Below are 55,145 nucleotides of genomic sequence, written 5' to 3'. Positions count from 1 at the left end.
CGATCACCACGATCCTCGACGCGGCGGAGGAGACCGGCGCCGACGCGATCGGCATGTCCGGGCTGCTGGTGAAGTCGACGGTGATCATGAAGGAGAACCTCGAGGAGATGAACTCCCGCGGCGTCTCCGCCCGCTGGCCCGTGCTGCTCGGCGGTGCCGCGCTCACCCGCTCGTATGTCGAGAACGATCTGACCGAGCTGTACCTCGGCGACGTCCGCTACGCCAGGGACGCCTTCGAAGGGCTGCGGCTGATGGACGCGATCATGGCCGCCAAACGCGGCGAGACGCCGATCGTGGACGCGGAGGCCGAGAAGAAGCGGCAGGAGCGCAAGGAACGCCGGGAGCGCTCGCTGCGGATCGCCGAGGCCCGCAAGGCGAAGCAGGCCGAGCAGGAGGCACTCGAAGAGCCGCCGTCGGCACGCTCCGACGTCGCCACCGACGTTCCGCTCCCGACGCCGCCGTTCTGGGGCACCCGCGTGGTCAAGGGCGTCGCGCTGGCCGACTACGCGGCGATGCTCGACGAGCGCGCGACGTTCATGGGGCAGTGGGGGCTCAAGGGCGCCCGCGGCGGCGCGGGGCCGACCTACGAGGAACTGGTCGAGACCGAGGGCAGGCCGCGGCTGCGGTACTGGCTGGACAAGCTGACCGCGGACGGCGTCCTCGCGCACGCCGCGGTGGTCTACGGCTACTTCCCGTGTGTGGCCGAGGGCGACGACGTCGTGGTGCTGACCGAGCCCCGCCCGGACGCGCCGGAGCGGACGCGCTTCACCTTCCCGCGCCAGCGCCGGGACCGGCGGCTGTGCCTGGCGGACTTCTACCGGCCTCGGGAACGGGCGCTGGAGGAGGGCGTGGTCGACGTCGTGCCGTTCACGCTGTGCACGATGGGCCAGCCGATCGCCGACTACGCCAACGAGCTGTTCGCCGGCAACAACTACCGCGACTACCTCGAGGTGCACGGGCTCGGCGTGCAGCTCACCGAGGCGCTGGCGGAATACTGGCACTGCCGGATCCGGCAGGAGTTGCGCTTCGCGAGCGGCACTGCGGTGGCCGAGGAGGATCCCGACGACGTCGAGGAGTTCTTCAAGCTCGGTTACCGGGGCGCCCGGTTCTCCCTCGGGTACGGGGCGTGCCCGGACCTGGAGGACCGTGCGAAGATCGTGGAGCTGCTGGAGCCGGGACGGATCGGCGTCAAGCTTTCCGAGGAGTTCCAGCTGCACCCGGAGCAGTCGACCGACGCGATCGTCTGTCACCACCCGGAAGCGAAGTATTTCAACACCTGACCCGCGAAGGGGGACCCGTGGCCTCACCGTCCACATCGGACGGACTCGCCGCCGTGTTGTGGGACATGGACGGCACGCTCGTCGATTCGGAAAAACTGTGGGACGTCGCACTCTACGAGGCGGCCGAATGGCTGGGCGGCACGCTCTCGGAAGAGCGGCGGATGACCCTCGTCGGGTCCAATATGGACGCCACCTCGACGTGCCTGCTCGAAGTGACCGGGAACACGGTGACACCGGAGAAGGTCGCGGAGACCAACGAGTGGATCCGCCGCCGCACCTCCGGGCTCTTCGACGACGCGCTGCCCTGGCGTCCTGGCGCGCGGGAGGCACTGGCGGAGCTGCGTTCCGCGGGGGTCCCGATGGCGCTGGTCACCTCGACCGAGCGCGAGCTGACCGATCTGGCGCTGAACACCATCGGCCGCGAGTTCTTCGAGGCCACGGTCTGCGGGGACGAGGTCGACGGGCTGAACAAACCGCACCCCCGGCCCTATCTCAAGGCGGCCGGGCTGCTCGGGGTGCCCCCGGAGCGGTGCGTGGCGGTGGAGGACTCGCCGCCGGGCACGGCGTCGGCGGCCGCCGCGGGCTGCACCGTGCTCGTCGTGCCCAACGACGTCGAGGTCGAGGCGGGGGAGCGGCGGGTGTTCCGCGATTCCCTGGTCGGCTTGGACACGGCGACGCTCGCCGCGCTGCTTCCCTGAGCTCCCTGAGCCGCGGGCAGGGTCAGGCGAAGGCGTTCACCCCGGTGAGTTCGGCGGAGTAGTCCCACAGCCGCGCGGCCTGCTCCGGGTCGATCGCGTAGTCGCGGACCCCGACCCGGGCGCTGTCGGCAGGGGCGGGCTCGGCGATGTCGCAGTCTTCGCAGTAGACGCCGCCCATCCCGGCCAGCTGCGGCGCGGTCGCGGCCCAGACCTGGGTCGCGGCCCCCTGCTGCGGCGTTTTGGTCTCGCCGATGACATTGCCGTCGGTGTCCCGGACGCCCAGCTCGATCAGTTCCTCCCGGGTCAGGAACCGCACGAGGTTGGTGTCGATCCGGCCGGGGTGCAGGGCGAAGGCGCGAACATCCCGGTCGCGGGCGAGTTCGTCGAGGCGGACGGCGAACAGCACGTTGGCCGTTTTCGCCTGGCCGTAGGCCTGCCACTTGTCGTAACCGTGTCCGAAGTGGACGTCGTCCCAGCGGATGCCGGAGAAATGGTGCCCCCGCGAGGAAACCGAGACGACGCGACCGCCAGGGGCGATCGCGGCCCACAGCCGGTTGACGAGCGCGAAATGGCCGAGGTGGTTGATCGCGAACTGGGCTTCCCAGCCGGGCCCGACCCGGGTCTCCGGGTTCGCCATGATCGCGGCGCTGGTGATCAGGATGTCGATGGTCCGCCCGGTGGCGAGGAACCGGTCGGCGAAGGCGCGGACGCCGTCGAGGTCGGCGAGATCGAGGTCGTCGACCTCCACGTCGGCGATGCCGGTAAGCGCTTCCACCGCGATGGTGCGTCGCCTCGCGGGAACGACGACGCGGGCGCCGGCGGCCGCCAGTACCCGGGTGGTTTCGAGGCCGATTCCGGAGTAGCCCCCGGTGACGACGGCGAGCTTGCCGGACAGGCCGGCACCCGCGAGGACCTCGGCCGCGGTACTGGTGGCGCCGAAACCGGAGCCGATCTTGCGCTGGGGAGTGGGCATGCCTCCGACGCTAGGAGCTGGAGCGCGCTCCAGCGCAAGGTCACCCGATCGGGTAGGTCATCCGGCCCGTCACTCGATCGTTGACTTGCCCCGGTCTAGTCCCACTCTTAGGCTTTTAAGTTGAGACTAGACCTTGGGAGGGTCCATGGCGCTGCGTCGGCTGGCAGGACAGTGCGATGATCGCAACACTTGTCCGGGTGTATGGGAGGACGACCAGAGCATGGAGGAGGTGATCATCGTCGGTGTCGATATGCATCCGTCGCCGGTTCCTCTTGGCCCGGGAGAACGAGCAGTTCGGATCAGTCGGAGCTTGGTTCGGGGAGCGGATTTGGGGCGGTGACGATGAACCTCGATGAGCTTGGCGAGATCATGGACCGGTCGACTAGGTCCGCGTTTCGGCTGGAGACGCTGCCTCAATATCTGGTACCTGGCGAGAAAGCGGCCTTGGCAAAATGGCGCGCTGGAGAGCCTCGAACGTTGCGAACACCCGAGAACACACCGTGGCTGGCCGAGGTTCAGGAGCGGGCGGCACAAGGCTATCGCCGGTACCGGGTGCACATTCTCGACTGGCCGCTTTCGGATTACGTCCGTTTCGAGATCAGCAGCTATCTGGAGACCGACGTCTTCGGGATCGAGACCTATCTCGTCGATCGTCATGAGCACGAAGAGCTACAGGATCTCCATGAAGATTTCTGGCTCATGGACGACGAAATCGCGGTCCGGATGGTCTACGACGATGAAGGCCACTTCCTGCATCCTGAACGAACCGATGATGTCGGTCCTTATCTGAAGATGCGCGATACTGCTTTGCGACATGCGGTGCCGCTGAACGACTATCTTGCCGCCAGGGATGTCAAGCTCACTATATGAACTACGCTGAAACCGATCGTGACCGCCTTGCGTCGGCGTTGCTGGCGTTGCGCAAGGCGGCCGGTCTCAGTACCACCGAGCTCGCCCGGCGCCTCGGCTGCTCGCAGTCGAAGATCTCCAAGACCGAGCGGGGCCGGACGCTGCCGGATGCGGACTTCGTGACCGAATGGGCGAACGCCACCGGAGCGGACGCGGATGTCCGGCAAGAGCTGGTGTCCATCGCGCGGCAAGCCGGGTATGAGGCGGTCGAGCTTAAGCGTGATCTGGCTCCTGGTCGCCGCCGGAAGCAGGAAGAGATCGGTCGACTCGAATCATCGGCCTCCGTGGTCAGGGTGTTTGCTCCGGCACTCGTGGTGGGGCTGGCTCAGTCCCGCGCGTATGTCGAGGCGGTGTTCCGACTCGGGCGGGACAGCGGCGTGGCGGAAAACCTCGACGAGATCGTACAGGAACGGCTGAATCGTCAAGCCGTTCTCGATGACGAAGCCAAGCGATTCGAACTGCTTGTGTCGGAGTTCGCTCTTCGTCGACAGCTCGTATCCGAAGACGAGATGCGATCGCAGCTGAAGAAACTCGTAGAGCTCTCGCGGCGATCGAATGTAAGCTTCGGTGTAATTCCTTTCGCGGCTGACGAACAGGTTCATCAGTACCACGGTTTCAGTATTCTGGGCGATCCTACGATCGACGATGAGGCCCTGGTGCTTGTCACAACGGTGACGAGAACTCTGAGAATTCGGGCGCCCACTGAGGTCGCGGACTACATCACGCATTTCGACGCGTTGAGATCCGGTGCGTTGGTGGATGCGGACTTCCGCGCGTATGTGGAGGACGTGATCGCCGCTACGTGAGACTCCTGCCGAAGCCGGTTGCAGCTGGTTTCGGCGGCGACTGAAGCAAGAAGGACCCCGGCGGTTGCAGCCGCCGAGGTCCGGTGTCAAAACCCAACGGTTCGCAGAAGGGCTTCGTCATGCCCAGCTTAGGACAGCGTGAAGTGACCATACAAATCGCCGGGCTGACCGACCCGGCGCGCGGCGACAAGGTGTTCGAAAGTCCGCAGCCGCTCGTCGACATCATCGTGGCGGGCAGCAGCGCTGTGTGGGACGACGAGATGCTGCGGCGGCCGGCGGCCGAGTGGTTGGCGCGCCGCGGGCTCGCGACGTCGGCTTCATGCCAGCATTGCGGCGGCGTGGCCCGGTGAGGGATGCGGAACGAGCGGCACTCCACGAATTTCCCGAGTTGCGGGGACTGATCGACCTGCGGGACGCCGGGTGGGCGTTCTTCCCGACGCTGGTGGACGGTCAAGTCGTTCAGGTGCGGGGTGTCCGTCCTTGGCCGCAGGGCTGGGCCGATGCGATCGCGGTGAGGTACACGACCGACGCGTACGCGCTCCGGTGCGACAGTGTGGGTGGAGTCGTGTGGCGGCGGGAAGGCACCTTGCGTGATGTGGTCGACGGGCTGCTGGAGTTGCCCTCGCCGTTGGAGCGAGGCGCGCCGCGGCTCGTCAAGGTGACGATGAGCGGCCTTTCGGCGCCCTTCACGTACATGTCGCATTTTCGCTAGCCCGCTCGTCGTGGGTCCGCGATGCTGGGCGGGTGCATGAAGACTTCGAGCGGTGTGTGCGGGCGGTCCAGGCGAAGGACGCGCGGTTCGACGGATGGTTCTACACCGCCGTCACGACGACGCGGATCTACTGCCGTCCGAGCTGCCCGGTCGTGCCCCCGAAGCCGGAGAACATGCGCTTCTACCCGAGCGCGGCCGCGGCGCAGCAGGCCGGATTCCGTGCCTGCAAACGGTGCCGGCCCGACGCCAGCCCCGGCTCTCCACAGTGGAACGAACGCGCCGATCTCGTCGCGAGGGCGATGCGCCTGATCGCGGACGGGGTCGTCGACACCGACGGCGTCGGCGGGCTGGCGGCGCGCCTCGGCTACAGCGTCCGGCAGATCGAGCGGCAGTTGATGGCCGAACTCGGCGCGGGGCCACTGGCATTGGCCAGGGCGCAGCGCGCCCAGACCGCGCGGATGCTCATCGAGACGACAAAACTGCCGATGGCCGAACTCGCGCTCGCGGCAGGCTTCGGCAGCATCCGGACGTTCAACGACACCGTCCGCGAAGTGTTCGCGCTGTCCCCGACGGAGTTGCGCGGGCGAGCCCGCGGCCGGACGGAACAGTCGGCGGGCACGCTCGCCCTGCGCCTGCCCTACCGGGCCCCGCTGTTCCCGGACAACCTGTTCGGCCATCTGGTCGCCACCGCGGTGCCCGGCGTCGAGGAGTGGCGTGACGGCGCGTATCGCCGCACACTCCGGCTGCCGCACGGGCACGGTGTCGTCGCCCTCCGCCCGGACGACGGCTTCATCGGCTGCCGCCTCACCCTGACCGACCTGCGGGACCTCGCGACCGCGATCAGCCGCTGCCGCCGCCTGCTCGACCTTGACGCCGACCCGGTCGCGGTCGACGATCAGCTCGCGAAGGACCCGGTGCTCGCCGCGCTCGTGGCGGCCGCGCCCGGCCGCCGCGTCCCGCGGACCACCGACGGCGACGAGTTCGCCGTCCGGGCCGTGCTGGGCCAGCAGGTGTCGACGGCGGCGGCCCGCACGCACGCGTCCCGGCTCGTCGTCGCGCACGGCACGCCCATCGACGATCCCGAGGGTGGGCTCACCCACCTGTTCCCCGACGCCGAGGCGTTCGCGGACCTCGACCCGGCGACGCTCGCGATGCCGAAGAGTCGTCGCCGCACCCTGCTCGCCCTGATCGACGCGCTGACCTTCGGCGAACTCGACCTCGGCGCCGGAAGCGACTGGGGAAAGGCGAGGGCTGTGCTGTCGGCCCTGCCCGGATTTGGCCCGTGGACGGTCGAAAGCATCGCGATGCGGTCGCTCGGCGATCCCGACGCGTTCCTCCCGACCGACCTCGGCGTGAAGAACGCGGGCGTCGCGCTCGGGCTCGGCAGCCCGGCGGCGATGACCACGCACGCCGAGTCGTGGCGTCCCTGGCGGGCGTATGCCACCCAGCATCTGTGGGCGACCGGCGATCACCCGATCAACCACCTGCCCGCCGCCTGACTTTCTTATCCAGCAAGGAGAATCCATGCGTTCCCACACCGTGGTCGACAGCCCGTGCGGCCCGCTGACCCTCGTCGCCGAGGGCGACGCGCTCTGCGGGCTCTACATGGAGCGGCAGCGGCATCGCCCCGACGAGACCACCTTCGGCCGGAGCGAACCCGGCGCCGAGATCTTCGATCGCGCCGAGGCCGAGCTGAAGGAGTACTTCGCGGGACAGCGCCACGAATTCACCCTCCCGCTGAGCTTCGGCGGGACCCCGTTCCAACGGCTGGTCTGGACCGCGCTGTGCGACATCCCGTACGGCGAGACCCGGTCCTACGGCCAGCTCGCCGACCTGCTCGGCAAGCCTTCGGCGTCGCGCGCGGTCGGCCTCGCGAACGGGAAGAACCCGATCGGGATCATCGTCCCGTGCCATCGGGTCGTGGGCGCGAACGGCTCGCTCACCGGCTACGGCGGCGGGCTGGACCGGAAGCGCTACCTGCTCGACTTCGAGCAGGAACACGGCACGCTGTTCTGAACCGCGCGGGCTCACCGGACGACGTCGTATCGCAGATGGGTGACGCCTGATCCCTCGACGACTTGGGGCGCGCCGAGCCGGACCGGGGCGTTCGCCAGTTCGCCGAAGAGCGGGACGCCCTTGCCGAGCAGCACCGGAACCAGGTCGACGCCGATCGTGTCGAGCAGCCCGGCTTCGAGGCACTGTCGTGCCATCGTCCCGCCGTTGACGCCGACCCAGCCGTCCCCGGCCAGCGCCCTGGCACGCTCGACCGCACTCGCCACCCCGTCGGTGACGAACGTGAACGGCGTGTCGTCCCAGCCCTCCGGCACCCGGTGCGTGACCACCACGACGGGGCGGCCGATCGGATGCGACCCGCCCCAGCCGCGGGTGAAGTCGAACAGCCGCCGTCCGACGACGATGGCGCCGGTGCTGTCCCACTGCTCGCGCAGGTACTCGGCATCGACCGCGGACATCCGCAAGGTGTGCCCGGGATCGGCGGTCGGGACCTCGACGTCGCCGCTGCCCAGCCAGCGGAAGAGATGTTCGAAGCCGGTCTCGTCCGGCCCCGCGATGAAGCCGTCCAACGACATGCTCGCGCCCGCGATCACCTTGGTCATCGGCCTGTCCCTTCGGGTTCGGCGAGCCCGTCGCCCACCTTCTGCCTGGAGGACGGAGCCGGTCCCGCCCGTTCGACGTCGGTCGGCCGGCGGGCGGATCCGGATCGAAATCGCCCGGCCGTGGTCCGGCGGTGTGACATCGGCGGCACGCGGACGGCCCGGAGGGGCGGGCCCGGGACGGGGATGGAAGGATCTGCAGACCGTGAAGACCTTCGATGAGCTGTTCGCCGAGCTTGCCGAGCGCGCGCGTACCCGTCCCGACGGTTCCGGCACCGTCGTCGCACTCGACGCGGGTGTCCACGCGCAGGGCAAGAAGGTTCTCGAGGAGGCGGGCGAGGTGTGGATCGCCGCCGAGCACGAGTCCGACGAGCGCCTCGCCGAGGAGATCTCCCAGCTGCTGTACCGGGTGCAGGTGCTCATGCTCGGCCGGGGCCTCTCGACCGAGGACGTTTACCGCTACCTGTGACGCCTTCGCGCGCCGAATCCGAGGAGAAGCGAAATGCTGCGTGTTGCCGTGCCGAACAAGGGAGCCCTCGCCGCCGCCGCGGCCGAGATGCTCAGCGAGGCGGGCTACCGCAAGCGGCATGAGGCGCGTGACCTGACGGTGCTCGACACGGTGAACGAGGTCGAGTTCTTCTTCCTGCGCCCCAAGGACATCGCGATCTACGTCGGCTCCGGCGAACTCGACCTCGGCATCACCGGCCGGGATCTCGCCCTGGACTCCGGCGCTCCCGTCGAGGAGATCCTCGGGCTGGGCTTCGGCGGGTCGACCTTCCGCTACGCCGCCCCGGCCGGACGCGACTGGAAACCCGAGGACCTGCAAGGGAAGCGGCTCGCGACGTCCTACCCGCGCCTGGTCCGCGAGGATCTCAAGCGGCACGGTGTGGAGGCGGAGGTCATCCGGCTCGACGGCGCGGTCGAGATCTCGATCCAGCTCGGGGTGGCCGACGCGATCGCCGACGTCGTCGAATCGGGGCGTTCGCTGCGCCAGCACAACCTCGTCGCGTTCGGTGACCCGATCTGTGTGTCCGAGGCCGTGCTGTTGCAGCGCAAGGGCGCGGCCGAGGCGAAGGCGAAGTCACAGCTGGCCGCGCGGCTGCAGGGCGTGGTGTTCGCCCAGCACTACATGATGCTGGACTACGACTGCCCGCGATCCCTGCTGGAGCGCGCCATCGCGATCACCCCCGGCCTGGAGTCGCCGACCGTCGCGCCGCTCGCCGACGCGGACTGGGTCGCGGTGCGCGCGATGGTGCCGCGCAAGGAGGTCAACCGGATCATGGACGAGCTGGCCGAGGCCGGCGCGAAGGCCGTGCTGGCCTCGGACATCCGCTCCTGCCGGCTGTGAGCCCGGCGCCTCAGCGGCAGAGCTGAGGCGAGATCGGCACCGTCCTGTCCTGGAAGGCGGCGACACAGAGCCGCTCGGTGACCTGTTCGGGGAAGAACAGCACCCCGTCCCGCCACGGCACCCCCGGCTGGACGAGGTGGTTGGCGTCCCACGCCGAGTAGTGGGACTCCGTCTGGCCGAGCCAGTGCCACCAGTGCTGCAGCCGGATCGTGACCGGATGTGCCGCGGAGCAGGTGACGGTCCACTCCGGCCGCGTGGTCACGGTGGCGGTGCAGTCGGCGGTCACCGGCGCCGCCGTGGCCGCGTCCGGGACGGTGATCGTCAGGCACGCCAGCGCGGCAGCGGCAGCGACTGTCCACTTTGTTCTGTTTGACGGATTCATCTCGCCAGTGTGCGGCCTCGGCGGGCGCTCGGGCACCGCTGGACGGAGCCGTTCGCCTGCGCGCTTGACCTCCACCAACCTGGAGCTTTCAGGATGGTGGACATGAAGAACTACACGCGGGACCAGCTGGCCGCTCAGCCGATCGGGTACTGGAGCGGTGCGGCGTACCGGGCCGTGGTCGGCCGGATTCGCGCCGAACTGGCGAAGGAGAAGCTGACCCAGCCGCACTGGTGGACGCTCAACCACGTCGCGGGCGACCCCGGCGGCTGGAACCGGGAGCGGCTGACCGCGCGGCTTTCCCCGTTCGACGACCAGGACACCGACTTCGCGGCGGTGTTCGACGATCTCGCCGGCCGAGGCTGGCTCGCCGAGGAAGCCGGAGCGCTGACGCTCACGGAGGCGGGACATGCCGGCCTCGCGCGGGCCCGGGAGCACACCGCCGAGGCCCACGTCCGGACGCATCTCGGCATCACCACCGACGAGTACGTCGCGGCACTGAACGTGCTGCGCCGGATGATCGAGAATCTCGGCGGCGACTCGGACCTGCCCTAGCGGGGGCGCGGGGGCTTCTTCGGCATGAGGTCGTAGAGCTTCTTCCTGGCGCCGTTGTCGTTGTGGTTGCGGGCAACGGCGACCTCGGAGATGAAGTCCTCGAAGACGAACTCCTCCGCCGCGGGCTCGATCGGGCCGGGGTTCTGCGCGAGATAACCGTCCAGCGTCTCGGCGATTTCCCGGAACGACACCGCCTGCAGGGTTTCCGGCGCGTACGTCGTCACCGGGACGCCGTTGGCGGCGGCCTCGTTCATCACCACACCGAGCGGGACGTGCGAGAGCATCGGGATGCCGAAGTTGTACATCTCCTGCAGCGCCGCCGCGGCGTAGTGCGAGATCGGCCGCCGGTACAGCCCGGGAACCAGGCCGTACCAGGCGATCGGCTGCCGTCCGACGGTCTGTTCGACGTAGCGGACCTGGTCACCGAGCAAGCGCAGCGCGCGGATGCTGGTCTTGTCCGGCTGCACCGGCACCAGGATCCCGTGCGACGCGGCGAGCGCGTTGTTGGTCAGCACGTCGAGCGCGGGCGGGCAGTCGATGATGATGTGGTCGTAGTTCGCGAACTGGATGACCCTGGCCAGCTGCCAGCCGGGCACCCGGAACTGGTCCAGCCGCCGGATGAGGTCGAACATCCCCGGCGAGGTCGGGATGACGTCGAACGCGCCGCCGCGGCCGAGGTTGCTCCGCGGGTGCGCGACGACGAGTTCCTCCAGCGGGCCCTTCCACAGCTTGGTGAGCGCCTTGGCCAGGCTCGGCGCGTCCACCGGGACCTCGGACAGGCCGAGCATCTCGGTGGTGGCATGCCCCTGCGGATCCAGGTCGATGAGCAGCACCCGGCGGCCCCGCTCCGCCAGCGCGGCCGCGGCGCCGACGCTCAGCGAGGTCTTGCCGACCCCGCCCTTCTGGTTGACCACCGAGGTGATCTGCATGCCGGAGCGCTCCCTTGTCCCGTCGTTCCGCGAAGGTTATTGGATCCCGTGCCTTCGCGCCCAGCTATCCGCCCCCGGCCTGTCGCGGCCGGACCAGCAGGGCCTGCGCGCCGGTGGCGACCGGACCGGCGCCGTCGTGCAGCGTACTCGTGGCGGTACCGACCCCGTGGGGACCGACGACGGTGGCCGCGTCCAGCCCGATCCATTCGCCCGCCGGCGGGCGGCGCACGTGCACGGTGAGCTCGGAGTTGATGAACCACCAGCGGTCCAGCGGCAGGAAGTTCGACACGCCGTTGCCGGAGTCGGCCACCGCGAACAGACGCTGCAGTGCGCTCGGCTCCTCGCCGTCGACGAGCGGGAGCCGTTGCCGCACCCACACCGCGGCCGGGCCGGGCTCGGTCGCCCCGCCCCGGATCGTGCGCCACTCCATCGCCTCGAGATAGCCGCCCTGCCAGCCCGGCGGCCACGGTGCCTCTTCGCACTCCTCCGGCGGCGGGAGCGGGGCGACGTCGCCGGTGGCGACCGCGGCGGTGTCCGACGTCGCGATCCGCCACGCCGATGCCCGCGCGATCACCTTGTCCCCGGTGGTGAGTTCCGCGCCCAGCAGTTCGACGGAACGGCCGGGCCGGTCGAGCCACGACCGCACGGACAGCTCCGCCGCCACCGGCGCCGGGCCGAGGATCTCGACGGTGGCCCTGGCGAGCAGCCCGGGATGCGGGCCCGTTTCGGCTGCTTCGAGCGCGCGCACGAGCAACGCCGAAGGCGGGCCGAAGTGCTGGGAATCCGGTGACCACGGCCCCGCGGTGTGCGGGGTGGCCAGCAGCCGCCCGTCGGGCAGCGGGAGGTAGAACGCGTCCGCCATCGCTGTCAGTCCGCCCTGTCCAGCGCGGTCTCCTCGCCGGCGTCCGGCTCCGGCCAGCCGGGGTAGGGCGGCGGTGTCCCGCCGTACTCCGGGCAGTGCGCCTGGTGATCGCACCAGCCGCACAGCTTGCTCGGGTTCGGCCGGAAGTCCCCGGTCTTGCCCGCCTTGAGAATGGCCTGCCAGATGGCCTCCAGGGTCCGTTCGAACCGCACCAGCTCGGCCTCGTCCGGTGTGTAGGCCAGCGACTGGCCGTCGGTGAGGTACATCAGCTTGAGCTGACGGGGCACGACGCCGCGCAGCCGCCACAGCACGACCGCGTAGAACTTCATCTGGAACATGGCCTTGGCTTCGCCGATCTCGCGCGGCGCCGCCCCGGTCTTGTAGTCGACCACCCGGATCTCGCCGGTGGGAGCGACGTCGACCCGGTCGATGTAGCCCCGCAGCAGCACACCGGACCCCAGCTCGATCTCGACGTGCAGCTCGCACGCCTCGGGTTCCAGCCGACGCGGGTCTTCGAGGCCGAAGTACGCGTCGATGAGCTTCTCGGCCGAGGCGAGCCAGTCCGACGTCTCCTCGGCGTCCTCGCCCTCGAACAGCTCCGTCCACTCCGGACGGTCGGCGGACAGCTCGGTCCAGGCCGGTTCGAGCAGTTCCTTCGCCCGCGGGGCCACCCGGTCCGCGGCGGGCAGCGCGAAGAGCCGTTCCAGCACCGAATGCACGAGCGTGCCCCGCAGCTGGGCCTTGCTGGGCACCTCCGGCAGCCGGTCGACCGCGCGGAACCGGTAGAGCAGCGGACATTGCTTGAAGTCGCTCGCCCGGGACGGGGACAGCGCGGGCCGTCTGCGCGGCCGGGTGGCGGCGGTGCCGTCATCGTTCGATGCCGCCGCCGCGGAGGTGAGCACGTCAGTTGTGACCGTCTCGGTGTCGGGCATGGGCAGAGCGTAGCGCCGGGCACCGACAGTCTCGCCGCGCGAAACGCGTCAGCGGCGCTCGGGTGCGCATGAGCGACACCACCCGTCCCGGGGGCGCCCGGATCACCGCGTCCCCACACGACGGGCCTTACGCTGCGAGGTATGTCGGCGACCAGCCAGCACGGCGCAGGGCCCTCTCGCACCGTCTCGACCCCGGAGGGCGGGTTGATGCTGTTCCGGGTGGCGGGCGTGCCGGTGCTGCTGGCCCCGTCGTGGTGGATCGGCTCGCTGATCGTGGTCGTGCTGTACGCGCCGCTGGTCGGGCGGCTGCTGCCGGAGGCGTCGACGCTGACCTCGTGGCTGCTGGCCGCGGCGTTCGCGGTCCTGCTGGGCCTGTCGGTGCTGGCGCACGAACTCGGGCACACCGTCGTCGCGCTCCGCCTGGGGATCCCGGTCCGCCGGGTCCGGTTGTTCCTGCTGGGCGGGCTGGCGGAGGTGGCGAGGACGCCGCGGCGGCCCGGTCAGGAAGGACTCGTCGCGGCCGCGGGGCCGATCGTGTCCTTGCTGCTCGGCGGGTTCTGCGCGCTGCTGCTGTTCGCGGTCCCGGACGGTCCGGTGTGGCTGCTCGTCGCGGAGTGCTCGGTGGCGAACTTCGCGGTCGGGGTGTTCAACCTCCTGCCGGGGCTGCCACTGGACGGCGGGCGCCTGGTGCGCGCCGGGGTGTGGGCGGTGACCGGCACCAGGGCCAAGGGCACGCGCGCCGCCGTCGCCGGTGGGGCCGTGGTGGCCACGGCGTTGCTGGTCTGGGCGTTGTGGGGCCTGGCGGCCGGCAGCGAGGACCGCTGGCTGCGGCTCGGCGTCTGCGTGATCACCGCGTGGTTCGTGATCCTCGGTGCCCGTGCCGAACTCGCGGCGGAGACCCGCCGCAGCTGGCCGGACGGGCTCGTGCTGAGCGAGCTGGTGCGCCCGGTGCTGCAACTGCCCGCGGAGAGCCCGGTGTCGGACGCGCTGGCGGCCTCGGCCGGCCGCGGGGTGGTGCTGGTCCGGGCCGACGGCGTCGCGGCCGGGCTGCTCGACGAGTCCGCCGCCGAACAGCTCGCGGGCACGTCCCCGCACGCGCCCGCGGAACTCGCCGCCGAACCGATCCGTGCCGAGACCGTGCTGCTCGCCTCCGAACCGGGGGAGGAGATCGCCGAGCGCGTCAGGGAAACCCCGGCCTGGCAGTTCCTCGTCGTCGACGACGAGGGCCGTCCGGCGGGCGTGCTCCGTCGCGAAGACCTGCGCGCGGCCTTGAGCCGTGGCAGGCACCCAGCGTGATGCCCGGCGAGACGACCTGCGAAGATCTCTCCTCGGTAATGCGGTGTGAGCGTGGAGGATCAGTTGTCGGTCAGCGGACCGTTTCGTGCAGGTGACCGGGTTCAGCTGACCGATTCGAAGGGGCGGCACTACACGATCACGCTCGCCGACGGCGGGGAGTACCACACGCACCGGGGCGCGCTCGCGCACGACGAGCTGATCGGCAAGCCCGAGGGCTCGGTCGTGACGTCGACGGGCGGCAGCGGATACCTGGCGCTGCGCCCGCTGTTGCCGGACTACGTGCTGTCGATGCCGCGGGGTGCGCAGGTCATCTACCCGAAGGACGCCGCGCAGATCGTCATGTGGGGTGACATCTTCCCTGGCGCGCGGGTGCTGGAAGCCGGCGCGGGTTCCGGCGCGCTGACCTGCTCGCTGCTGCGCGCGGTCGGCCCGGAAGGCCACGTGTCGTCCTACGAGATCCGGGACGACCACGCCGAACACGCCGAGCGCAACGTCGTCAAGTTCTTCGGGGAGAAACCGGAGAACTGGTCGCTCACGGTGGCCGACCTCGCCACGCACACCGGCGAGGTGGACCGCGTCGTACTGGACATGCTGGCCCCGTGGGAGCAGCTGCCCAACGTCGCCGCGCATCTGGTCCCGGGTGGGGTGCTGACGGTGTACGTCGCCACGGTGACCCAGCTGTCGCGGGTGACGGAAGCCTTGCGGGAACAGCAGTGCTGGACCGAGCCGCAGTCGTGGGAGTCACTGGTCCGGCCGTGGCACGTCGTCGGCCTCGCCGTCCGCCCCGACCACCGGATGGTCGCACACACGGCTTTCCTGCTCACCGCGCGCAGGCTCGCCGACGGGACGTTGTCGCCGCGACGGCACCGCAGGCCGAGCAAGGGCTGAGACACCGGCGGTTCAGCCGGGGATGCACCAGCGGCCGTCCAGTTTGTGCAGCGGGAACGGCGTGTCCTTGATCCCGGCCGCGCCCTCGACGTGCACGACCACCGTCGCCGACTCGCCGCGGATCTCCGGCGGCTTCGGCAGTGTCGCGGTGACTTCGCCCGCGGTGTCCCAGGTGCGCTGAAGGTTCGCCAGCGCGTCCGCGGTCTGCGTGCGGCAGGTGAGCTTGCCATAGGCGGCCGAGTCGTGCCGGGTGATGGCGCCCGCGATCGCCTTGGCCGCCACGTTCACCGCCGCCACGTCCGCCTCGGGAGGAGTGCGGGACGGCGGTGCCGGTGGTGCGGCCGGTGCCGGGGCGGGCGTGGGATCGGAGCCGGACGGCGCGATCAGCAACAGCCCGACCACCGCCCCGGCGACCACCGCGCCGAGCAGCACCGATCCGGCGACCAGCAGGCGTTTCACCGCAGCGGCGGCCTCGTCACTTCTTGTCCGCCTTGACTTCCGACAGGCACCAGACCTCGGACTCCTTGTTCGCGGTGAACGTGCCTTCCGCGGTCTTGCCGTTCGGAGTGGCCTTGTACCGCGCGGTCGCCTTCTGGCCGTCCTGGCTGATGACGGCGGGGGAGGTCAGCTCGACCTGGACCTTGTCGAGGTCGATCGGCTTGCCGTTGGTGTTGGCACGGCAAACCCGGGTCTCCAGCGACTTCCCGTCGCCGGCGAGGTAGTCGGAAACCACCGTCTGGAACAGCTCCTGCGGATTGCCCTTGCCGCCGGGAGCGGGGCCAGAGGCCGGCTTCGAGCTGGACGCGCTCGGTGAACTCGACCTGCTCGCGCTGGGAAAGGACGACGTCGGCGCGGAGGTCTGCGGCGGTGCGGCCTGGCTGTTCGAGGGCGGCGGCGCCGCGGTGGTGTTCTTGTCGTCGCCGCTGTTCAGCGCGAGGACGAGGGCCGTCACACCGCCACCGACGAGGACCACGGCGCCGATCGCGATCCCGACGATGAGCCCCGTCTTCTTCTTGGGCGGCGGTGTTTCGCCGTAGCCGCCCTGCGGGTACGCGTCGAATCCACCGTAGGGATCGCCGTGGCCGGGTTGCTGACCAAACGGGTCCGGCCGGCCGAACTGCTGCGTCCCACCGGGGTAGCCGGGCTGAGGCTGCGGGCCCGACTGCGGATACCCGCCCTGCGGTGGCTGGCCGTAGGGTCCCGGCTGGCCGAACTGCTGTGTCTCACCGGGATACCCGCCGGGTTGCGGCTGCGGACCGGACTGCGGATACCCGCCGTGCTGCTGCTGTCCGTACGGGTCGGGCTGCTGCCCGTAGTGACCGGGCTGCTGGCCGTAGCCGCCGGGCTGCTGCGGCGGGTAGGTCATGAGTCGTCCCCCTAGTGCTTGTCGCGAAAGGCCAGGCCACCGGTCCGGTGCGGGTCCGCCCGATGCTAGTCACCGCGCCCCGTCTCCGCGCTGTTAGGGCGTAACAGGCCGGGAAAGACCGGTTTGGAGCGACCGGGGGCGGGTACTTCGCCGTTGCTCGCTTCGCGCGACACGACATGCCGTGGCGTGGCGCGGTCACCGGACACCGAAATGGCCGCTTGCGCTGGGGGAATGTCCGTGCTGAGTGAGCGAAGAAACCGCGACGCGCCGATCTTGTGATGCGGAAAGGCCTTTTATTGTCGGTGATCGCCGGTACCGTGGAATGAAAAGCACTCCGAGGAGGTGCCCGATGCATCATGACCTTCCCGGAGGTCGGCGCGAGGAGGCCGACCCTTCAGAAGCGACCGGAGCCCCGGCGACGGCGAGTGAGCAGGCACGACAGATCCGTTTTCTCGAAGAGGAAGTGGCGCTGCTGCGTCGCAAGCTGACCGATTCACCGCGGCAGAATCGCGTACTCGAGCAACGTCTCGCCGAGGCGTCGGAACGGGTGAGCCAGCTCACCGAGCGCAATACGAAACTGGTCGAAACCCTCCGCGAGGCCCGTGGCCAGCTGCTGGCACTGCGGGAAGAGGTCGACAGGCTGGCACAGCCGCCGAGTGGATACGGCGTGTTCGTGACCGCCTATGAGGACAACACGGTGGACGTCTACACCGCGGGCCGCAAGATGCGGGTCTCGGTGTCGCCCGCGGTCGAGATCGCCTCGCTGCGCCGTGGTCAGGCGTTGCGGCTCAACGAGGCACTGACGGTCGTCGAAGGTGGCGGCTACGAACGCACCGGCGAAGTGTGCGCACTGCGCGAGGTGCTGGCTGCCGAGGAGGAAGGCGGAAGCGCGCGTGCCCTCGTCGTGGGACACGCGGACGAGGAGCGGGTCGTCCTGCTGTCGGATCTGCTCGCCGAGCAGACGCTCAAGCCGGGTGACTCGCTGCTGGTCGACTCCAAGGCCGGGTACGCCTACGAGCGGGTGCCGAAGGCCGAGGTCGAGGATCTCGTGCTGGAGGAGGTGCCGGACGTCCGCTACGAGGACATCGGTGGCCTCACCCGGCAGATCGAGCAGATCAGGGACGCGGTGGAACTGCCGTTCCTGCACGCGGATCTGTACCAGGAGTACCAGCTGCGCCCGCCGAAGGGCGTCCTGCTCTACGGCCCGCCCGGCTGCGGTAAGACGCTCATCGCCAAGGCGGTGGCGAACTCGCTGGCCAAGAAGGTGGCCGAGGCGCGGGGCGACTCCGCGGACGGGAAGTCGTACTTCCTGAACATCAAGGGTCCCGAGCTGCTCAACAAGTTCGTGGGCGAGACCGAGCGGCACATCCGGCTGATCTTCCAGCGGGCCAGGGAGAAGGCCTCCGAGGGCACCCCGGTGATCGTGTTCTTCGACGAGATGGACTCGATCTTCCGGACCCGGGGCAGCGGTGTGTCGTCGGATGTCGAGACCACGATCGTTCCCCAGCTGCTGTCGGAGATCGACGGTGTGGAAGGGCTGGAGAACGTCATCGTGATCGGCGCCTCCAACCGCGAGGACATGATCGACCCGGCGATCCTGCGGCCCGGCAGGCTCGACGTCAAGATCAAGATCGAGCGGCCGGACGCCGAAGGTGCGAAGGACATCTTCTCCAAGTACCTGGCCGAGGGCCTGCCCATCCACGCCGACGACCTCGCCGAGTTCGGCGGGGACCACAAGGCGACGTTCGACGCGATGATCCAGCACACCGTCGAGCGGATGTACGAGGAGAGTGACGACAACCGGTTCCTGGAGGTCACCTACGCCAACGGGGACAAGGAAGTCCTGTACTTCCGCGACTTCAACTCGGGCGCGATGATCCAGAACATCGTGGACCGGGCGAAGAAGTCGGCGATCAAGTCGGTGCTGGAGACCAAGCAGCCCGGCCTGCGCGTGCAGCACCTGCTGGACGCGATAGTCGACGAGTTCGCGGAGAACGAGGACCTGCCCAACACCACCAACCCGGACGACTGGGCCCGGATCTCTGGCAAGAAGGGCGAGCGGATCGTCTACATCCGCACGCTCGTCACCGGCAAGAACCAGGATTCCGGCCGGGCGATCGACACCGCGACGAACACGGGTCAGTACCTCTGACGGCGCATCGTCGGACTGTAGGGCACCGGAATCCCGGTGCCCTACAGTCGTGTCAGCGGCTTTGGTCCGCGGCGACGGGCTCCCGCTCGGCGACGGCCTTGGGGCGCGGCTGCAGCCTGCCGTGCGCGGCGAGGATGCCGAGCACGACGAGCACGGCGCCCACCGGCTGGTTCCAGCTCAGTGGTTCGTCGAGCACGAGGATTCCGAGCAACACACCGACGACCGGTGTGAGGTAAGTCACCGCCGACGCGTTGGCGGCGCCCCACGCGGCGATGATCGAGGCGTTCCAGACGTAGGCGATCCCGGTGCCGAACACGCCGAGCGCGAGCATGCTGAGCACGACCGGGACGTCGAGGCGCACCGGCGTGCTCGCGACGACGGGCACGAGCAGACCGAGAATCACCGTGGCGAAGGCGGTTTGCCCGAACGCGATGGTCACCGGGTCGACGCCGCGCGGGGACACGAACCGGCGCATGTAGACGAACGAGCAGCCGTAGCACGTCGTCGCACCGAGGCACGCGAGTTGCGCGGTGAGCTGGTGCGAGACGTCCATGCCCTGCCACACGCCGACGATGGTGAGCACGCCGAGGAAACCCAGCAGCAGTCCTGCGACCCGGGGCGGGGTCAGCCGTTCCGCGCGCAGCGCGGCCGCGGCGATGAGCATCGTGACCAGCGGTGTCGTGGCGTTGAAGATGCTGGCCAGTCCGGAGGAGATGTACTGCTCCGCCCAGGAGAACAGCAGGAACGGGATCACGCACAGCAGGACGGCGACGACCGCGAGATGACCCCACAGCTTCGGATCGCGGGGGAGTGGTCTGCGGCGGAGGAGCAGCACCACGAGCAGGGCCAGCGCGCCGAACCCGGCTCTCGCCAGCGCCACCTGCGCGGGCGCGAGACCGGTGAGCCCGACCTTGATGAACAGGAAACTCGCGCCCCACACCGTCGCCAGCAGCGCGAACCGCACGGCGATGCCGAAACGTCCCACCAGACCTCCCGCTTCGTGACCTCTCGCGGTCAGTCAACGATCCGGAGGCGGCTCCTGGCGAGTGGTTTTCGGACGTCACGCTGGTCCGGGGCGGCGGGTGTGGCGACCGTAACGGCCGCGTAGCGAGCGATGTGCCGCCGACGCGCCGCGCCACGTCCCACAGTTCGGTGTATAACGACCTATACTTCCACGCCGTGAGCGAACAAAGCAGCGGACGGCCACGAGCACCGATCACCGAAGCCGACGTCATGGCCTGGCTCGAAACCACCGCGGCCGCGGTCCAGGCAGGGGAGCTGAGCGCACCCGAACTCATCGACCTGCTGGGGGAGTTGCGCCGCGCCTCCGCCGCCTGCGCCGACGCGTCGGACTGGGCACTGCTCGCCGCACGCGAAGAGGGAGCCAGCCTTCGCCAGATCGCACCCGTCTTCGGCAAAGGCTACGTTCGAGCACCGGCGGCGCGACTCGAGAAACTCCACCGCCAAGCCCAGAACTCCAGCCAATGGCTCGCAATCCTCCGCCATAAAAGTGTATAACGACCTATACGGCGGCGCGTGGTCGGGAAAAAATCCGGCTCACCTATCCGACACCACGCACTTCATCGAACAGCACCGACAAGGAGAGGCATGAACCGCATCGCGGTCGGGCTCGCCGCGCTGGGCAGGCCCGCGTACATCAACCTCGGCCGCGAGGGGGCGTTGCCGGAAGAGCGAAGTGTCGTCGCGATGAAGGCCGCGACCTATGCGGTCCTCGATGACGCTTACACAGCAGGGGTCCGCTGGATCGACGCCGCACGCTCGTACGGCCGCTCGGAAGAGTTCCTCGCCGGTTGGCTCGCCGACCGCGCTCCGGATGACGTGACGGTGTCGAGCAAATGGGGCTACCGCTACGTCGGCGAGTGGCGGCTCGACGCGGAGGTGCACGAGGTCAAGGAGCACACCGAGCCGCGGTTTCGTGAGCAGTGGGCGGAAACCCTGTCGCTGCTGGGAAACCGGGTCTCGCTGTACCAGGTGCATTCGCTCACTGTGGACAGTCCACTTTTCACCGACACGCGGCTCATCGGTGCGCTGGCCGAGCTTTCGGCGAGTGGCGTCGAGGTCGGGTTCTCCACCTCCGGGCCGGCGCAGGCCGACGCGATCCGGAAGGCGTTCGCGCTGGAAGCCGGCGGGCGCCCGGTGTTCACGGCGGTGCAGTCGACCTGGAACGTCCTCGAGACTTCGGCCGGTCCCGCGCTCGCGGAGGCCCACCAAGCCGGAAAACAGGTACTGGTCAAGGAAACTCTCGCGAACGGCAGGCTCGCGGTCGAGGCGCCCGATGCGGTGCGGCGGATCGCCGCCGAACACGGGGCCGGCGCGGACGCGGTTGCCGTGGCGGCGGTACTCGCCCAGGACTGGCTCGACGTCGCCGTGCTGGGACCCGCGAGCCCGGCGCAGCTCGCCGCGAACCTGCGTGCGACGGCGCTGGAGTTGAGCGCGGCGGAAAAGGCCGAATTGGACGGTCTCGCCGAAAACCCGGCGGCGTACTGGCGGCACCGGTCCCACCTCGGGTGGGACTGAGGAGCTGGGCTATTGTTCGCCGCAGTGCGGGGATCGCCGAGTGTGGGGAGGGCGGAGCAGGTGCGTCAAGGTCGGGTGCTCGCTGTCGCTGCGGTCGCGCTGTTCGGGCTGGCGGGTTGCGCCGATCGGCCCAATGATCTCGAGACGTACTACGACGATCCGACACCGACGAGCACGCCTTCGCCGACTTCGGCGGGGGCGAAGCCACCCGCTCCGGCGCCGAGCCGCGCGGCAGCGCCGCGGACCGTCGACCCGGCGCTCGCGTTGTTGTCCGATGAGGACGTTGCCGAGGAAGGTGTACACCCGGGGCAGGGCAAGGCTTCCGGCTGTCTCGGGGATCCGGCGGGCGCGGCGCAGCGGTCGGCGAGCTGGCTGTACGCGAGCGGTGCGGTGCTCAGTCATCAGGTGAGTGCGTACCCGGATCGGATGGGTGCGGACGTCGTTGCGGCGGCGAAGTGCGAGGGCAGGCCGGTGACGCTTCCCCCACAGCCGGGCGTGTCGGCGCAGCGGGCGTGGTGCGCGGGCGGGACGTGCACGGTGTGGCTCGCCAAGGGAAATCTGGTTTCGGTGCTGAGTGTCGCGGCGGGTACGGAGGCGAGGGCGATGGACGCGGCGAAGCGGTTGTCGCCGGTCGTCGCGGGGAAGCTGGTCGCTCAGCCGTAGCGGCGGAACCATTCCTGGACGCCGGCGCGGCCGTCGGGGATGAACGGGCTGGCGGGATCGTCGACCCAGGCGCGTAGTTCGGTGAGCGGCATCCAGCGGCCTTCGACGATCTCTTCGGCCTGGTGCTGGATGGGGCCGTCCCAGCGGACCTCGAAGGCGAAGTTGTGGCAGCGGATCGAGCCGTCGTCGTAGATCTTGGTGAAGAGGGGTTCGGGTTCCACTCCGTGGACGCCGAGTTCTTCGGCGAGTTCGCGGCGGGCGCATTCGGCCGGGGTTTCACCGGCAGCCACGACGCCGCCGGCCCAGCAGTCCCAGGTGGACGGGAAGATGTCCTTGTCCGCCGTGCGCAAATGCACGTACACCGCTTGTCCGTCACCTGATCGGACCAAAACCACGCCGGCGGCGTGCCAGAGTCCTTCGGCGCGTACGCGGGGGCGGGTGGCCTCGCCCACCACCTGGCCTGCGCTGTCATAGAGGGCAACGAGTTCGTCACTGCCTGGCATGGCTGCATCGTTCCACGAGGGGTACCCCGTAGGGTGGTGGACATGCGGCGGATCATGGGAACCGAAGTCGAGTACGGCATCGCGGTGCCGGGCGACGCGACGGCGAACCCGGTACTCACCTCGACCCAGGTCGTGCTGGCCTACGCGGCGGCGGCGGACGTGCCGCGGGCACGGCGTGCGCGATGGGACTACGAGGTCGAATCGCCGTTGCGGGACGCGCGCGGGTTCGACCTGACCGGCCCCGGCGGGCCGGGGCATGACCCGGATGTCGAGGATCTGGGCGCGGCGAACGTCATCCTCACCAATGGGGCGCGGTTGTACGTGGATCACGCGCATCCGGAGTATTCGGCGCCCGAGGTGACCAATGCGCGGGACGCGGTCATCTGGGACAAGGCGGGGGAGCGGGTGATGGAGGAGGCCGCGATGAAGGCGGCCACCGTGCCTGGGCAGCCTTCGCTGCAGTTGTACAAGAACAACGTCGACGGCAAGGGCGCGAGCTACGGCACGCACGAGAACTACCTGATGCAGCGGTCGACGCCGTTCACGGCGGTGATCGCGGGGCTGACGCCGTTCTTCGTGTCGCGTCAGGTGGTGACCGGTTCGGGCCGGGTCGGGATCGGGCAGCAGAGCGAGGACGCGGGATTCCAGCTGTCTCAGCGGGCGGACTACATCGAGGTCGAGGTCGGCCTGGAGACGACGCTGAAGCGCGGGATCATCAACACGCGGGACGAGCCGCACGCGGACGCGGACAAGTACCGGCGGCTGCACGTGATCATCGGTGACGCCAACATGGCGGAGTATTCGACGTACCTGAAGGTCGGGACGACGGCGCTGGTGCTGGATCTGATCGAGTCCGGGATCCGGTTCGACGAGCTGAAGCTGGACGAGCCGGTGCGGGCGGTGCACCAGATCAGCCACGATCCGACGTTGAAGGCGAAGGTGGCGCTGGCGAACGGGCGCAAGTACACCGGGCTGGACCTGCAGTTCGCGTATCACGAGATCGCCTCGGCGAATCTGGAGCGCACGGGCGCGGATCAGGCGTCGAAGGAGGTCCTGCGGGTCTGGGGCGAGGTGCTGGACGCGCTGGCGCGGGATCCGCAGGAGTGCGCGGACCGGCTGGACTGGCCGGCGAAGCTGCGGTTGCTGGAGGGGTACCGGGCGCGGGATCAGCTGGGCTGGGGCGCGCCGCGGCTGCGGCTGGTGGATCTGCAGTATTCCGATGTGCGGCTGGGCAAGGGCCTGTACAACCGGCTGGTGACGCGGGGGTCGATGAAGCGGCTGGTGTCGGAGGAGGAGGTGCAGGCGGCGATCACGACTCCGCCGTCGGACACCAGGGCGTACTTCCGTGGCCGTGCGCTGGAGAAGTACGCGAACTCGATCGCGGCGGCCTCGTGGGATTCGGTGATCTTCGACGTGGGCAAGGAGTCGCTGGTGCGGATTCCGACGCTGGAGCCGTTGCGGGGGACGAAGGCGCACGTGGGCAAGTTGCTGGACGACGCGGCGACCGCGGAGGACCTGGTCGAGGCGCTCACCGGTTCGGACTAGGCGGTGGTCGTCAACGATCGCGGCGTGCCCCCGTTTGTCGGGGTCGCTGGGTAGGCTAGGAATCATCAGCCACACCGGGAGGCGAGATGGCGCAGGAAAAGATCGAAAAGCACGGCGGTGGTGACTCCGACGAGGAGTTCGAGGACACCGGTGCTGCCGGTCAGGAGCGACGCGAGAAGCTCGGCGAGGACGTGGACACGATCCTCGACGAGATCGACGACGTCCTGGAGGAGAACGCCGAGGACTTCGTGCGCGCGTACGTGCAGAAGGGCGGCCAGTAGCCGTCGCGGGTGCGCCGCCCCGCCGTTAGGAACAGCCGGGTGGTCGTCGATCCGCGCCGTGGTGCCCGTGGCCGTGGCGAGGCCGAGCAAATCGGGCGGAACGTGCCGGGCCGGGCACAGTGTGTCAGCGGTACGTTCGGCGCGGGTCGTGACCAGCACTGATCAGCACAGATGGGAATCTTGAGCACGTATGGACAAGATCTCGGGTACTCCAGGCTTCTCGGGGCCCGCTTTGCCCGCCGCGTACTTCTCGGCGGCGACGTCGTCGTTCACCGACTTCCTGCGGGCGCAGGCGCCCGAGTTGCTGCCGGAGCGTCGGGTGATGCCGTCGGCGGGTGATCTGGGTACGCCGCACGGGACGACGATCGTGGCGGCGACGTTCGCGGGTGGTGTGCTGATCGCGGGTGACCGGCGGGCCACGTCGGGGAACCTGATCGCCAACCGGGACATCGAGAAGGTGCACATCACCGACGAGTATTCGGCGGTGGGGATCGCGGGCACGGCGGGGCTGGCCGTGGAGATGGTGCGGCTCTACGCGGTGGAGCTGGCGCACTACGAGAAGATCGAGGGCGTTTCGCTGTCGCTGGACGGCAAGACGAACAAGCTCGCCGCGATGGTGAAGGGCAATCTCGAAATGGCGATGGCGGGCCTCGCGGCGATTCCGCTGTTCGTCGGGTACGACCTGGAGGCGGAGGACGCGAAGCACGCGGGCCGGATCGTCTCGTACGACGCGGCGGGTGGCCGGTACGAGGAGAACGCGGGGTATCACGCGATCGGTTCGGGTTCGCTGTTCGCGAAGTCGGCGTTGAAGAAGCTGCATGATCCGGACGCGGATGCCGAGGCTGCGGTGCGGGTCGCGGTCGAGGCGCTGTATGACGCGGCGGACGACGACACGGCGACCGGCGGGCCGGATCTGGTGCGCCGGATCTTCCCGACGGTCGTGACGATCACCGCGGAGCAGGGTGCGGTGGCGTTGCCGGAGTCGCAGACGTCGGCGGTGGCCGAGGCCGTGGTCGCGGATCGCACTGAGCGTGGGCGGTCGCGCCGGTCGTAGCGGCCGGTCCCCAGTCTTTCTCCCCTGAACTACCGATTGAAGCGGAGCCGACATCGTGACGATGCCGTTGTATGCCTCTCCCGAACAGCTGATGCGGGAGAAGTCCGAGATGGCGCGCAAGGGGATTGCGCGTGGTCGGAGTGTGGTCGTGCTGAAGTATCGCGGCGGAGTGTTGTTCGTCGCGGAGAATCCATCGGCGACGTTGCACAAGGTCTCGGAGATCTACGACCACATCGGGTTCGCGGCGGTGGGCCGCTACAGCGAATTCGAGAACCTGCGGGTGGCCGGGATCCGGCACGCGGATCTGAAGGGCTATCAGTACGACCGGCGGGACGTGAGCGCGCGGGCGCTGGCGAACGCGTTCGCGGCGACGCTGGGCAGCATCTTCACCGAGCAGCTGAAGCCGTTCGAGGTGGAGATCTGTGTCGCGGAGGTCGGTTCGACCTCGGCGGAGGATCAGCTGTACCGGCTGACCTACGACGGGTCGATCGTCGACGAGCCGGAGTTCGTAGTGATGGGTGGCCAGACGGACTCCATCACTTCGAAGCTGAAGGAGTCGTACGAGGCGGACCGGGAACTGGAGGCGGCGCTGGGCGTGGCCGTGGCGGCGTTGCGGGCGCCGCGGACGGGTTCGGGTTCGTCGGCGACGGCGGGCGGGAACGGCACCACGGAGTCCGATCCGGTGAAGCTGGAGGTGGCGGTGCTGGACCGGGAGCGGCAGCGCCGGGCCTTCCGCCGGATCTCCGGTGCCGCGCTGGACGCGTTGCTGCCGAGTGCGCCCGCCGATGACGCGGCGGGCGGCAAGGACGACAAGGGTGACGAGGCGAAGAAGGACGAGGGCGGTTCCGCCAAGTCCTAGTTCGCGGGTTTCGGAAAGCCTGCCCGGGTGTGGTCCCGGGCCGGCTTTTCCGTGTCCGGGCGGCGTACAACGGGTGGGGTGGCTTCTCCTGGAGCGACCCGACTGGCGGAATCGCCGGGTATTCGTTGGGAAACTGTGAAGGAAGATCGACCGGAGCCGGATGAGCTGGGAAAACGCTGGGCGAGGGCGGGATCGGTGGTCGTTTCGGGGGATTTTTCACCGTCCGCGACGGAGTCGTCCGCGTGTCGACGCCCGAACGGCGCACCTTGGGAGGGGGTCCAGCGCCTACTCTGGTGGGATGCAGCGGCGGATCTATGGCATCGAGACCGAGTTCGGGGTCACGTGCACCTTTCACGGCCAGCGCAGGCTCTCGCCCGACGAGGTCGCGCGGTACCTGTTCCGGCGGGTTGTGTCCTGGGGGCGTTCGTCGAACGTCTTCCTGTCCAACGGCTCGCGGCTCTACCTCGACGTGGGTTCGCACCCGGAGTACGCGACGGCCGAGTGTGACGACCTGGTGCAGTTGGTGACGCACGACAAGGCTGGTGAGCGGATCCTGGAGGATCTGCTGGTCGACGCCGAGCGGCGGCTGGCCGACGAGGGCATCGGCGGGGACATCTTCCTGTTCAAGAACAACACGGATTCGGCGGGCAACTCCTATGGTTGCCATGAGAACTACCTGGTGACGCGGGCGGGCGAGTTCTCGCGGATCGCGGACGTGCTGCTGCCGTTCCTGGTGACCCGGCAGCTGATCTGCGGTGCCGGCAAGGTGCTGCAGACGCCGCGCGGCGCGGTGTACTGCCTGTCGCAGCGGGCGGAGCACATCTGGGAGGGGGTGTCGAGCGCGACGACGCGGTCGCGGCCGATCATCAACACCCGGGACGAGCCGCATGCGGACGCGGAGCGGTATCGCAGGCTGCACGTCATCGTCGGGGATTCGAACATGGCGGAGCCGACGACGATGCTCAAGGTCGGTTCGGCGCATCTGGTGCTGGAGATGATCGAGGCGGGGGTCCAGTTCCGGGACTTCACCCTGGACAACCCGATCCGCGCGATCCGGGAGATCAGCCACGATCTCACCGGGCGGCGTCAGGTGCGGCTGGCCGGGGGCCGGGAGGCCTCGGCGCTGGACATTCAGCGGGAGTACCACGCGCGGGCGGTCCAGCATGTGAAGGAGACCGGGGCGGGTGCGGCTGCCGAGCGGGTCGTCGACCTGTGGGGCCGGGCGCTGGAGGCCGTCGAGCAGCAGGACTTCAGCAAGATCGACACCGAGATCGACTGGGCGATCAAGCACCGGCTGGTGGAGCGGTACCGGTCGAAGCACGATCTGGACCTGTCGAGCCCGCGGGTCGCGCAGCTGGATCTGGCCTACCACGACATCCGCCGCGGCCGGGGCATCTTCGACCTGTTGCAGCGCAAGGGCCTGGTGCGCCGGGTGACCGACGACGGGGAGATCGAGGCGGCCAAGGACACTCCGCCGCAGACGACGCGGGCGAAGCTGCGGGGCGATTTCATCGCCGCCGCGCAGGCCGCCGGGCGGGATTTCACCGTGGACTGGGTGCATCTGAAGCTGAACGACCAGGCGCAGCGGACCGTGCTGTGCAAGGACCCGTTCCGGTCCGTCGACGAGCGCGTGGAGCGCCTCATCGGCTCGCTCTAGCCAGTTGCGCCGTTAAGGCCATCTTGCGGGCGTCTCGTGCCCTTAAGGTGGCCTTAACGGCTTTCTGGGAGGGCGTATGCGGGTCGTTCGGGCGTTGGGGGTCTTGCTTGGGTGCGGTGCTGCCGTTGGCGGCTCCTGTGGCCGCTGAGGCGGCGCCGTCGCTGCCGTCGTGGACGGTGACGCCGACGGGCGTGACGGCGCAGTTGCGCGGGCTGGCCGCGGTGAGCGGCAAGGTGGCGTGGGCGAGCGGCAGCAAGGGCACGGTCCTGCGGACGACCGACGCGGGGCGCACCTGGCGGCAGGTGGCGCCGCCGGACACCGCGGCGCTGGACTTCCGCGACATCGAGGCGTTCGACGCCGACCACGCGGTGACGTTGTCGATCGGTCCCGGTGAGTCGTCGAGGATCTATCGCACCGACGACGGCGGCGCCCACTGGCAGCTCGCGTTCCGCAATCCGGATCCGAAGGCGTTCTACGACTGTCTGGCGTTCTTCGACCATCGGCGTGGCCTGGCGATGAGTGACCCGGTCGAGGGTGCCTTCCGGTTGCAGGCCACCGACGACGGCGGCCGCAGCTGGCACCAGGTGCCCGCCGAGGGCCTGCCGCCGGCGTTGCCGGGCGAGGCGGCTTTCGCCGCGAGCGGGCAGTGTGTCAGCACGTCGGGCCGGCGGGACGCGTGGCTCGCGACCGGCGGGGGAGCACGGGCCAGGGTCCTGCACTCGCAGGACGGCGGTGTCCATTGGCGGGCCGCGGAGACGCCGTTGCCGAGCAGCGCGTCCGCGGGCGTGTTCGCGGTGGCTTTCCGGGATCGGCACCACGGCGTCGCGATCGGTGGTGACTACGCGCATCCGGACGCCCCGGGGCCCGCGGTGGCCTTGACCCGGGACGGTGGACGCGGCTGGCAGACGCCGCCGGAGGCGCCGAAGGGCTACCGCTCGGGGCTGGCATGGCGCGGCGCCGCGGTGCTCGCGGTGGGCCCTGGCGGGAGCGACCTCAGCGTCGACGGCGGGCGGCATTGGCGGTCGTTCGACACCGGCAGTTTCGACTCGGTCGGCTGCACGCCACGCGGGGACTGCTGGGCGAGCGGGGTGAACGGCCGCGTGGCCCGGCTGACCCGCTAGAGGCTGACCCGCTAAAGGACCTGGCCGGTCGGGCGGACGACGATCTCGTTGACGTCCACCGAGGGCGGCTGGTCGAGCGCGTAGAGCACGGCGCGGGCGATGTCGTCGGGTACCAGGTTCGGTTTGGCTCGCTGGGCGTCGCTGATCATCTCAGTGTCGACCAGTCCCGGCTGGACGATCGTGACCCGGACACCGGTGCCGACGGCCTCTTCGCGGATCGAGCCCGCGATCGCGGTCGCCGCCCATTTCGTGGCCGAGTACAGGCCGGCGCCGTCCTTGCGGATGTGCCGCCCGGCGACCGATCCGGTGATCACCAGGTGCCCACCGGAACTCGCCAGCGCGGGCAGGGTCGCCCGCGCGGTCACCGCGAGGCCGTAGACGTTGGTCAGGATCATGTCGCGCCACTGTGACGGCTCCGCGCCGCCGTCGCCGAAGAACGACGCCTGCACCAGCTGCCCGGCGTTGGCGAAGACGGCGTCGAGGCGGCCGAACCGGTCGGTGACCTCGGCGACGGCGGCTGACACGCTGTCCGGGTCGCTGACGTCCGCGCTCAGCGCCAACCCGTCCGATTCCCTGGCCAGCGCGCCGACCGCATCCCGGTTCCGTGCCAGCAGCGCTAGCCGGTACCCCGCCTCGGCTGCCCGGCGCGCGGTGGCGGCGCCTAGGCCGCGGGAAGCACCGGTGATGAGAAGAACACGATCACTCATGCCTCCACATTACGAGCGATGCACCGGCTCGGAGCGGTCGCGCAGCAGGGCGACGCCGTCGCCGTCCAGCTCGCGGCAGTAGTCCAGGCGGCCGGTCATGGCCATGATCAGTGCGCGGGTGGTGCCGGAAACCAGCGGCCCGGAGCCGGTGGTGAACGGGCCGTCGGTGGCGACGAGCCGCAGACCGCCGATGCGTCCCTTCGCGAGGACGACGAGGTCGGAACTCCGGTAGTACTCCGCCAGCAGGGTGAGCGTGGCGATCGGGTAGTCGCGGTGGAGGCCCAGCGGACGGCGGATGTCCTCGGCGTGCACGATCGATTCGCCGAGCATCGCCACGACCGGGAGGGGCGGTTTGGTGGTGCTGGTGATCGCCCGGCGGAATCCGGCGAGCGTGTCGGCCGGGGTGGCCCCCAGGTGCTCGGCCAGGCGCAGGGCGACCTGCTTGTCGAAGTCGAACCGGCAGCGGATCACCCCGGCCAGCCACCGCACCGGCGTGAGGTTCGCCGCCGCGGTGAGGTGGGCGAGGACTTCCCGCACGGTCAGCCCCTCGCACAGGGACGGCGACTCCCATTGCCGGCCGGTCAGGCTGGCGAGGTCCTCGGCCAGCGCGGCGCGTTCGCTGTGTACCAGCGGCCATATCCTGGTGGCGCGCGGACGTTTCGCTGCTCGTGGTGCGGTCATCCCGGTGAATCTCCTGTGCTCTCGTGGCGGCGGTCGTGCACAGGTGGGACCGCGGCTGCGGGGCGGAATCATCGGTCGTGGGCGAATCTTCCGCCGGATCCTCGTCGCACTCGGTGACAGACCACCGCGTCACAGCGACCGTTCGCGGCGAGTGGCCTGAGCGCGTGCTGCGGCGGAGACACGGTGTGACCTGGTGGAAGGCCGTGTGCGGCCGTCACGACGCGCGTTTGCCGGACCTCCCGATCGGGGCGGACGGCGCGAGCTAGAGTCTGTCGGGTGTCCACCGCACGCGCCGAACGGCTGGTCAACCTGGTACTGGCCCTCCTGTCCACCCGGCAGTACCTCACTGCCGAGCGGATTCGCGGGATCGTGCCCGGATACGGCGACGCGTCCAGCGACGAGGCGTTCTTCCGGATGTTCGAGCGGGACAAGACCGAGCTGCGCGAGCTCGGCATTCCGCTGGAGACCGGGCGGAACTCGGCGTTCGACGCGATCGAGGGGTACCGGATCGCGCGCCGCGACTACGAACTCGGCGAGATCGACCTCGCCCCGGACGAGGCGGCGGCGGTCGGCCTCGCGGTGCGGCTGTGGGATTCGCCGGAGCTGACCGGGCAGGCGCAGGGCGCGCTGGTCAAGCTGCGCGCGGCCGGTGTCGAGGTCGACGACTCCGCGCCGACGGTGGTCGAGCCGAGGGTGCGTGCCGAGCCCGCGTTCGGCCCGTTGCTCGCGGCGGTGCAGAACGGGCAGGCGGTCCGGTTCGAGTACCGCCGTTCGGGTTCGGCCGACCGCATGATGCGCACGCTGGAGCCGTGGGGCGTGGTGTCCTGGCGCGCCCGCTGGTACGTCGTCGGGTACGACCGCGACCGCGCCGCCACCCGCTGCTTCCGGCTCTCGCGGGTCACCGGGCAGGTGAAACCCGTCGGCGCGCCCGGAGCCGTGCAGCGGCCGGAGGGCGTCAACCTGCTGAAGCTGGTGTCGGTGACCGGGGACTCCGAACCGTCGCCGGTCACGAACGCCCGCGTGTGGGTCGCGGACGGGCGGGCCGCCGGGGTCCGCAGGCGCGGCCGCGTCGTCGGCCGTGAGGTCGTCGCCGGTGAGGAGGGGGACGTGGTCGAGATCGGCCTGTACTTCCCCGAATCGGCCGCGGAATGGCTCACCGCGCACGGGCCCGACGTGCTCGTGCTCGAACCGGACGTGCTCGCCAAGACCGTCCAGGACCGGCTCGAGGCCGTCGTGCACCGCGCGGAGCAGGAGAGCGTTCGATGAGCGGGTCCACCGAACGGATGCCGCGGCTGCTGGCACTGGTCCCGTACCTGCTGGCCAGGCCGGGGATCCGGATCGACGAGGCGGCGCAGGACTTCGACGTCTCGCCGAGGCAGCTGCGGAAGGATCTCGAGCTGCTCTGGATGTGCGGGCTGCCCGGGTACGGTCCCGGCGACCTGATCGACCTGTCCTTCGAGGGTGACACGATCGTCGTGACCCACGACGCCGGGATGAACCGCCCGCTGCGGCTCACCGGCGGCGAGGCGACCGCCATGCTCGTCGCGTTGCGGGCACTGGCCGACACGCCCGGAGTGGTCGACGCGGACGCCGTCCGGCGGGCCATCGCGAAGATCGAGGCCGCCGCCGGGCAGGCCCAGCCCGCCGGGGTGGTGGTCGGCGGTGGCGTGCGCGAGGGCAAGCGGACCGCTCGCACCCGCGAGGAGGTCGCCGGCGCGCTGCGGGACGGGCGGGCGCTGCGGATCCGCTACTACACCGCGTCGAAGGACCAGATCACCGAGCGCACGGTCGACCCGATGCGGCTGCTCATCGTGCAGGCCGTCGCCTACCTCGAGGCGTGGTGCCGCCGCGCCGAGGACGTCCGGCTGTTCCGGCTCGACCGGATCGACGAGCTGACCGTGCTCGACGAGCCCGCCACCCCACCCGCGCACGCCCGGCCGACGGACCTTTCCGACGGCGTGTTCACGCCACGTCCCGATCAACGGGAGGCGCATCTGGTGCTCGATCCGGATGCACGCTGGGTAGCCGAGTACTACCCGTGCGAGGAACTGGACGAGCTCGACGGCGGCCGGCTGCGGGTCCGGATGCGCTACGCCGACGAGTCGTGGATGGTACGCCTCGTCCTGGGTCTCGGCGGAGATGCGCAGGTGGAGAGCCCCCGGGCACTCGCGGAGGCTGTTCGACAGCGGGCCGCCGACGCGGTAGCGCGCACCCGTCACCTTCCGTCAACCTACGCCCACTAAGCTGATCGACGTGGCCTTCGTCCTCATCGCCGTGCTCGTCGCGGCCGGTTTTCTGCTGCTCGCGCTGGTCCTCGTCCGGGTGGGGCGAGCCTTGCGCACGTACCGGCGGACGGTGAGCATGGTGAGTACGAACACGCAGGACCGGGCCGGTCTGCTCCGGGCCAGGACCGCGGCCGTGCGGGTGGCGATCAACCAGCGCCGCCCCGCGCCGAAAACGCAGTAACATTCGACCCAGACGCAGATAGGAGGCCATCTTGTTCGCCAATGGTTTTCAAGGCTGGCATTTGCTCATTCTGGTGCTGATCGTCGTGATCCTGTTCGGGGCCAAGCGGCTTCCCGACGCGGCTCGCTCCATCGGCAAGTCCATGAAGATCTTCAAGGCCGAGACGAAGGACATGGCGGGCGGCGACAAGGCGCCCGAGGCCCAGGACGCCGAGACCAAGCAGATCCCGCCCGCCACCACCGCGACGACGACGGCTTCGTCGGCCCAGGACCAGCAGGTCGCCGATCTGCAGCGTCAGCTCGACGAGCTGAAGAAGCAGCAGGCGGCGAAGCCCGCCGAGCAGGCGCAGAAGAACGCCAGCTGAGCGGTCGGCAACACCTGGTCCCCGGTTCACGGAGCGCGCTGAGCAGCAGCGCGCTCGGCGTGGACTCCGACGAGAACGGAACGTCCAGTGGCGGATTCCGCGTCCGGCAACGGTGACAGCCGGAGCGCCAAACGGCGCAAGCGGTCCCGGCGGGCCAACCCCGACGGGACGATGACGCTCATCGAGCACATCTACGAGTTCCGGCGTCGCCTCGGCTTCGCCCTGCTCGCGCTCGTGGCCGGTGGTCTCCTCGGCTTCTTCTGGTTCCAGACCAAGGTCGGGCCGATCCCGTCGCTCGGTGAGATCATGAACGCACCGTACTGCGCGATCCCGGCGGACCGGCGGTTCGGCGGCGACCACGGCGGCTGCAAGCTGCTGCAGACGGTGCCGTTCGAAGCCTTCATGATCCAGTTGAAGGTGGGTCTCGCCGCCGGTGCGGTGCTGACGTCCCCGGCGTGGCTCTACCAGATCTGGGCGTTCATCGCTCCGGGCCTCTACTCGAAGGAGCGTAAGTACGCGCTCACCTTCGTGGCGTTCGCCTCCGCGCTCTTCGTCGCCGGTGCGGTCCTGGCCTACCTGCTCATCCCGCACGCGCTCGAACTGCTGATGAACTTCGGTGGCGACCAGTTCATCACCGCGCTCACCGGTGACAAGTACATCTCGTTCATGCTGTCCCTGCTGGTCATCTTCGGGGTCAGCTTCGAGCTCCCGCTGCTGGTGGTGATGCTCAACCGCGTCGGCGTCGTCAAGTACCAGCAGCTCAGGAAGTGGCGCCGCGGGATCATCTTCATCCTGTTCGTGTTCGCCGCCTTCGCCACCCCGGGTTCGGATCCGTTCTCGATGATCGGCCTCGCGGGCGCGCTGACGATCCTGTTCGAGGTCTCCATCCAGATCGCCCGCGTCCACGACCGCAAGCTCGACAGGGTCCGCGAGGACGAGGGCTGGGACAAGCTCGCCGACGACGAGGCCGCGCCGTTCGACTACACGCCGAGCACCGCCGACGAACCGGCCACCCCACCGAGCGCGTCGTCCTCGGGCGGGCGTCCCAGCACCGACGACGTCACCTGATCCGGCGACTCAGCCGTAGTACCGCCCGGAACGCGCGATGATCCCGCGGAACGCGGCGGTGGACAGCAGGTGCCCGCACGGGACCTCGAACGGCGTCCCGTGCGGGAAGAACACCCCGCCGCAGCGATGGCAGAACCACGCGGCCTGCCAGACGGCGCGAGCGGCGGGGATCCCGCGCCGCATCCGGGCGTTGTGCCGCACCCGGCGGACGAACAGCCAGGCGAACAACGCCACGAGCGCGAAAGCGCCCGCCGGGAACATGATCGCGACGAACCACTGGCCGACCCGGTCGGCGGCGGACGCCGCAGGCCCGTCGAACAGGCTGCGCACCGCGAACACCAGCCCGATCGCCGGGAGCAGCAGCACCAGCGCGACCGACAGGAAACAGCCACCACCGCGCGTCACCGGGAACGGATCCAGCGCACGGGCGGTCGCGGTCACGGCGACACCCCGGTGCACAGAACGGGAATAGATCACCTGCCCGTCCCCGGCAGGCATCCCGATCAGCGGGCCGGTGCCCTGGTAGGTGGAGTGCCCGGCGTCGTAGGCCGCCGGCACGTGCTGCACCTGGTCCACCTGCGTACATCCCGGACACGCGACCGTCATGCCGTCCCTCCTCGCCACTCACGACCGCGATGGGACGGCCCCACCGGCTCCCGGGTTCCGCCGCGGGCGCGGATGGTCACACCGCGTGCGGGTTGTCGGTGGCGTGTGGAACCCTGACGGGGTGGCCAGTAGCCCTTCTCACTCCCCGGCCGAGGCCTTCGCGGTCTCCCGGCGCCGTGGCAAGTACCCCCAGCTGACTCGCTTCGCGGGCGAGGTGTCCTTCGAGTTCGACGATTTCCAGGTCCGCGGGTGCGAGGCGCTGGAGGACGGCCACGGGGTGCTCGTGTGCGCGCCCACCGGCGCGGGGAAGACCGTGGTCGGCGAGTTCGCCGTGCACCTGGCGCTCGCCGAGGGCCGGAAGTGCTTCTACACCACGCCCATCAAGGCGCTGTCGAACCAGAAGTACGGCGATCTGGTCGACCGCTACGGCAGCGACGCCGTCGGCCTGCTCACCGGCGACACCTCGATCAACGGCAACGCCCAGGTGGTCGTCATGACCACCGAGGTCCTGCGGAACATGCTCTACGCCGGATCGTCCACGATCACCGACCTCGGGTACGTCGTGATGGACGAGGTGCACTACCTCGCCGACCGGTTCCGCGGCGCGGTCTGGGAGGAGGTCATCCTCCACCTGCCCGAGTACGTCCGCGTCGTCGGCCTGTCCGCCACCGTGAGCAACGCCGAGGAGTTCGGCGAATGGCTGGTCGAGGTCCGCGGCGACACCACCGTCGTGGTCGACGAGCACCGGCCCGTCCCGCTCTGGCAGCACATGCTGGTCGGCAACCGGATGCTGGACCTGTTCGCCGGCGAGGAGGAGCACAAACCGGGCGGCGAACTGCGCATCAACCCGACCCTGCTGCGCCGCACCGAGGAGGTCGGGCGCCTGCACGTGCCCGCCGGGTTCCGCGGCCGCCGCCGCGGCCAGCCGCCCCGGGTGAGCCGCTACCGGCCGCCGTCGCGGGTCGACATCGTCGAGCGGCTCGACGCGGCGGGACTGCTGCCCGCGATCGACTTCATCTTCTCCCGCGCGGGCTGTGACGCGGCCGTGGGCCAGTGCGTCCGCTCCGGGCTGCGGCTCAACGGCCCGGACGAGGTCGAGGAGGTCCGCCGGATCGTCGCCGAGCGCACCGCCGACCTGCCCGAGGGCGACCTCGGCGTCCTCGGCTACTGGGAGTGGCGGGAGGCGCTGGAACGCGGCATCGCGGGCCACCACGCGGGCCTGCTCCCGGCCTTCAAGGAGACTGTGGAGGAACTGTTCGTCCGCGGTCTGGTGAAGGTCGTGTTCGCCACCGAGACCCTCGCGCTCGGCATCAACATGCCCGCCCGCACCGTCGTGCTGGAACGGCTCGTCAAGTACAACGGCGAGGCCCACGTCGACCTCACTCCCGGCGAGTACACCCAGCTCACCGGCCGGGCCGGCCGCCGGGGGATCGACATCGAGGGCCACGCCGTCGTGCTCTGGCAGCCCGGCGTCGACCCGAAACAGGTCGCCGGGCTCGCCTCGACGCGCACGTACCCGCTGCGCTCGTCGTTCCGCCCCGGCTACAACATGGCGGTCAACCTGGTCGCGCAGGTCGGCGCCGAACAGGCCCGCGAACTGCTCGAGCAGTCGTTCGCGCAGTTCCAGGCCGACCGGTCGGTGGTCGGCACCGCGCGGCGGATCGAGCGCAACAAGGAAGCCCTCAAGGGCTACACCGACGCCGTCACCGGTGACTTCGACCAGATGCTCGAGTACGTCGACCTGCGGGCGAAGATCTCCACGCGGGAGAAGGCGTTGTCCCGCCAGAACACCGCGAGCCGGCGCGCGGGAACCCTGGAATCACTGGAAAAACTGCGCAAGGGCGACGTGATCGCCGTCCCGGCCGGGCGCCGCGCCGGCCTCGCCGTGGTCGTCGACCCCGGCCTCGACCCGATCCGCGAACCGCGGCCGGTCGTGGTGACCGAGGACCGCTGGTCCGGACCACTGTCGGTGGCCGACTTCTCCGGCCCGGTCGAGCCACTCGGCCGGATCCGGCTGCCCAAGCACATCGAACTGCGCTCGCCCAAGACCCGCCGGGACATCGCCGCGAGCCTGCGCAACGCCGGGATTTCCTTGCCCGGCAGGCAAAAACGGCGTTCCGGGGCCAATGAGGACGGTGAGCTCGCCGCGCTGCGCCGCGCGCTGCGCGCCCATCCGTGCCACGGACTCGCCGAACGCGAGGCGAACCTGCGCTGGGTGGAGCGCCACCAGCGGCTGGCGGCGGAAACCCAGCAACTGGAACGCAAAGTCGCCGCGACGACGCACTCGCTGGCCCGCGCGTTCGACCGGATCCTCGCGCTGCTCGGCGAACGCGGCTACCTCGCGGAGCAGGGCAAGGGCGAAGACCGCGTGACCGAACACGGCAGGCGGCTCGCCCGGCTCTACAGCGAATCGGATCTGCTGGCCGCCGAATGCATCCGGCACGGCGTCTGGAAACAGCTCGGGCACGCGGAACTCGCCGCGGTGGTCTCCACCCTGGTGTTCGAGGCACGGCGCGACACCGCGGGCGAGCCACGGCTGCCCGGCGGCGCGGTCCCGCAGGCCTGGCAGGAAACCACCAAGATCTGGGTGGACCTCACCGAGGACGAACGGCGGCACCGGCTGGACCGCACGCGCGAACCCGACGCGGGATTCGCCTGGCCGGTGTACCGGTGGGCACGCGGGGAGTCGCTGGAAAAGGTCCTGACCGCCGCCGAGGCGAACGGGCAGGAGCTGTCCGCGGGCGATTTCGTGCGCTGGTCCCGGCAGGTCATCGATCTGCTCGACCAGATCAGGGACGTGCTCGGCAAGGCGGATCCGGTCGGGGCCGCGGCCGCGGAGGCGGTCCGGGCACTGCGCCGGGGCGTGGTCGCGGCGGGCGCGGCGTGAAGACGACCGTTGTGCGGGCCCGCCAGGTACGACACCGTAAGGGGCGACACGTGTGCTGGACCCCGTCCTGTGGTTGGATCGCGCACGACACTGTGTGCGTACGGCTCAGCGGACCGTGTCGGGCAGCAGATGGACGCAGGCGAACTGGCGGAGGCGAACGATGAGCACGCCGTATGGCGGCAACGACCCGCAGCAGCAACCCCCATGGGGTCAGCAGCCGCAGTACGGGCAACAGCCGGGGGGCGCTTATCCGCCGAGCGGGCCGCAGGAACAGCCGGGACAGGCCCAGCAGCAACCACAGTGGGGCCAGCCCGCTCAGCAGCAGCCCTACGACCCCTCGCAGCAGCAGTGGGCCCAGCAGCAGCCGGGACAGCCGCAGCAGTACGGGCAGCAGCCCGGCTACGCCCAGCCCCAGCAACCTCAGCAACCCCAGTACGGCCAGCAGCCCCCGCAGTACGGGCAGCCGCAGCAGTACGGCCAGCAGCCGGGCGGCGCTTATCCGCCGAGCGGGCCGCAGGCGCAGCCGCAGTACGGCCAACCAGCGCAACCCGGGCAGCCGGGGCAGTACGACTACGGCCAGTTCCCGCCAGCCGGAGCCACGGCTGCCGAGGGGGACAAGCAGCCCGGGTCGAAGAAGGGCCTGCTGATCGGCGCGGGCGCGCTCGTCGTGGTGGTCGCCGTCGTGGCCGTCCTCGGGTTCGTGGCGCCGGGCTTCTTCAAGACCAAGGTGTTCGACAACACCAAGATGCAGACCGACGTGCAGAGCCTGCTCACCACCACCTACAAGATCGACGGCGTCACCGCGGTCTCCTGCCCGGCCGAGCAGGAGGTCAAGGACGGCGCGAAATTCGCCTGCACCGCCACGATCGCGGGCAAGCAGCAGCAGGTGCCGATCACGGTGAAGGGCACCGGCGGCAACTACGAGGTCGCCCCGCCCACCGGCGGACAGTGAGCCGTGCGGTAACCGGTGGCCACGAGGGTGCGCTCTCCTCGATGATCGTGGCATGAGCGACGCTTGCGAGCGAATCGAAGACATCATGCGCCAAAAAGGATCGAACACTGTCTCGCGGAGCGAGTCGATCGCATGAGCGACTTCGACGTCCGGCCGCTCCGGCCCGAGGAACACCGCGCCGCGTCGGATCTCTTCCGCGCGACGCTGCACCGGCCGCCGGCGACCGACGCCGAATGGGCGGCGATGGGCGAGGCACTCGTGTCCACGCACGGACTGGGTGCCTTCGATCCCGCTCTGATCGGCATGTGCCGGTCCTTCGACGACGAGGTGACCGTCCCGGGCGGCGCGTGGCTGCCGATGGCCGCGGTCGCCACGGTGGGAGTGCGCGCGGACCGGACCCGCCGGGGCGTGCTCAGCGCGATGATGGCCGAGCAGCTCGGCGACTTCGCGCGGCGAGGCGTCCCGGTGGCGATGCTGCACGCGTCGGAAGCCACCATCTACGGCCGGTTCGGGTACGGCGTCTCCTCGCGGGGCCGGGACTACGTGATCGACCGGCACCGGGCGCGGCTGCGCCCGGATGTCCCGATGAGCGGGGAGGTGTCCCTGCTCGACCTGGAGACGTCGCTGACGAACTGGGAACGGCTCTACCGCGGTCTGGACCACCCCAGGCCCGGGATGCTGGCCCGCTCGGCCACCTCCTGGGCGATCTCCGGGAACTTCCACCGGAAGTTCACCGCGCCGGTGACCACCGCCGTGCACCACGGCCCCGACGGCGTCGACGGATTCGCCGTCTACACGGTCAGCCGGACCGGGCGGGACGAGGCCGCCACCATGGACGTGACCATGCTGTATTCCGCGACGCCGCAGGCTTTCGCGGGACTGTGGCGGTATCTGCTCTCCGTGGACCTGGTCGACGTGATCCGGACGGAGGCGCGCCCGCTCGACGAGCCGATCGACCTGCTGCTCGCCGATCCGCGCCAGGTCACCACCACCTGCCTCGCGGACGAGAGCTGGCTGCGCCTCGTCGACGTCCCGGCCGCGCTCGCCGCGCGCGAATACCGCGGCGACGACCCGGTCGTGCTGGAGGTGACGGATCCGTTGCTGCCGGACAATTCCGGCCGCTACCGGATCTCCGGGGACGGAGCCGCGCGCACCGAGGACCCGGCGGCGCTGCGGCTCGACGTCGGCACGCTCGCGATGGCCTACCTCGGGACCTGGCGTCCGTCCACTTTGGCTTCCGCGGGCCGGATCGAGGCCCGCGATCCCGCCGCGCTCGACGCCGCGGACGCGCTGTTCAGCACGCGGGCCACCGCCTGGTGCGGTACGTTTTTCTGACAGCGGAAGAACGCCTCAGAGGTGGGGAATCCAGGCATGCGCGCGATGCTCGTGGTCGGGTTGTGCTGCGCGGGCGCCCTCGCGCTCGCCGGGTGCGCCGATGAGCAGAGACCGGCCGCGCCAGCCAGCGCCGCCACCACACCGCCGAGTTCGCCCGGCACCACCTCGGCCACGCCGTCGCCGACCCAGCCGGTCCGGGTGTTCGACGCGGCGGCGATGGACTCGGCCGTGCGGAAGATCCTCACCGAGAACTACAAGATCAAGAACGTCGGCGAGGTCAGCTGCCCGCCGGGACGGCCGGTGACCGACGGCGACCGGTTCACCTGCGCGGTCCAGCTCGGCGGCACGGTGAAGCAGGTCCCGATCACGGTGACCGGCGGCGACGGCCAGTACCGGGTGGACGCCCCGGAATAAACCGGATGCCGGGTGCCGGCCGGATTGGCATTATCGGTTCCATGACCGATTTCGAGGTACGCCCCGTCGCCGACGACGAGCGCCGGGACAGCATGGCCGTGCTGATGCAGTCGCTGCACGACAAGCCGCTGACCGACGAGGGCTGGGCGAACATCGACTCGGCTTGGCAGGCCGAAGGATCCTTCGCCGCCTTCGACGGGGACGTCCCGGTCGGACTTGCCCATTCGTTCGAGACCGTGCTCGCCATTCCCGGCGGTCGCGCCATCGAGGTGGGCGCTGTCGACGGCATCGGCGTCCGCGCGGACTGGACCCGCCGCGGCGTGCACACCGCCCTGCAACAGGCCCAGCTCCGCTACTTCGCCGAGCAGGGCAAGGCCATCGCCTGCCTGCACGCGAGCGAGACCACGATCTACGGCCGGTTCGGTTACGGCGTCGCGACCCTCAACCGCACGTTCCGGATCGAGCATCCGGCCGCGCGCCTGCGCGACGGCGTGTCCACCGGCGGCCACGTCCGCTTCCTCAGCCCGGAGGAGGCCGTGAAGCAGGGGCCGGACGTGTATCGCCGGGCCGGCCTGACCCGGCCCGGCATGGTCGCGCGGCCGGACAGCTGGTGGACGCTCGTGTTCAACGAGAACGCCGGCCCGAAAGGCAAGTGGCGTACCGCCGTCCACAATGGACCCGACGGCGCGGACGGTTTCGTCGCGTACGAGACGATCGATCTCGGCACGCTCGAAGATCCGGAGAAGGGCGCGCTGCTCCGGGTAGCGGACATGCACGCCGCCACCCCCGAAGCGGAAACCGCGTTGTGGGGATTCCTGCTGTCGGTCGATCTCGTCTCCGCCATCCACGTCCGGGACCGGCCGGTCGACGACGCGATTCCGTTGCTGCTGAACGATCCCCGCCACGCCAGGACCCTCGCCATCGAGGATGACCTGTGGGTGCGCGTGATCGACGTCGAGGCCGCGCTCGCGGCGCGCGCGTACGGCGACGCCGAGCCGGTGGTCCTCGAAGTGACCGACAACCAGCTGGCGGACAACAACGGCCGGTACGAGGTCGGGCCCGGCGGGGTCCGCCGCAGCGGCAAGGCCGCCGGGCTCCGGCTCGGCGTCGACGTGCTCGGCATGCTCTACCTGGGGGAGTGGCGGCCGACCGACCTCGCCAGGGCGGGGCGGATCGAGGTGCTCGACGGGAAAGCGCTCACCCGCGCCGACTCACTGTTCCCCACCGCCGTTCATCCGTGGTGCGGCACGCACTTCTGATCACGGGCGCGGCAGCGCCGCGAGCAGACGTTCCACCGAACGGCCGAGATTCCACCGCTCGGCCAGTTCGAGCACCCGGTCCGGATCGGCGGGCGCGTTCGGCACCACGTCCGGCCGGGACTGCTCGACCGGCGCGTCGACCGCGACCCGCACGACGGCCGGGGCGACCGCGAGGTACTCGCCCGCGTCGGTGAGCTTGAGCCGCATCTTCAGCGGCAGCCGCGCGTCCCCCGATCCGGCGGCTTCGACGAGTTCCTCCAGCGACCCGAACTGCGTGATCAGCTTCGCCGCGGTCTTCTCGCCGATCCCGGCGACGCCGGGCAGCCCGTCGGACGGGTCGCCCCGCAACGCCGCCATGTCCGCATACGCAGGTCCGGCCTGCGCGGAGGGCACGCCGTACTTCTCGGCGATCTCGGCCGGGCCGAGCACCTCGGCCTTCGCCCAGCCCTTGCCGACGTAGACCACGGCCGTCGGCGTCGGTTCGGTGCGCACCAGCTGGAACAGGTCCCGGTCGCCGGTGATGACCTCGACCGCCGACTCCTTCTCCCGCGTCGCGAGCGCGCCGATGACGTCGTCGGCCTCGTAACCAGCCGCCTCGGCGGTGGCGAAACCGAACGCCTCCAGCACGTCGAGAATGATCGGCACCTGCGGGGTGAGGGTGTCCGGCACCTCCTCGGTGTCGGGCTCGCCGTGCCCCGGCACCGCCACGCGATGCGCCTTGTAACTCGGCAGCAGATCGGTGCGGAACTTCGGCCGCCAGTCGGCGTCCAGGCAGGCGACCAGCCGCGACGGGCGGCGATCGGTGAGGATCCTGGCCAGCGTGTCGGTGAAACCGCGCACCGCGTTGACCGGTGTCCCGTCGGGAGCGGTCATCGAATCGGGCAGCGCGAAGTACGAGCGGAAGTAGAGGCTCGCGGAGTCGAGGAGTGCGAGTGGTCCGGTCACCCGCACAGCCTGCCACGTCCGCCCGCGTCGAGTGGGCTACGGCGCACCTTCGATGTCCCGACACGGCCCGGGTGAGCGGAGGCGGAGGGCGCCAAGGACTAGGCTCGGTGCCATGTCGCGTCGTTCCCTCCACACGCCAGCCCCCGATGCCGCGAGCCTGCGGGCCCGCCTCGACCGCGCCCGCGCCGCCGCGGCGGCCGCCGACACCGACGCGTTGCTGATCGCGCCCGGTTCCGACCTGCGTTACCTGATCGGGCAGGCCGGCGGTTCGTTCGAGCGGCTCACCACGCTCGTCGTGCCCGCCGAGGGCACCCCGGCGCTGGTCGTGCCGAAGCTGGAGGCCCCCGGCTACGCCGACGTCCCGACCGACGACCTCGGCGTCGAGGTACTGACCTGGGTGGACGGCGACGACGCGTACAAGCTCGTCGCCGACCGGCTCGGCAAGCCCGGCCGCGTCGCGGTCAGCGACTTCACCCCGGCCCTGCACGTGCTCGGGCTGCGTGCCGCGCTCGGCGACGCGGAGCAGACGCTCGCCGGACCGGTCGTGCGGGAACTGCGGATGCGCAAGGACGCCGCCGAGGTCGCGGCCCTGCGCGCCGCGGGCGCGGCCATCGACCGCGTGCACGCCAGGGTCCACGAGTGGCTGCGCCCCGGCCGTACCGAGGCCGAGGTCGGTGCCGACATCACCGCCGCGATCGTCGAGGAGGGCCACACGCACGCCGACTTCGTGATCGTCGGCTCCGGCCCCAACGGCGCCAGCCCGCACCACGACGTCTCCGACCGCGTCATCGAACGCGGGGACGTCGTGGTCGTCGACATCGGCGGGCCCATCGCCGAGGGCTACAACTCCGACTCGACCCGCACCTACGCGGTCGGTACCCCGCGCGACGGCGACGTCGCCGAGACCTACGCCGTGCTGGAGCGCGCCCAGCGGGCCGCGGTCGAGGCGGTCCGGCCCGGCGTCACCGCCGAGCAGGTCGACGCCGCCGCCCGCGACATCATCACCGCCGCCGGGTTCGGCGAGTACTTCATCCACCGCACCGGCCACGGCATCGGGCTGGACGTGCACGAGGAGCCCTACATCATCGCGGGCAACGCGCTCCCGCTGGAGCCGGGCATGGCCTTCAGCGTCGAGCCGGGCATTTACCAGGCGGGCCGGTGGGGCGCGCGGATCGAGGACATCGTCGTGGTCACCGACGACGGCGTCGAGGCGCTCAACACCCGGCCGCACGAGCTGCTCGTGCTCGACGCATGAGCGTCGTTCGCGGACGGAGCGAGGCGATCGCATGAGCGGATCGGGGCCTCTGGAGCCGCTCGACCAGGCGATCGTGCAGGAGCTGGCCGCCGACGGGAGGCGCAGCTTCACGGATCTGGCCGAGCGGGTCGGGTTGTCGGTCTCGGCGGTGCACCAGCGGGTGCGGCGCCTCGAACAACGCGGCGTCATCCTCGGCTACACCGCGCGCCTGGACGGCGAGCAGATCGGCCTTCCGCTGACCGCGCTGATCTCGCTGACGCCGAACGATCCGGCCGCGCCGGACGACTACCCGCAGCGGATCCAGCACATCACCGAGATCGAGTCGTGCTACTCGGTGGCGGGCGACGAGTCCTACATCCTGCTGGTGCGGGTCGCCTCGCCGCTGGGCCTGGAGGATCTGCTCCGCCGGATCCGGGAGGCCGCGAAGGTGTCGACCCGGACCACGGTGGTGCTGTCCACGCCGTTCGAGGGCCGGTCTCCGACGCTCTGACCTGCGCGAATCGCCTGTGCATCAGAAATCCGCTCGACCGGAAGAACGCTGGTACGATAAAAGGTATGGCAACACGTAAGGTGACTCTCTCACTGGACAGCGGCGCCCTCGAATTCGCCGAGCGCGCCGCGAAGGCACACGGGATCTCGGTCTCGTCCTGGTTGTCGAAGGCGGCCAGGCGCGAGGCGGTCCGCACCGGGTACACCCCGCAGAAGGCCCCGGCGCAGCCCGCCGCGGAGCGGGACGAGGCCGAGCGCAGCGCGGCGGAGAAGGATCTGCGTGCGCAGGGGTGAAGTCTGGACGTACCACCCTCCGACCGATCCTTCCCGGCAGCGCACGGTGGTGCTGCTGTCCTCGGACGGGGTGAACGAGTCCGAGCGGCCGTGGCTGCTCGGCACCGAACTGCTCGACCACGATCCGCAGGACATCCTCGGCGTCGCGATCGACGCGCGCTACTGGGTGTCCACGCTCAACCTGACCCGGCTCTACCGCCCGTGGTTCGACGAGCGCATCGCCGAGATCGACCTGGAAGTGCAGGAGCGCATCGACATCGCGTTGCGCGCCGCGCTCGACCTCTGAAGCCCGCACCGGGAAACCGGCTCAGCGGGCGACGACCTCCGGCGCGGGATGCAGATGCCCGTCCGGCCCGGCCAGGCAGGTCGCGTTGCCGTCGCGCAGTGCGAGGAACTCGTTGAGACAGTTCGCGACCTCGGCGTGCCCGTTCGCGTTGGGGTGGAAGGATTCCTGGAGCGCGTGCTGGGCGCGGTCGGCCTGCCCGAGATCGCTGAGCTTCAGCGTCAGCCGCGTGAACCACTCCCGGCTCTGATCCGCGCCGCCGCTGCACGCCTCGTGCCCGGCGCCCGCCTTCGCGAGGTCGAGGAACCGCGCGCCGGTCTGCTGCGCCGCCTGTTTCAGCCCGCGCGAAAGCATCGTGACCCCGTCGCGCGCGATCCACTGCAGATCGTCGGGACGGAACGGGCAGCCGTTGAGGTTACGCAGTTCCTCCGGGATACCAGGGCCCACCGGAGTGGCGTAGGACTGCAACACCAGCTGGTAGTCCGCCGGCACGTACCCCGCCCGCGCCAGCACCGCCTTGACATCGTCGACGGCCTTGACCACCTTCGGCACCATCGCGTCCACTTTGGACTGCCAGCCCTGTTTCATGGCGACGCTGCAGGAGGGCAGGTCGGGGGAGAACCAGGCCTTGAAGCATTCGGTGACCTGTGCGGAGAACTTCGGGTCGTCGTTGGCGCCGACGGCGATCACCACGACCGGCACCCGGTGGTCCTTGACCAGCGCCGCGAGTTGCTCCGCCTGCGAGCCCTCGGTCCACTGCTTGACGTCGCCGAGCGCGACCTGCTCTGCGGGCGCGCCGGAACACGCGAGGTTGACGCGCTCCAGAAGCCCGGGGAACTTGACCTTCTGGATGAACGCGTTCGGCGAGCGGTGACACCAGTTCCCGTTCGGGCCGTTGGTGTCCGCCGTGTACATCCCGGCGCCCTCGCCGGACACCGTGCTGTCACCGAGCGCGACGGCCGTCAGCGGGCCGTTTCCGGGCGGGCTCGGCCGGGGGATCGGCTGCCCATTGCGGCTTTCCGCGCCGAAGAAGACGAACAACCCCACCAGCACCGCCACGGCGGCGAGCACCAGGGCTCCCCACCACCACCGAAAACGTCGCATCGCCGCCAGTCTACGGATTCCCGGGCCCGGCCCGGTGCTCATGCCGGTGTCCCAGTGGTCTCAGCCTCGCGCGATCAGCTCGGCGAACCGCTCCGGGCTGACGTTGCCGCCGGAGAGGATCACCCCGGCCTTGCCCGGCGCCGGGACGCGGCCGCTGAGCAGGGCCGCGATGCCGGTGGCGCCGCTGGGTTCGAGGACGATCTTCAGCCGTTCGAACGCGAAGCGCATCGCCTCGCGGACCTCGTCATCGGTCACCAGCGCGACGTCGTCGACGACCTTCCGGTTGATCGAGAACGTCAGCTCGCCCGGGATCTCCGCGGCCTGGCCGTCGGCGATGGTGCGGGGGACGTCGATCTTGACCCGTTCGCCCGCCTCGAGGGACCGCTTCGTGTCGTCGCCCGCGGCGGGTTCGACGCCCACCACCCGGATCCCGGGACGCAGCGCCTTCGCGGCGGTGCCGCTGCCCGCGATGAGACCACCGCCGCCCACCGGGACCACGAGCGTGTCGAGCTCGCCGACCTCTTCGAGCAGTTCCAGCGCCGAGGTGCCCTGCCCGGCGATCACGTGCGGGTGCTCGTAGGGCGGGATGAGCGCGAGGCCGCGTTCGGCCGCGAGCGCGGCGCCCAGCGCGACCCGGTCGCCGGTGTAACGGTCGTAGGTGACGATCTCCGCGCCGTACCCGGCCGTGGCGTCCACTTTGGACTGCGGAGTGTCCTCGGGCATCAGGACCACCGCGCTGCTGCCCAGTTCCGCGGCCGCGAGCGCGACGGCCTGGGCGTGGTTGCCCGACGAGTACGCCACGACACCCTTGTTCAGCTGCTCGGGCGCGAGCCGGGAGACCGCGTTGTAGGCGCCGCGGAACTTGAAGGCACCGATCCGCTGGAGGTTCTCGCATTTGAGGAACACCTCCGCGCCGACGCGTTCGTCGAGCGTGCGCGAACGCAGCACCGGCGTGTGGTGCGCCACACCGGACAGGCGAGTGGCCGCATCGCGGACGTCGTCGAGGGTGACCGCGGGCATGATGCTCCTTGAGAACGAGAGGGGTGATCGTTCTCCAGCATGGGGGATCGGACGTACTGGAGGGAAACGTTTATGACGAACGGAACGCACGAGCGGGTCTGGCTGATCACGGGCTGCTCCGCCGGTTTCGGCAGGGAGCTCGTCCTCGCCGCGCTGGCGGCGGGCGACCGGGTGGTGGCGACCGCGCGGCGCCCGGAGACGCTGGCGGACCTGGAGGAACGCGGGCAGGGCCGGGTCCGCGCCGTGGCGCTCGACGTCACCGATTCCGCGCAGGTCTCGGCCGCGGTCGACACCGCGTACGAGGCGTTCGGTCGCATCGACGTCGTGGTCAACAACGCCGGGCACGGCGCGGTCGGCGCTGTCGAGGAACTGACCATGGACGAGCTGCGCTCGGTCATGGAGGTGATGTTCTTCGGCGCGGTCGAAGTCACCAAGGCGGTCCTGCCGCGGCTGCGGGAGCAGGGCAGCGGCACGATCGTGCAGATCAGCTCGATGGGCGGCCAGGTGACCATGCCAGGGTTCGGCGCCTACTGCGCGGCGAAGTTCGCGCTGGAGGGGCTTTCCGACGCGCTTGCCGCCGAGGTCGCGCCGTTCGGGGTGCGGGTGCTGATCGTCGAACCGGGCGCGTTCCGGACCGAGTTCGGCGGTGGCCGGATGCAGCGGTCCCGGGAGATCGGCGCCTACCACGTGTCCGCGGGGCCGACGCGCGCGGCAGTGGACACAATGGACGGTGCCCAGCCGGGCGACCCGGCCAAGGCGGCCGCGGCGATCGTGCGCGCGGTGGACAGCGAGAACCCGCCGCTGCGGCTGGCACTGGGCGCGGACGCGGTGGACGCGATCCGGGCGCAGCACCAGTCGCTGGCCGACGACCTGACCGCTTGGGAGGACGTCAGCCGCTCGACCGCGCTGTGATGGTCCGTGGGGGCCACCTTGAAGGTCCATCCATGCCCCCGCCACCACCCTCAACGGAGGCGCTGGCGCGCCCAGCCTGGATTCAAGTCCCTCGGGGAGGCCCCCACGGACCACGACGGTCACACCAGGCGGGTCCGGTTCGTCAGAGCACTGACGGACGTCGATGGAGGAAAGCGACCGATGGACGAGAACGAGTTCCTGGCCGAGCGGTTCGAGGCACACCGCTCACACCTGCGCGCGGTCGCCTACCGCATGCTGGGCTCGCTGAGCGAGGCCGACGACGCGGTGCAGGAGGCATGGTTCCGGCTGAGCCGCGCGGACACCGGCGAGGTCGAGAACCTCGGCGGCTGGCTGACCACCGTGGTCGGCCGGGTGTGCCTGGACATGCTGCGCTCGCGCAAGTCGAGGCGCGAGGAACCGCTCGGCGTCCACGTGCCCGAGCCACTGGTGAGCCGCGCCGACGGCCTCGACCCGGAGCAGGAGGTCCTGCTCGCCGACTCGGTCGGCCTGGCACTGCTGGTGGTGCTGGAGATGCTGGCCCCGGCCGAACGGCTCGCGTTCGTCCTGCACGACATGTTCGGGGTGCCCTTCGACGAGGTGGCAGGCATCGTGGGCCGGTCCCCGGCGGCGACCCGTCAGCTCGCGAGCCGCGCCCGACGCCGGGTGCAGTCCACCGCGCCGGTGCCCGACGCCGATCTGGACCGGCAGCGGGAAGTGCTCGACGCCTTCCTCGCCGCTTCGCGCGGCGGCGACTTCGACGCGCTCGTCGCGGTCCTCGACCCGGACGTCGTGCTCCGTGCCGACATGGGTGCCACCGCCGAGGGTCTGTCCGCGGTCGTGCGGGGAGCGGAGAACGTCGCCAAGCGCGCGCTCATGTTCTCGCGGCTTTCGCGCTCGGCACGGCCCGCGCTCGTCAACGGCGCCGTCGGCCTCGTCACGATCCACGAAGGCGCGCCGGCCGGGGTCATGGGTGTCACCGTCCGGAACGGCCGGATCGTGGCGATCGACATCCTCGCCGACCCGGCACGCCTGGCCGGTCTGGACTTCACGATGCTGGAGGACTGAAGGCTCAGTCGAGCAACGCGGTCAGGACGCCGTCGAGGAGCCGGACGCGGCGGTCGGCGATGCGGTGCACCTCGTCGTCGTGGGTGGCGACGATGACCGCCGCGCCCTCCTCGGCGCACCGGCGCAGCAGCCGCAGGACCCGCGGTGTGCTGCCCGCGTCGAGGTGCGCGGTCGGCTCGTCGGTGAGCAGCACCCGCGGCCGCCCGCTGACCGCGCGGGCGAGCGCGACCCGTTGCTGCTGCCCGAAGGAGACCTCCAGCGGGTAGCGGTCGCCGAGGTCGCCGATGCCGAGTTCGTCGAGCAACTCGGCGACCCTGGCGCTGATCGCGCCGTCACCGGGCCGCGGCACGTCGGACCGCAGCCGCAGTGGCAGCGCGACGTTCTCGGCGATGGTGAGCTCGTTCGCCAGCCCGAGCGCCTGCGGCAGTACCGCGCAGGTGTGCCAGGGTGGCGCGCCGGTGATCGGGACGCCGTCGAGCAGCACGCGGCCGGAGTCGGGCGAGTCGAACCCGCACAGCAACGCCAGCAGCGCGCTCTTGCCGGACCCGGAACGGCCCGACACGGTGACCAGTTCGCCGGCGTCGACGTGCAGTTCTAGCCCGCGCAGCACCTCGACGTCCCCGCTCGGGTGGGCGAAACTCCGCCGCAGCGCGACCGCCCGCACCAGCGAGTCGTCGGCGGCTTCGGCGGTCATCGCGTCCCTCCGGGTTCCCCGCTGCCCGCGGTGGTGTGTTCGACGCCTTCGAGTTTTCCCTTGTGCAGCCGGGCGATCCGGTCGCCGAGGGAGATGAGCCGTTCGTCGTGGGAGGCCACGAGCACCGCGAAGTCCTGGTCGACCAGGAACCGTAGCGTGTCGAGCACGAGATCGGCGGAGGCCTCGTCGAGCTGGGACGTCGGTTCGTCGGCCAGGATCACCGACGACTGCCGGGCCAGCGCGCACCCGAACGCGAGCCGTTGCTGTTGCCCGCCCGACAGCGCCGAGATCCGCCAGCGCCCGGTGCCGTCGAGCCCGAGCTGACGCAGGATCTCGTCCGGGCGGCATTCGGTGCGGGCGGATTCGGCCGCGGCCCGCAGGTTGTCGGCGACGTTGAGGTAAGCGAAGAGGTTGTCCGGCGGATTCTGGAAGATCAGCCCGAGGTGATCCCGCCGCAGCGCCCGGCGTTCGGCGTGCCGCAGCCTCCCGGTGTCGGCGCCCTGGAAGGTCAGCGTGCCCCGCGCCGGCCGTTCCAGCAGGCCCAGCACCCGCAACAGGGTGGACTTCCCCGAGCCGGACGGGCCGGCGAGCACGGTCATGCCCCGCGCCGGGATGTCGACGGTGATGTCGTCGACGCCGGTGACGGTGCCCGCCGGGGTCGGGTAGTCGACGCCGATCCCGCGCAGCTGGAAGATCGGTTTACTGGGCACGAATCAGCTCCGCGGTCCGTGCGGTGCGGACCGACCGCACCGCGAGCCAGCCTGCCAGCGCCACCACGAGAACGCCCACGCCGCACACCATCAGCACGAACGGCGCCAGATCGGGCAGCTCCGAGCGCGGCGCGAGGAACGTCGCCGGATCGAACCGCGACACCGAAAGGCCCGCGACGGAGACCCCGCACACCACCCCGACGACGACCGCCAGCCCACTCAGCGCGCCCAGCTCCATGAGGTGACTGGCCAGCAGTGCCCGGGGCCGCATACCCATCCGCAGCACCAGCGCCCCGGCCAGCGCGTTCTGCCGCCGCCGCACCTCGACCGCGACGAGCAACGCCAGCACCGCGACCACACCGAGGACGGTGCCCAGCAGCGCGACGAAGGAGAACGTCCACGACACGACGTAGAAGGGCAGCGCGTCGAGCGCGGTTTGCCGGCTGATCCGGTTGGGCTGGGTGAGCCCGATTTTGCTCAGTGCGGCGGAAACCTCGCTCATCGGGGCGCTCGAAAGCACACTCCATTTTGGAACGGAGTAGAGCTGCGACCCGGTGAGCGCGGCCCGGGAGATCACGTATCCCGGGTTGGTGCCGATGATCGGGAACATCGGAACGTCACCGACCGGTGCCGCGTCGGCCAGCCCGTACGGCAGCGCGGCGGTCTGGCCACGGGTGTGCCCGACGCGGATCGCGGGGATGCCCTGCCCGCCCGCCGGGCCGAGCTTGTCCAGCAGGGCCTTGGCGTCGGCCGACAGTGCTTCGGTGGCGGCGGTGCGGCGGAAGGCGGCCGGGTCCACCACGAGCACCACGCTGCCGGTGCCGGTCAGCTCCCCGACGATCGTGCTGGTGCCACGCAGTTCGGCGGGCATCGGGATGGTGCCCATGCCGAGCGTGCTTTCGGTGTCGATGCGGGTTTCGGCGCCGACGAACACCGCCGACTTCGTCCGCAGCGCGTCCTCCTGGCCACGGGCGATCCCGGTCCCGGTGGCGAGGGTGCCGATGGCCAGTGTGCCGATCACGAGCACCCCGGTGACCGGGGCCCGCGCGCTGGCGAGCCTGCGGATCGCCAGTTGCAACGCCGGACGCGACCACAGCCGCGCCCGGTGCGACGCGTGCAGCGCCAGCCAGGCGAGCCGGGCGGCGAGCAGGCCCACGGTGAGCACGACGAACACCGGGTAGGTCAGCGCGAGCGGGTCGACCTGGGGGAGCGGGTTGCCCAGCTTGGACGCGTCGCCGTAGTCGACGAGCCGGTTCCAGCCCAGCACTCCCAGTCCCGCCGTCGCCAGTTCCCACGGGACGAACATCAGCAGTCGCGTGGCGCCGCGACCACGCCGGATGCGGCCGAGTTCGAACTCGCGGTGCGCGCGGATCGCGACCACTCCGGCGAGCAGGATCAGCGCCAGCCCGAGCACGCCCGCGGCGACCAGGCCTGCCGAAAACTCCGAGCCGCTGTCGGGATCGCCCGGCGGTCCGTAGACGCGCAGCAGGAGGCGGGCCAGGAACGCGCCGGCGGCGCCGCCGAGCAGGATCGGCAGGCCGAGTTCGGCGACCGCGAGCATGCCGAGCGCCGCCGGTCCGCTGCCTCGCGCGGAAAGCAGCCGGAGTTGCGGTTGGCGTCGCTGGTACCACTGCAAAGCCACGGTGCCGATCCCGGCACAGCCGACGAGGACGCTGATCGCGGCCAGCGGCAGGATCGAGACGAGGACGTTGTCGCGGGCTTCGTGGCTGATCTCGGTGGAACGCTGGAACGGCGTCGACCCGATGACAACGTTGGCGAGGCCTTGGGTGGCGAGGTCGGTGCGGACGTCCTCGACGAGTGCCTTCGACCGCGCCAGCAGGTCGTCGGCGGCGCTCACGGTGGTGGGCGGCGGTTCGTAGAACGAGATGTGGAGATTGCTCAGTCCGGGCAGCCCGAGGGCGCGCACGGTGTCGTCGAAGGTCTTCCGGTCGGTGGCGAACATGACCGAGTCGAGCGGATCGTTCGCCAGCCGGTTCACCACCGCGGAACGCTGCTGCGAACACCACCAGCGGGGCGGCGGATCGAGCAGATCCGCGTAGAGCCCGGTGACCGGCGGCAGGGCGGTTCCGTGGTAGCTGGGCCGGGCGCCGACACCGATGTGCTGGGCGCCCGCGACGACCTCGCCGAGCCACACTCCCGGCTCCCGCGACCCTTTCAGCATCGTCAGGTGGTCCAGACCGGCCTGCTCGCGGTAGCCGAGCACCACCTTGTAGTAGGGCGCGCCGTTGAAGTCGGTGTTGACCAGGACCGGCGTGTACATCCCGGCGACGGGCGCGGAAAATCCCCGCGTGGCGGCGTGACGGCGGACCGTGTCGAGGACCGCCGGAACGGCGCTGACCGGGACGCCGTTCTTGCTGAACACCGGGCCGTACTCGTCCGGACAGACCGTGCCGCTCTGATAGGCGACCGTGGCGCCGCCCGCGGCCGCCGACTGAAGCACGGCCGCGGTGCCGAGGAAACAGGCGAGCAGCGCGGTCACCGCGGCGACGATGAGCGTCAACGGACTAGACAACGCGGTCCGCGGCGCGGCGCGCCAAGGCTTGGTGACTCTCAGTCGGCCGAATTGCCCCCAGCTCACCCGCATGGCTGCCGACGCTACCGGGTGATCAGCCTGGTGAGAACGCCATTATCGATTTTGTTGCATACGCTCAGTATCCGATTCCGGACCCGGCGGCGCCGCGTCACCCGAATGCCGTGGTGAGGACCAGTGCGCCCCAGTGGTCCAGACCTTGACTTGATCAGTGGTCTAGTCCAATCCTGGATAACGTTTTCCACCGTGCCTCGCCGCGGTACGGCTCCCCGCAGATATCCCGAGACAGCGATGTCCCGACTGCACTGGAGTGCAGAATGTCCCGACACAGACGCCTTCGCACGTTTTTCACCTCCCTCGCCACCACTGTCCTCGCGGCCGGCGGGCTGCTCACCGGAGCGGGCACCGCGCACGCCGCCACCCCGTTGCCCACGCACGTGTTCGCGCCGTACTTCGAGGCGTGGACCGGCGAAAGCCCCGCGAACCTGGCACAGCAGTCCGGGGCCAAACACCTGACGATGGCCTTCCTGCAGGCCGCCACCAAGGGCTCGTGCACCGTCTACTGGAACGGCGACACCGGAATGCCGGTCTCGCAGTCCACCTTCGGCGCCGACATCGCCACGATCCGGTCCCGCGGTGGCGACGTCATCCCGTCCTTCGGCGGCTACACGGCCACGCACAACGGCACCGAGATCGCCGACAGCTGCACCGACGTCGACCAGATCGCCGCCGCGTACGAGAAGGTCATCACGACCTACGACGTGCCGCGCCTCGACTTCGACATCGAGGACAATTCGCTGCCCAACGCCGCCGGGATCGACCGGCGCAACAAGGCGATGAAGAAGGTCGAGGACTGGGCCGCCTCCACCGGGCGCTCGATCCAGTTCTCCTACACGCTGCCCACCACGACCTCGGGCCTCGCCGAGAACGGGCTCGCCGTCCTGCGCAACGCGGTCTCCAACGGCGCGCGGGTCGACGTGGTGAACATGATGACCTTCGACTACTACGACAACGCCACGCACAACATGGCCGAGGACACCAAGACCTCGGCGAACGGCCTGGTCTCGCAGCTGGGCGCGCTCTACCCGGGCAAGACCGAGCCGCAGCGCTGGGCGATGGTCGGGATCACCGAGATGATCGGCGTCGACGACTTCGGTCCGGGCGAGACGTTCACCATGGCCGATGCCACCACGGTCTACAACTGGGCGGTCTCGAAGGGCATCAACGAGCTGTCGTTCTGGGCGTTGCAGCGCGACAACGGCAACTGCCCCGGCGGTCAGGCCGCCGACAACTGCTCGGGCATCGAGCAGCCGCTGTATTACTTCAGCAAGACGTTCGCGCCCTTCACCGGTGGAAACCCGGTGCCGGGCAACGACTTCTCGGTGACTTCCAGTCCGGGAACCGGTTCGGTCGACCCCGGTGGCTCCCTCACCGCGTCGATCACGACGGCCGTCACCGGCGGAAAGCCGCAGCAGGTCAGCCTCGCGGTCACCGGCGCGCCCTCGGGAGCCACGGCGACGATCAGCCCGTCGACGGTGACCGCGGGCGAGACCGCGAAACTGTCGATATCCACAACCGCGGCTACTGCCTCAGGCAGCTACCTCCTGACGATCACCGGCACGGCGGCTTCCGGCAGTCACACCGCGACCTACACCCTGACCATCAACGGCGGCACCCCGTCGGGCCCCATCCTCAACGCCGGGTTCGAATCCGGCGCGCTGAGCCCGTGGACCGCCGTGGCGGGTGACGCCATCGTGTCCTCGCCGGTGCACTCCGGTTCCCACGCCCTGCAGGCGGCGGCCACCGGTTCGTCCACCGGAGAGGCGAGCCAGAACCTCACGCTGGCGCCGAACCACGCGTACACGCTCAAGGCCTGGGTGCAGGGCAGCTTCGCCTATCTCGGCGTCCGCGGCGGCGCGACCGCCAGCGCGTGGACATCGTCCACCGGCTGGACCCAGCTCTCGGTGCCGTTCACGACGGGCGCTTCCGGCGCGGTGACGGTGTACGTGCACGGCTGGTACGGCCAGGGCAACGTCTACGCGGACGACTTCACCGTCACCTGACAGCGGCATTCTGGAGGATGGCCCGCGGGTGTGTGGGTGCGGGGGAAAAAACTCCGACACCCCCAACCAACGGGCGCAAAAACAAGCAGTACCCCCAACCACA

At 70.3% G+C, this 55,145-nt stretch carries 59 protein-coding genes (1 of these 59 only partly in view); 40 read left to right on the top strand and 19 right to left on the bottom strand.

The annotated features are described in order from the left end of the window. On the top strand, window positions 1–1,280 hold the end of the coding sequence (gene metH, locus ACFWX1_RS06810) for a methionine synthase (RefSeq protein WP_378384605.1). It extends 2,287 nt beyond the left edge of the window; the window shows 1,280 of its 3,567 coding nt (coding positions 2,288–3,567); the start codon falls outside the window, past its left edge; the stop codon is at window positions 1,278–1,280. A 17-nt stretch (window positions 1,281–1,297) separates the two neighbouring features. Further along, window positions 1,298–1,978, top strand: coding sequence for an HAD family hydrolase (locus ACFWX1_RS06805; RefSeq protein ID WP_378384603.1), 681 nt, complete (start codon window positions 1,298–1,300; stop codon window positions 1,976–1,978). 22 nt (window positions 1,979–2,000) lie between these two features. Here the strand turns inward: ACFWX1_RS06805 and ACFWX1_RS06800 are convergent, their stop codons facing one another. Then, window positions 2,001–2,951: an SDR family NAD(P)-dependent oxidoreductase gene (locus ACFWX1_RS06800; RefSeq protein ID WP_378384601.1), complete on the bottom strand. Its 951-nt coding sequence runs from the start codon at window positions 2,949–2,951 to the stop codon at window positions 2,001–2,003. A gap of 342 nt (window positions 2,952–3,293) precedes the next feature. On the opposite strand from ACFWX1_RS06800, the gene ACFWX1_RS06795 reads away from it, so the two are divergent. The 6 genes from ACFWX1_RS06795 to ACFWX1_RS06770 all read left to right on the top strand — a co-directional run bounded on the left by ACFWX1_RS06795 (window position 3,294) and on the right by ACFWX1_RS06770 (window position 7,394). After that, the gene (locus ACFWX1_RS06795; RefSeq protein ID WP_378384791.1) at window positions 3,294–3,821 is read left to right on the top strand and encodes a DUF6879 family protein; all 528 of its coding nucleotides are present in this window, start codon (window positions 3,294–3,296) and stop codon (window positions 3,819–3,821) included. Next, window positions 3,818–4,666, top strand: a complete 849-nt coding sequence (locus ACFWX1_RS06790; protein WP_378384599.1) for a helix-turn-helix domain-containing protein — start codon at window positions 3,818–3,820, stop codon at window positions 4,664–4,666. Before ACFWX1_RS06795 ends, ACFWX1_RS06790 begins: the two co-directional genes overlap by 4 nt. Window positions 4,667–4,809: 143 nt before the next feature. After that, a complete protein-coding gene (locus tag ACFWX1_RS06785) occupies window positions 4,810–5,016 on the top strand; it encodes a hypothetical protein (protein WP_378384597.1) in 207 nt (68 codons plus the stop codon). Window positions 5,017–5,054: 38 nt separating this feature from the next. After that, window positions 5,055–5,378 carry a hypothetical protein gene (locus tag ACFWX1_RS06780; protein WP_378384595.1) on the top strand — a complete coding sequence of 108 codons (324 nt, stop codon included), beginning with the start codon at window positions 5,055–5,057 and terminating at the stop codon, window positions 5,376–5,378. 32 nt (window positions 5,379–5,410) lie between these two features. Beyond that, complete coding sequence (locus tag ACFWX1_RS06775; protein ID WP_378384593.1) at window positions 5,411–6,877, top strand: AlkA N-terminal domain-containing protein; 1,467 nt, start codon at window positions 5,411–5,413, stop codon at window positions 6,875–6,877. Window positions 6,878–6,902: 25 nt separating this feature from the next. Further along, window positions 6,903–7,394 (top strand): methylated-DNA--[protein]-cysteine S-methyltransferase, encoded by a 492-nt coding sequence (locus ACFWX1_RS06770; RefSeq protein ID WP_378384591.1) that lies wholly within the window; start codon window positions 6,903–6,905, stop codon window positions 7,392–7,394. 11 nt (window positions 7,395–7,405) lie between these two features. Here the strand turns inward: ACFWX1_RS06770 and ACFWX1_RS06765 are convergent, their stop codons facing one another. Beyond that, window positions 7,406–7,993 carry a dihydrofolate reductase family protein gene (locus ACFWX1_RS06765; protein WP_378384589.1) on the bottom strand — a complete coding sequence of 196 codons (588 nt, stop codon included), beginning with the start codon at window positions 7,991–7,993 and terminating at the stop codon, window positions 7,406–7,408. A 202-nt stretch (window positions 7,994–8,195) separates the two neighbouring features. Between ACFWX1_RS06765 and ACFWX1_RS06760 the strand changes: the two genes are divergently transcribed. After that, on the top strand, window positions 8,196–8,459 hold the full coding sequence (locus tag ACFWX1_RS06760; RefSeq protein ID WP_013226745.1) for a phosphoribosyl-ATP diphosphatase: 264 nt from the start codon (window positions 8,196–8,198) through the stop codon (window positions 8,457–8,459). A gap of 33 nt (window positions 8,460–8,492) precedes the next feature. Continuing rightward, entirely contained in the window at window positions 8,493–9,338 is an 846-nt protein-coding gene (gene hisG, locus ACFWX1_RS06755) for an ATP phosphoribosyltransferase (protein ID WP_378384587.1), read from the top strand. Between the two features lie 10 nt (window positions 9,339–9,348). Here the strand turns inward: hisG and ACFWX1_RS06750 are convergent, their stop codons facing one another. Further along, on the bottom strand, window positions 9,349–9,720 hold the full coding sequence (locus ACFWX1_RS06750; RefSeq protein WP_378384585.1) for a hypothetical protein: 372 nt from the start codon (window positions 9,718–9,720) through the stop codon (window positions 9,349–9,351). A 102-nt stretch (window positions 9,721–9,822) separates the two neighbouring features. On the opposite strand from ACFWX1_RS06750, the gene ACFWX1_RS06745 reads away from it, so the two are divergent. Further along, entirely contained in the window at window positions 9,823–10,272 is a 450-nt protein-coding gene (locus ACFWX1_RS06745) for a MarR family transcriptional regulator (RefSeq protein ID WP_378384583.1), read from the top strand. Here ACFWX1_RS06745 and ACFWX1_RS06740 read toward each other — a convergent pair. The 3 genes from ACFWX1_RS06740 to ACFWX1_RS06730 form a co-directional block, all read right to left on the bottom strand. Next, complete coding sequence (locus tag ACFWX1_RS06740; RefSeq protein WP_378384581.1) at window positions 10,269–11,201, bottom strand: ParA family protein; 933 nt, start codon at window positions 11,199–11,201, stop codon at window positions 10,269–10,271. The two genes, ACFWX1_RS06745 and ACFWX1_RS06740, sit on opposite strands and share 4 nt — an antisense overlap. Before the next feature lie 64 nt (window positions 11,202–11,265). Then, window positions 11,266–12,063, bottom strand: coding sequence for a thioesterase family protein (locus ACFWX1_RS06735; protein ID WP_378384579.1), 798 nt, complete (start codon window positions 12,061–12,063; stop codon window positions 11,266–11,268). A gap of 5 nt (window positions 12,064–12,068) precedes the next feature. After that, complete coding sequence (locus ACFWX1_RS06730) at window positions 12,069–12,995, bottom strand: RecB family exonuclease (RefSeq protein ID WP_378384577.1); 927 nt, start codon at window positions 12,993–12,995, stop codon at window positions 12,069–12,071. Between the two features lie 141 nt (window positions 12,996–13,136). On the opposite strand from ACFWX1_RS06730, the gene ACFWX1_RS06725 reads away from it, so the two are divergent. Together ACFWX1_RS06725 and ACFWX1_RS06720 are read left to right on the top strand one after the other, a co-directional pair. Then, a complete protein-coding gene (locus tag ACFWX1_RS06725; protein WP_378384575.1) occupies window positions 13,137–14,291 on the top strand; it encodes a M50 family metallopeptidase in 1,155 nt (384 codons plus the stop codon). Between the two features lie 63 nt (window positions 14,292–14,354). Next, window positions 14,355–15,179, top strand: coding sequence for a tRNA (adenine-N1)-methyltransferase (locus tag ACFWX1_RS06720; RefSeq protein WP_378384789.1), 825 nt, complete (start codon window positions 14,355–14,357; stop codon window positions 15,177–15,179). A 12-nt stretch (window positions 15,180–15,191) separates the two neighbouring features. On the opposite strand, the gene ACFWX1_RS06715 is transcribed toward ACFWX1_RS06720, so the two are convergent. Both ACFWX1_RS06715 and ACFWX1_RS06710 read right to left on the bottom strand, forming a co-directional pair. After that, window positions 15,192–15,638, bottom strand: a complete 447-nt coding sequence (locus tag ACFWX1_RS06715; RefSeq protein ID WP_378384573.1) for a hypothetical protein — start codon at window positions 15,636–15,638, stop codon at window positions 15,192–15,194. 16 nt (window positions 15,639–15,654) lie between these two features. Beyond that, on the bottom strand, window positions 15,655–16,545 hold the full coding sequence (locus tag ACFWX1_RS06710) for a hypothetical protein (RefSeq protein ID WP_378384571.1): 891 nt from the start codon (window positions 16,543–16,545) through the stop codon (window positions 15,655–15,657). 349 nt (window positions 16,546–16,894) lie between these two features. Between ACFWX1_RS06710 and arc the strand changes: the two genes are divergently transcribed. Beyond that, window positions 16,895–18,697 carry a proteasome ATPase gene (arc, locus tag ACFWX1_RS06705; RefSeq protein ID WP_378323173.1) on the top strand — a complete coding sequence of 601 codons (1,803 nt, stop codon included), beginning with the start codon at window positions 16,895–16,897 and terminating at the stop codon, window positions 18,695–18,697. A gap of 52 nt (window positions 18,698–18,749) precedes the next feature. On the opposite strand, the gene ACFWX1_RS06700 is transcribed toward arc, so the two are convergent. After that, complete coding sequence (locus ACFWX1_RS06700; RefSeq protein ID WP_378384569.1) at window positions 18,750–19,682, bottom strand: DMT family transporter; 933 nt, start codon at window positions 19,680–19,682, stop codon at window positions 18,750–18,752. A gap of 248 nt (window positions 19,683–19,930) precedes the next feature. On the opposite strand from ACFWX1_RS06700, the gene ACFWX1_RS06695 reads away from it, so the two are divergent. From ACFWX1_RS06695 to ACFWX1_RS06685, 3 genes are all read left to right on the top strand, one after another. Continuing rightward, window positions 19,931–20,215 carry a hypothetical protein gene (locus tag ACFWX1_RS06695; RefSeq protein WP_378384787.1) on the top strand — a complete coding sequence of 95 codons (285 nt, stop codon included), beginning with the start codon at window positions 19,931–19,933 and terminating at the stop codon, window positions 20,213–20,215. A 90-nt stretch (window positions 20,216–20,305) separates the two neighbouring features. Then, a complete protein-coding gene (locus ACFWX1_RS06690; protein WP_378384567.1) occupies window positions 20,306–21,235 on the top strand; it encodes an aldo/keto reductase in 930 nt (309 codons plus the stop codon). A gap of 75 nt (window positions 21,236–21,310) precedes the next feature. After that, the gene (locus ACFWX1_RS06685; RefSeq protein WP_378384565.1) at window positions 21,311–21,898 is read left to right on the top strand and encodes a hypothetical protein; all 588 of its coding nucleotides are present in this window, start codon (window positions 21,311–21,313) and stop codon (window positions 21,896–21,898) included. On the opposite strand, the gene ACFWX1_RS06680 is transcribed toward ACFWX1_RS06685, so the two are convergent. Further along, complete coding sequence (locus tag ACFWX1_RS06680) at window positions 21,889–22,401, bottom strand: NUDIX domain-containing protein (protein ID WP_378384563.1); 513 nt, start codon at window positions 22,399–22,401, stop codon at window positions 21,889–21,891. The two genes, ACFWX1_RS06685 and ACFWX1_RS06680, sit on opposite strands and share 10 nt — an antisense overlap. A 42-nt stretch (window positions 22,402–22,443) precedes the next feature. Here ACFWX1_RS06680 and dop point away from each other — a divergent pair, with 42 nt between their 5' ends. The 6 genes from dop to ACFWX1_RS06650 all read left to right on the top strand — a co-directional run bounded on the left by dop (window position 22,444) and on the right by ACFWX1_RS06650 (window position 28,918). Then, window positions 22,444–23,946, top strand: a complete 1,503-nt coding sequence (gene dop / locus ACFWX1_RS06675) for a depupylase/deamidase Dop (protein WP_378384561.1) — start codon at window positions 22,444–22,446, stop codon at window positions 23,944–23,946. Between the two features lie 86 nt (window positions 23,947–24,032). Next, window positions 24,033–24,227 carry a ubiquitin-like protein Pup gene (locus ACFWX1_RS06670; protein WP_378323181.1) on the top strand — a complete coding sequence of 65 codons (195 nt, stop codon included), beginning with the start codon at window positions 24,033–24,035 and terminating at the stop codon, window positions 24,225–24,227. 190 nt (window positions 24,228–24,417) lie between these two features. Continuing rightward, complete coding sequence (gene prcB, locus ACFWX1_RS06665) at window positions 24,418–25,281, top strand: proteasome subunit beta (RefSeq protein WP_378323183.1); 864 nt, start codon at window positions 24,418–24,420, stop codon at window positions 25,279–25,281. A gap of 55 nt (window positions 25,282–25,336) precedes the next feature. Beyond that, complete coding sequence (gene prcA / locus ACFWX1_RS06660) at window positions 25,337–26,140, top strand: proteasome subunit alpha (protein WP_378384559.1); 804 nt, start codon at window positions 25,337–25,339, stop codon at window positions 26,138–26,140. Window positions 26,141–26,438: 298 nt separating this feature from the next. Further along, entirely contained in the window at window positions 26,439–27,797 is a 1,359-nt protein-coding gene (gene pafA, locus ACFWX1_RS06655) for a Pup--protein ligase (protein ID WP_378384557.1), read from the top strand. Between the two features lie 119 nt (window positions 27,798–27,916). Then, a complete protein-coding gene (locus ACFWX1_RS06650) occupies window positions 27,917–28,918 on the top strand; it encodes a WD40/YVTN/BNR-like repeat-containing protein (protein ID WP_378384785.1) in 1,002 nt (333 codons plus the stop codon). Window positions 28,919–28,929: 11 nt separating this feature from the next. On the opposite strand, the gene ACFWX1_RS06645 is transcribed toward ACFWX1_RS06650, so the two are convergent. Together ACFWX1_RS06645 and ACFWX1_RS06640 are read right to left on the bottom strand one after the other, a co-directional pair. Further along, window positions 28,930–29,625 (bottom strand): SDR family oxidoreductase, encoded by a 696-nt coding sequence (locus tag ACFWX1_RS06645; protein ID WP_378384555.1) that lies wholly within the window; start codon window positions 29,623–29,625, stop codon window positions 28,930–28,932. 9 nt (window positions 29,626–29,634) lie between these two features. Further along, a complete protein-coding gene (locus ACFWX1_RS06640) occupies window positions 29,635–30,306 on the bottom strand; it encodes a maleylpyruvate isomerase family mycothiol-dependent enzyme (protein WP_378384553.1) in 672 nt (223 codons plus the stop codon). A gap of 276 nt (window positions 30,307–30,582) precedes the next feature. Here ACFWX1_RS06640 and ACFWX1_RS06635 point away from each other — a divergent pair, with 276 nt between their 5' ends. The 5 genes from ACFWX1_RS06635 (at window position 30,583) to tatC (ending at window position 34,204) form a co-directional block, all read left to right on the top strand. After that, a complete protein-coding gene (locus tag ACFWX1_RS06635; protein ID WP_378384551.1) occupies window positions 30,583–31,572 on the top strand; it encodes a helix-turn-helix transcriptional regulator in 990 nt (329 codons plus the stop codon). Next, the gene (locus tag ACFWX1_RS06630) at window positions 31,569–32,549 is read left to right on the top strand and encodes a helix-turn-helix transcriptional regulator (RefSeq protein WP_378384549.1); all 981 of its coding nucleotides are present in this window, start codon (window positions 31,569–31,571) and stop codon (window positions 32,547–32,549) included. The genes ACFWX1_RS06635 and ACFWX1_RS06630 overlap by 4 nt, the downstream gene beginning before the upstream one ends. Before the next feature lie 10 nt (window positions 32,550–32,559). Next, complete coding sequence (locus ACFWX1_RS06625; protein ID WP_378384547.1) at window positions 32,560–32,772, top strand: bacteriophage holin; 213 nt, start codon at window positions 32,560–32,562, stop codon at window positions 32,770–32,772. A gap of 31 nt (window positions 32,773–32,803) precedes the next feature. Continuing rightward, the gene (gene tatA, locus ACFWX1_RS06620; protein ID WP_378384545.1) at window positions 32,804–33,136 is read left to right on the top strand and encodes a Sec-independent protein translocase subunit TatA; all 333 of its coding nucleotides are present in this window, start codon (window positions 32,804–32,806) and stop codon (window positions 33,134–33,136) included. 87 nt (window positions 33,137–33,223) lie between these two features. Next, complete coding sequence (tatC, locus tag ACFWX1_RS06615; RefSeq protein ID WP_378384543.1) at window positions 33,224–34,204, top strand: twin-arginine translocase subunit TatC; 981 nt, start codon at window positions 33,224–33,226, stop codon at window positions 34,202–34,204. A 9-nt stretch (window positions 34,205–34,213) separates the two neighbouring features. On the opposite strand, the gene ACFWX1_RS06610 is transcribed toward tatC, so the two are convergent. Continuing rightward, a complete protein-coding gene (locus tag ACFWX1_RS06610) occupies window positions 34,214–34,810 on the bottom strand; it encodes a hypothetical protein (RefSeq protein ID WP_378384541.1) in 597 nt (198 codons plus the stop codon). A 121-nt stretch (window positions 34,811–34,931) separates the two neighbouring features. On the opposite strand from ACFWX1_RS06610, the gene ACFWX1_RS06605 reads away from it, so the two are divergent. The 5 genes from ACFWX1_RS06605 (at window position 34,932) to ACFWX1_RS06585 (ending at window position 41,657) form a co-directional block, all read left to right on the top strand. Next, window positions 34,932–37,697 carry a DEAD/DEAH box helicase gene (locus ACFWX1_RS06605; protein ID WP_378384539.1) on the top strand — a complete coding sequence of 922 codons (2,766 nt, stop codon included), beginning with the start codon at window positions 34,932–34,934 and terminating at the stop codon, window positions 37,695–37,697. A 160-nt stretch (window positions 37,698–37,857) separates the two neighbouring features. Further along, window positions 37,858–38,649 carry a DUF4333 domain-containing protein gene (locus tag ACFWX1_RS06600; RefSeq protein ID WP_378384537.1) on the top strand — a complete coding sequence of 264 codons (792 nt, stop codon included), beginning with the start codon at window positions 37,858–37,860 and terminating at the stop codon, window positions 38,647–38,649. Between the two features lie 132 nt (window positions 38,650–38,781). Then, window positions 38,782–39,984, top strand: coding sequence for a GNAT family N-acetyltransferase (locus tag ACFWX1_RS06595; RefSeq protein ID WP_378384536.1), 1,203 nt, complete (start codon window positions 38,782–38,784; stop codon window positions 39,982–39,984). A gap of 36 nt (window positions 39,985–40,020) precedes the next feature. Beyond that, window positions 40,021–40,398: a DUF4333 domain-containing protein gene (locus ACFWX1_RS06590; protein WP_378384534.1), complete on the top strand. Its 378-nt coding sequence runs from the start codon at window positions 40,021–40,023 to the stop codon at window positions 40,396–40,398. 41 nt (window positions 40,399–40,439) lie between these two features. Further along, complete coding sequence (locus ACFWX1_RS06585; RefSeq protein ID WP_378384532.1) at window positions 40,440–41,657, top strand: GNAT family N-acetyltransferase; 1,218 nt, start codon at window positions 40,440–40,442, stop codon at window positions 41,655–41,657. Here ACFWX1_RS06585 and ACFWX1_RS06580 read toward each other — a convergent pair whose 3' ends face one another. Next, a complete protein-coding gene (locus ACFWX1_RS06580) occupies window positions 41,658–42,602 on the bottom strand; it encodes a 5'-3' exonuclease H3TH domain-containing protein (protein WP_378384530.1) in 945 nt (314 codons plus the stop codon). Between the two features lie 112 nt (window positions 42,603–42,714). On the opposite strand from ACFWX1_RS06580, the gene ACFWX1_RS06575 reads away from it, so the two are divergent. From ACFWX1_RS06575 to ACFWX1_RS06560, 4 genes are all read left to right on the top strand, one after another. Beyond that, window positions 42,715–43,857 carry a M24 family metallopeptidase gene (locus ACFWX1_RS06575; protein WP_378384528.1) on the top strand — a complete coding sequence of 381 codons (1,143 nt, stop codon included), beginning with the start codon at window positions 42,715–42,717 and terminating at the stop codon, window positions 43,855–43,857. 31 nt (window positions 43,858–43,888) lie between these two features. After that, window positions 43,889–44,347 carry an Lrp/AsnC family transcriptional regulator gene (locus tag ACFWX1_RS06570; protein ID WP_345392447.1) on the top strand — a complete coding sequence of 153 codons (459 nt, stop codon included), beginning with the start codon at window positions 43,889–43,891 and terminating at the stop codon, window positions 44,345–44,347. A 65-nt stretch (window positions 44,348–44,412) separates the two neighbouring features. Continuing rightward, window positions 44,413–44,640, top strand: a complete 228-nt coding sequence (locus ACFWX1_RS06565; RefSeq protein WP_378384526.1) for a hypothetical protein — start codon at window positions 44,413–44,415, stop codon at window positions 44,638–44,640. Further along, the gene (locus tag ACFWX1_RS06560) at window positions 44,627–44,926 is read left to right on the top strand and encodes a hypothetical protein (RefSeq protein WP_378323204.1); all 300 of its coding nucleotides are present in this window, start codon (window positions 44,627–44,629) and stop codon (window positions 44,924–44,926) included. Before ACFWX1_RS06565 ends, ACFWX1_RS06560 begins: the two co-directional genes overlap by 14 nt. Window positions 44,927–44,947: 21 nt before the next feature. Here ACFWX1_RS06560 and ACFWX1_RS06555 read toward each other — a convergent pair whose 3' ends face one another. Both ACFWX1_RS06555 and ACFWX1_RS06550 read right to left on the bottom strand, forming a co-directional pair. Further along, window positions 44,948–46,027: a GDSL-type esterase/lipase family protein gene (locus ACFWX1_RS06555; RefSeq protein WP_378384524.1), complete on the bottom strand. Its 1,080-nt coding sequence runs from the start codon at window positions 46,025–46,027 to the stop codon at window positions 44,948–44,950. Between the two features lie 60 nt (window positions 46,028–46,087). After that, entirely contained in the window at window positions 46,088–47,047 is a 960-nt protein-coding gene (locus ACFWX1_RS06550) for a pyridoxal-phosphate dependent enzyme (protein ID WP_378384522.1), read from the bottom strand. Between the two features lie 72 nt (window positions 47,048–47,119). On the opposite strand from ACFWX1_RS06550, the gene ACFWX1_RS06545 reads away from it, so the two are divergent. Beyond that, on the top strand, window positions 47,120–47,959 hold the full coding sequence (locus ACFWX1_RS06545; protein ID WP_378384520.1) for an oxidoreductase: 840 nt from the start codon (window positions 47,120–47,122) through the stop codon (window positions 47,957–47,959). A gap of 180 nt (window positions 47,960–48,139) precedes the next feature. Further along, window positions 48,140–49,024 carry an RNA polymerase sigma factor SigJ gene (gene sigJ / locus ACFWX1_RS06540; RefSeq protein ID WP_378384518.1) on the top strand — a complete coding sequence of 295 codons (885 nt, stop codon included), beginning with the start codon at window positions 48,140–48,142 and terminating at the stop codon, window positions 49,022–49,024. A gap of 4 nt (window positions 49,025–49,028) precedes the next feature. Here sigJ and ACFWX1_RS06535 read toward each other — a convergent pair whose 3' ends face one another. From ACFWX1_RS06535 to ACFWX1_RS06525, 3 genes are read right to left on the bottom strand one after another with little or no spacing between them, the layout of a single operon-like run. Next, on the bottom strand, window positions 49,029–49,718 hold the full coding sequence (locus ACFWX1_RS06535; protein ID WP_378384516.1) for an ABC transporter ATP-binding protein: 690 nt from the start codon (window positions 49,716–49,718) through the stop codon (window positions 49,029–49,031). Continuing rightward, complete coding sequence (locus tag ACFWX1_RS06530; protein WP_378384514.1) at window positions 49,715–50,428, bottom strand: ABC transporter ATP-binding protein; 714 nt, start codon at window positions 50,426–50,428, stop codon at window positions 49,715–49,717. Before ACFWX1_RS06530 ends, ACFWX1_RS06535 begins: the two co-directional genes overlap by 4 nt. After that, window positions 50,418–53,033, bottom strand: coding sequence for an ABC transporter permease (locus ACFWX1_RS06525; protein ID WP_378384512.1), 2,616 nt, complete (start codon window positions 53,031–53,033; stop codon window positions 50,418–50,420). The genes ACFWX1_RS06530 and ACFWX1_RS06525 overlap by 11 nt, the downstream gene beginning before the upstream one ends. Window positions 53,034–53,296: 263 nt before the next feature. Between ACFWX1_RS06525 and ACFWX1_RS06520 the strand changes: the two genes are divergently transcribed. Beyond that, on the top strand, window positions 53,297–55,042 hold the full coding sequence (locus ACFWX1_RS06520; protein ID WP_378384510.1) for a glycosyl hydrolase family 18 protein: 1,746 nt from the start codon (window positions 53,297–53,299) through the stop codon (window positions 55,040–55,042). The last annotated feature ends 103 nt before the right edge of the window (window positions 55,043–55,145 follow it).

Source organism: Amycolatopsis sp. NPDC059021 (genome assembly GCF_042739895.1).
GTDB lineage: Bacteria > Actinomycetota > Actinomycetes > Mycobacteriales > Pseudonocardiaceae > Amycolatopsis.
The sequence above is the reverse complement of the archived record's forward strand: the minus strand, read 5'-3'. Positions and strand labels throughout refer to the sequence as shown.

Coding starts and splice junctions, on each gene's coding strand:
- ACFWX1_RS06800 (WP_378384601.1), bottom strand. CDS start 2,951: ATGCCCACTCCCCAGCGCAAGATCGGCTCCGGTTTCGGCGCCACCAGT.
- ACFWX1_RS06795 (WP_378384791.1), top strand. CDS start 3,294: ATGAACCTCGATGAGCTTGGCGAGATCATGGACCGGTCGACTAGGTCC.
- ACFWX1_RS06790 (WP_378384599.1), top strand. CDS start 3,818: ATGAACTACGCTGAAACCGATCGTGACCGCCTTGCGTCGGCGTTGCTG.
- ACFWX1_RS06770 (WP_378384591.1), top strand. CDS start 6,903: ATGCGTTCCCACACCGTGGTCGACAGCCCGTGCGGCCCGCTGACCCTC.
- ACFWX1_RS06765 (WP_378384589.1), bottom strand. CDS start 7,993: ATGACCAAGGTGATCGCGGGCGCGAGCATGTCGTTGGACGGCTTCATC.
- hisG (WP_378384587.1), top strand. CDS start 8,493: ATGCTGCGTGTTGCCGTGCCGAACAAGGGAGCCCTCGCCGCCGCCGCG.
- ACFWX1_RS06750 (WP_378384585.1), bottom strand. CDS start 9,720: ATGAATCCGTCAAACAGAACAAAGTGGACAGTCGCTGCCGCTGCCGCG.
- ACFWX1_RS06745 (WP_378384583.1), top strand. CDS start 9,823: ATGAAGAACTACACGCGGGACCAGCTGGCCGCTCAGCCGATCGGGTAC.
- ACFWX1_RS06740 (WP_378384581.1), bottom strand. CDS start 11,201: ATGCAGATCACCTCGGTGGTCAACCAGAAGGGCGGGGTCGGCAAGACC.
- ACFWX1_RS06735 (WP_378384579.1), bottom strand. CDS start 12,063: ATGGCGGACGCGTTCTACCTCCCGCTGCCCGACGGGCGGCTGCTGGCC.
- ACFWX1_RS06730 (WP_378384577.1), bottom strand. CDS start 12,995: ATGCCCGACACCGAGACGGTCACAACTGACGTGCTCACCTCCGCGGCG.
- ACFWX1_RS06725 (WP_378384575.1), top strand. CDS start 13,137: ATGTCGGCGACCAGCCAGCACGGCGCAGGGCCCTCTCGCACCGTCTCG.
- ACFWX1_RS06710 (WP_378384571.1), bottom strand. CDS start 16,545: ATGACCTACCCGCCGCAGCAGCCCGGCGGCTACGGCCAGCAGCCCGGT.
- arc (WP_378323173.1), top strand. CDS start 16,895: ATGCATCATGACCTTCCCGGAGGTCGGCGCGAGGAGGCCGACCCTTCA.
- ACFWX1_RS06695 (WP_378384787.1), top strand. CDS start 19,931: ATGGCCTGGCTCGAAACCACCGCGGCCGCGGTCCAGGCAGGGGAGCTG.
- ACFWX1_RS06690 (WP_378384567.1), top strand. CDS start 20,306: ATGAACCGCATCGCGGTCGGGCTCGCCGCGCTGGGCAGGCCCGCGTAC.
- ACFWX1_RS06680 (WP_378384563.1), bottom strand. CDS start 22,401: ATGCCAGGCAGTGACGAACTCGTTGCCCTCTATGACAGCGCAGGCCAG.
- dop (WP_378384561.1), top strand. CDS start 22,444: ATGCGGCGGATCATGGGAACCGAAGTCGAGTACGGCATCGCGGTGCCG.
- ACFWX1_RS06670 (WP_378323181.1), top strand. CDS start 24,033: ATGGCGCAGGAAAAGATCGAAAAGCACGGCGGTGGTGACTCCGACGAG.
- prcB (WP_378323183.1), top strand. CDS start 24,418: ATGGACAAGATCTCGGGTACTCCAGGCTTCTCGGGGCCCGCTTTGCCC.
- pafA (WP_378384557.1), top strand. CDS start 26,439: ATGCAGCGGCGGATCTATGGCATCGAGACCGAGTTCGGGGTCACGTGC.
- ACFWX1_RS06645 (WP_378384555.1), bottom strand. CDS start 29,625: ATGAGTGATCGTGTTCTTCTCATCACCGGTGCTTCCCGCGGCCTAGGC.
- ACFWX1_RS06640 (WP_378384553.1), bottom strand. CDS start 30,306: ATGACCGCACCACGAGCAGCGAAACGTCCGCGCGCCACCAGGATATGG.
- ACFWX1_RS06630 (WP_378384549.1), top strand. CDS start 31,569: ATGAGCGGGTCCACCGAACGGATGCCGCGGCTGCTGGCACTGGTCCCG.
- ACFWX1_RS06610 (WP_378384541.1), bottom strand. CDS start 34,810: ATGACGGTCGCGTGTCCGGGATGTACGCAGGTGGACCAGGTGCAGCAC.
- ACFWX1_RS06600 (WP_378384537.1), top strand. CDS start 37,858: ATGAGCACGCCGTATGGCGGCAACGACCCGCAGCAGCAACCCCCATGG.
- ACFWX1_RS06595 (WP_378384536.1), top strand. CDS start 38,782: ATGAGCGACTTCGACGTCCGGCCGCTCCGGCCCGAGGAACACCGCGCC.
- ACFWX1_RS06590 (WP_378384534.1), top strand. CDS start 40,021: ATGCGCGCGATGCTCGTGGTCGGGTTGTGCTGCGCGGGCGCCCTCGCG.
- ACFWX1_RS06585 (WP_378384532.1), top strand. CDS start 40,440: ATGACCGATTTCGAGGTACGCCCCGTCGCCGACGACGAGCGCCGGGAC.
- ACFWX1_RS06575 (WP_378384528.1), top strand. CDS start 42,715: ATGTCGCGTCGTTCCCTCCACACGCCAGCCCCCGATGCCGCGAGCCTG.
- ACFWX1_RS06570 (WP_345392447.1), top strand. CDS start 43,889: ATGAGCGGATCGGGGCCTCTGGAGCCGCTCGACCAGGCGATCGTGCAG.
- ACFWX1_RS06565 (WP_378384526.1), top strand. CDS start 44,413: ATGGCAACACGTAAGGTGACTCTCTCACTGGACAGCGGCGCCCTCGAA.
- ACFWX1_RS06555 (WP_378384524.1), bottom strand. CDS start 46,027: ATGCGACGTTTTCGGTGGTGGTGGGGAGCCCTGGTGCTCGCCGCCGTG.
- ACFWX1_RS06550 (WP_378384522.1), bottom strand. CDS start 47,047: ATGCCCGCGGTCACCCTCGACGACGTCCGCGATGCGGCCACTCGCCTG.
- ACFWX1_RS06545 (WP_378384520.1), top strand. CDS start 47,120: ATGACGAACGGAACGCACGAGCGGGTCTGGCTGATCACGGGCTGCTCC.
- sigJ (WP_378384518.1), top strand. CDS start 48,140: ATGGACGAGAACGAGTTCCTGGCCGAGCGGTTCGAGGCACACCGCTCA.
- ACFWX1_RS06535 (WP_378384516.1), bottom strand. CDS start 49,718: ATGACCGCCGAAGCCGCCGACGACTCGCTGGTGCGGGCGGTCGCGCTG.
- ACFWX1_RS06525 (WP_378384512.1), bottom strand. CDS start 53,033: ATGCGGGTGAGCTGGGGGCAATTCGGCCGACTGAGAGTCACCAAGCCT.
- ACFWX1_RS06520 (WP_378384510.1), top strand. CDS start 53,297: ATGTCCCGACACAGACGCCTTCGCACGTTTTTCACCTCCCTCGCCACC.